This is a genomic window from Lacrimispora sp. (assembly GCF_047605665.1).
In the GTDB taxonomy this organism is placed as follows: domain Bacteria; phylum Bacillota; class Clostridia; order Lachnospirales; family Lachnospiraceae; genus Lacrimispora.
Genome location: NZ_JASGFH010000024.1, coordinates 1 through 57,671, shown reverse-complemented (window position 1 = coordinate 57,671; position 57,671 = coordinate 1). Strand labels below are relative to the sequence as shown.

General features: G+C 48.2%; 47 protein-coding genes (1 of these 47 running past the window's edge). 41 read left to right on the top strand and 6 right to left on the bottom strand.

The features are described 5' to 3' along the window. From QM657_RS17295 to QM657_RS17230, 14 genes are all read left to right on the top strand, one after another. Positions 1 to 1,119, top strand: partial view of a peptide ABC transporter substrate-binding protein gene (locus QM657_RS17295; protein ID WP_415067947.1) — the 3' portion only. It extends 813 nt beyond the left edge of the window; 1,119 of the gene's 1,932 nt are visible here — the last part of the coding sequence; its start codon lies beyond the left edge, outside the window; the stop codon is at positions 1,117 to 1,119. A 160-nt stretch (positions 1,120 to 1,279) separates the two neighbouring features. Further along, positions 1,280 to 2,221: an ABC transporter permease gene (locus tag QM657_RS17290; RefSeq protein WP_415067946.1), complete on the top strand. Its 942-nt coding sequence runs from the start codon at positions 1,280 to 1,282 to the stop codon at positions 2,219 to 2,221. Further along, positions 2,218 to 3,204: an ABC transporter permease gene (locus QM657_RS17285; protein WP_415067945.1), complete on the top strand. Its 987-nt coding sequence runs from the start codon at positions 2,218 to 2,220 to the stop codon at positions 3,202 to 3,204. Before QM657_RS17290 ends, QM657_RS17285 begins: the two co-directional genes overlap by 4 nt. Before the next feature lie 11 nt (positions 3,205 to 3,215). Next, entirely contained in the window at positions 3,216 to 4,268 is a 1,053-nt protein-coding gene (locus tag QM657_RS17280) for an ABC transporter ATP-binding protein (protein ID WP_415067943.1), read from the top strand. Then, a complete protein-coding gene (locus tag QM657_RS17275; RefSeq protein ID WP_415067941.1) occupies positions 4,268 to 5,197 on the top strand; it encodes an ATP-binding cassette domain-containing protein in 930 nt (309 codons plus the stop codon). The genes QM657_RS17280 and QM657_RS17275 overlap by 1 nt, the downstream gene beginning before the upstream one ends. Before the next feature lie 116 nt (positions 5,198 to 5,313). Beyond that, complete coding sequence (locus tag QM657_RS17270; protein ID WP_415067940.1) at positions 5,314 to 7,353, top strand: methyl-accepting chemotaxis protein; 2,040 nt, start codon at positions 5,314 to 5,316, stop codon at positions 7,351 to 7,353. 146 nt (positions 7,354 to 7,499) lie between these two features. Next, positions 7,500 to 8,390 (top strand): NlpC/P60 family protein, encoded by an 891-nt coding sequence (locus QM657_RS17265; RefSeq protein ID WP_415067939.1) that lies wholly within the window; start codon positions 7,500 to 7,502, stop codon positions 8,388 to 8,390. A gap of 27 nt (positions 8,391 to 8,417) precedes the next feature. Next, the gene (locus QM657_RS17260; protein ID WP_415067938.1) at positions 8,418 to 9,263 is read left to right on the top strand and encodes a serine hydrolase; all 846 of its coding nucleotides are present in this window, start codon (positions 8,418 to 8,420) and stop codon (positions 9,261 to 9,263) included. 121 nt (positions 9,264 to 9,384) lie between these two features. Further along, positions 9,385 to 10,554 (top strand): ABC transporter substrate-binding protein, encoded by a 1,170-nt coding sequence (locus tag QM657_RS17255; protein ID WP_415067937.1) that lies wholly within the window; start codon positions 9,385 to 9,387, stop codon positions 10,552 to 10,554. A gap of 183 nt (positions 10,555 to 10,737) precedes the next feature. After that, positions 10,738 to 12,456 carry an ABC transporter permease gene (locus tag QM657_RS17250; protein ID WP_415067936.1) on the top strand — a complete coding sequence of 573 codons (1,719 nt, stop codon included), beginning with the start codon at positions 10,738 to 10,740 and terminating at the stop codon, positions 12,454 to 12,456. A gap of 15 nt (positions 12,457 to 12,471) precedes the next feature. Continuing rightward, complete coding sequence (locus QM657_RS17245; RefSeq protein ID WP_415067935.1) at positions 12,472 to 13,548, top strand: ABC transporter ATP-binding protein; 1,077 nt, start codon at positions 12,472 to 12,474, stop codon at positions 13,546 to 13,548. 89 nt (positions 13,549 to 13,637) lie between these two features. Next, positions 13,638 to 14,627, top strand: coding sequence for an extracellular solute-binding protein (locus QM657_RS17240; protein WP_415067954.1), 990 nt, complete (start codon positions 13,638 to 13,640; stop codon positions 14,625 to 14,627). Between the two features lie 15 nt (positions 14,628 to 14,642). Continuing rightward, positions 14,643 to 16,361, top strand: a complete 1,719-nt coding sequence (locus QM657_RS17235; protein ID WP_415067934.1) for a sensor histidine kinase — start codon at positions 14,643 to 14,645, stop codon at positions 16,359 to 16,361. After that, a complete protein-coding gene (locus QM657_RS17230; protein WP_415067933.1) occupies positions 16,333 to 17,112 on the top strand; it encodes a response regulator in 780 nt (259 codons plus the stop codon). Before QM657_RS17235 ends, QM657_RS17230 begins: the two co-directional genes overlap by 29 nt. On the opposite strand, the gene QM657_RS17225 is transcribed toward QM657_RS17230, so the two are convergent. Further along, positions 17,109 to 17,786 (bottom strand): YjjG family noncanonical pyrimidine nucleotidase, encoded by a 678-nt coding sequence (locus QM657_RS17225; protein WP_415067932.1) that lies wholly within the window; start codon positions 17,784 to 17,786, stop codon positions 17,109 to 17,111. The genes QM657_RS17230 and QM657_RS17225 overlap by 4 nt on opposite strands. Positions 17,787 to 17,966: 180 nt before the next feature. Here QM657_RS17225 and QM657_RS17220 point away from each other — a divergent pair, with 180 nt between their 5' ends. From QM657_RS17220 to glyA, 3 genes are all read left to right on the top strand, one after another. Continuing rightward, the gene (locus QM657_RS17220) at positions 17,967 to 18,731 is read left to right on the top strand and encodes a M48 family metallopeptidase (RefSeq protein ID WP_415067931.1); all 765 of its coding nucleotides are present in this window, start codon (positions 17,967 to 17,969) and stop codon (positions 18,729 to 18,731) included. A 67-nt stretch (positions 18,732 to 18,798) separates the two neighbouring features. Further along, on the top strand, positions 18,799 to 20,517 hold the full coding sequence (gene recJ / locus QM657_RS17215) for a single-stranded-DNA-specific exonuclease RecJ (protein ID WP_415067930.1): 1,719 nt from the start codon (positions 18,799 to 18,801) through the stop codon (positions 20,515 to 20,517). A gap of 122 nt (positions 20,518 to 20,639) precedes the next feature. Continuing rightward, positions 20,640 to 21,887: a serine hydroxymethyltransferase gene (glyA, locus tag QM657_RS17210; RefSeq protein WP_415067953.1), complete on the top strand. Its 1,248-nt coding sequence runs from the start codon at positions 20,640 to 20,642 to the stop codon at positions 21,885 to 21,887. 62 nt (positions 21,888 to 21,949) lie between these two features. On the opposite strand, the gene QM657_RS17205 is transcribed toward glyA, so the two are convergent. Continuing rightward, positions 21,950 to 22,456, bottom strand: coding sequence for an HD domain-containing protein (locus tag QM657_RS17205; RefSeq protein ID WP_415067929.1), 507 nt, complete (start codon positions 22,454 to 22,456; stop codon positions 21,950 to 21,952). 155 nt (positions 22,457 to 22,611) lie between these two features. Next, positions 22,612 to 22,782, bottom strand: coding sequence for a DUF1540 domain-containing protein (locus QM657_RS17200; RefSeq protein WP_415067928.1), 171 nt, complete (start codon positions 22,780 to 22,782; stop codon positions 22,612 to 22,614). A 317-nt stretch (positions 22,783 to 23,099) separates the two neighbouring features. On the opposite strand from QM657_RS17200, the gene QM657_RS17195 reads away from it, so the two are divergent. The 6 genes from QM657_RS17195 (at position 23,100) to QM657_RS17170 (ending at position 29,576) form a co-directional block, all read left to right on the top strand. Further along, positions 23,100 to 23,876: an FAD binding domain-containing protein gene (locus QM657_RS17195; protein ID WP_415067927.1), complete on the top strand. Its 777-nt coding sequence runs from the start codon at positions 23,100 to 23,102 to the stop codon at positions 23,874 to 23,876. Continuing rightward, positions 23,877 to 24,338 carry a (2Fe-2S)-binding protein gene (locus QM657_RS17190; RefSeq protein ID WP_415067926.1) on the top strand — a complete coding sequence of 154 codons (462 nt, stop codon included), beginning with the start codon at positions 23,877 to 23,879 and terminating at the stop codon, positions 24,336 to 24,338. Positions 24,339 to 24,346: 8 nt separating this feature from the next. Beyond that, positions 24,347 to 26,620 carry a xanthine dehydrogenase family protein molybdopterin-binding subunit gene (locus tag QM657_RS17185; RefSeq protein WP_415067952.1) on the top strand — a complete coding sequence of 758 codons (2,274 nt, stop codon included), beginning with the start codon at positions 24,347 to 24,349 and terminating at the stop codon, positions 26,618 to 26,620. A 215-nt stretch (positions 26,621 to 26,835) separates the two neighbouring features. Next, entirely contained in the window at positions 26,836 to 27,810 is a 975-nt protein-coding gene (locus tag QM657_RS17180) for an ABC transporter substrate-binding protein (RefSeq protein ID WP_415067925.1), read from the top strand. A 16-nt stretch (positions 27,811 to 27,826) separates the two neighbouring features. Continuing rightward, positions 27,827 to 28,825, top strand: coding sequence for a FecCD family ABC transporter permease (locus tag QM657_RS17175; RefSeq protein WP_415067924.1), 999 nt, complete (start codon positions 27,827 to 27,829; stop codon positions 28,823 to 28,825). Then, complete coding sequence (locus QM657_RS17170; protein ID WP_415067923.1) at positions 28,818 to 29,576, top strand: ABC transporter ATP-binding protein; 759 nt, start codon at positions 28,818 to 28,820, stop codon at positions 29,574 to 29,576. Before QM657_RS17175 ends, QM657_RS17170 begins: the two co-directional genes overlap by 8 nt. Before the next feature lie 30 nt (positions 29,577 to 29,606). On the opposite strand, the gene QM657_RS17165 is transcribed toward QM657_RS17170, so the two are convergent. Further along, positions 29,607 to 30,173 carry a TetR/AcrR family transcriptional regulator gene (locus tag QM657_RS17165; protein WP_415067922.1) on the bottom strand — a complete coding sequence of 189 codons (567 nt, stop codon included), beginning with the start codon at positions 30,171 to 30,173 and terminating at the stop codon, positions 29,607 to 29,609. 150 nt (positions 30,174 to 30,323) lie between these two features. On the opposite strand from QM657_RS17165, the gene QM657_RS17160 reads away from it, so the two are divergent. The 4 genes from QM657_RS17160 (at position 30,324) to QM657_RS17145 (ending at position 35,910) form a co-directional block, all read left to right on the top strand. Continuing rightward, a complete protein-coding gene (locus tag QM657_RS17160; RefSeq protein WP_415067921.1) occupies positions 30,324 to 31,388 on the top strand; it encodes a linear amide C-N hydrolase in 1,065 nt (354 codons plus the stop codon). A 136-nt stretch (positions 31,389 to 31,524) separates the two neighbouring features. Further along, entirely contained in the window at positions 31,525 to 32,229 is a 705-nt protein-coding gene (locus QM657_RS17155; protein WP_415067920.1) for an ABC transporter ATP-binding protein, read from the top strand. After that, entirely contained in the window at positions 32,229 to 34,574 is a 2,346-nt protein-coding gene (locus QM657_RS17150) for an ABC transporter permease (protein ID WP_415067919.1), read from the top strand. The genes QM657_RS17155 and QM657_RS17150 overlap by 1 nt, the downstream gene beginning before the upstream one ends. A gap of 4 nt (positions 34,575 to 34,578) precedes the next feature. Beyond that, entirely contained in the window at positions 34,579 to 35,910 is a 1,332-nt protein-coding gene (locus tag QM657_RS17145) for an efflux RND transporter periplasmic adaptor subunit (RefSeq protein ID WP_415067918.1), read from the top strand. 75 nt (positions 35,911 to 35,985) lie between these two features. Here the strand turns inward: QM657_RS17145 and QM657_RS17140 are convergent, their stop codons facing one another. Beyond that, positions 35,986 to 36,630, bottom strand: coding sequence for a helix-turn-helix transcriptional regulator (locus tag QM657_RS17140; RefSeq protein WP_415067917.1), 645 nt, complete (start codon positions 36,628 to 36,630; stop codon positions 35,986 to 35,988). 249 nt (positions 36,631 to 36,879) lie between these two features. Here QM657_RS17140 and QM657_RS17135 point away from each other — a divergent pair, with 249 nt between their 5' ends. The 14 genes from QM657_RS17135 (at position 36,880) to QM657_RS17070 (ending at position 55,430) form a co-directional block, all read left to right on the top strand. Beyond that, complete coding sequence (locus QM657_RS17135) at positions 36,880 to 38,220, top strand: ABC transporter substrate-binding protein (protein WP_415067916.1); 1,341 nt, start codon at positions 36,880 to 36,882, stop codon at positions 38,218 to 38,220. A 238-nt stretch (positions 38,221 to 38,458) separates the two neighbouring features. Further along, entirely contained in the window at positions 38,459 to 39,382 is a 924-nt protein-coding gene (locus QM657_RS17130) for a carbohydrate ABC transporter permease (RefSeq protein ID WP_415067915.1), read from the top strand. A gap of 2 nt (positions 39,383 to 39,384) precedes the next feature. After that, positions 39,385 to 40,209 carry a carbohydrate ABC transporter permease gene (locus QM657_RS17125; protein WP_415067914.1) on the top strand — a complete coding sequence of 275 codons (825 nt, stop codon included), beginning with the start codon at positions 39,385 to 39,387 and terminating at the stop codon, positions 40,207 to 40,209. 15 nt (positions 40,210 to 40,224) lie between these two features. After that, complete coding sequence (locus QM657_RS17120; RefSeq protein ID WP_415067913.1) at positions 40,225 to 42,726, top strand: beta-mannosidase; 2,502 nt, start codon at positions 40,225 to 40,227, stop codon at positions 42,724 to 42,726. Positions 42,727 to 42,744: 18 nt separating this feature from the next. Beyond that, positions 42,745 to 43,866, top strand: coding sequence for an alanine racemase (locus tag QM657_RS17115; protein WP_415067912.1), 1,122 nt, complete (start codon positions 42,745 to 42,747; stop codon positions 43,864 to 43,866). After that, on the top strand, positions 43,863 to 45,467 hold the full coding sequence (locus tag QM657_RS17110) for an N-acyl-D-amino-acid deacylase family protein (protein WP_415067911.1): 1,605 nt from the start codon (positions 43,863 to 43,865) through the stop codon (positions 45,465 to 45,467). Before QM657_RS17115 ends, QM657_RS17110 begins: the two co-directional genes overlap by 4 nt. 30 nt (positions 45,468 to 45,497) lie before the next feature. Then, complete coding sequence (locus QM657_RS17105; RefSeq protein WP_415067910.1) at positions 45,498 to 45,959, top strand: RidA family protein; 462 nt, start codon at positions 45,498 to 45,500, stop codon at positions 45,957 to 45,959. A 19-nt stretch (positions 45,960 to 45,978) separates the two neighbouring features. After that, positions 45,979 to 48,351 carry a glycoside hydrolase family 9 protein gene (locus tag QM657_RS17100; protein ID WP_415067909.1) on the top strand — a complete coding sequence of 791 codons (2,373 nt, stop codon included), beginning with the start codon at positions 45,979 to 45,981 and terminating at the stop codon, positions 48,349 to 48,351. Positions 48,352 to 48,414: 63 nt separating this feature from the next. Continuing rightward, positions 48,415 to 49,347, top strand: coding sequence for a BadF/BadG/BcrA/BcrD ATPase family protein (locus QM657_RS17095; RefSeq protein WP_415067908.1), 933 nt, complete (start codon positions 48,415 to 48,417; stop codon positions 49,345 to 49,347). Between the two features lie 274 nt (positions 49,348 to 49,621). Then, entirely contained in the window at positions 49,622 to 51,295 is a 1,674-nt protein-coding gene (locus QM657_RS17090; protein WP_415067907.1) for a peptide ABC transporter substrate-binding protein, read from the top strand. A 120-nt stretch (positions 51,296 to 51,415) separates the two neighbouring features. Then, positions 51,416 to 52,357, top strand: a complete 942-nt coding sequence (locus QM657_RS17085) for an ABC transporter permease (RefSeq protein ID WP_415067906.1) — start codon at positions 51,416 to 51,418, stop codon at positions 52,355 to 52,357. Beyond that, positions 52,350 to 53,402 carry an oligopeptide ABC transporter permease gene (gene opp3C, locus QM657_RS17080; protein WP_415067905.1) on the top strand — a complete coding sequence of 351 codons (1,053 nt, stop codon included), beginning with the start codon at positions 52,350 to 52,352 and terminating at the stop codon, positions 53,400 to 53,402. The genes QM657_RS17085 and opp3C overlap by 8 nt, the downstream gene beginning before the upstream one ends. A 10-nt stretch (positions 53,403 to 53,412) precedes the next feature. Further along, positions 53,413 to 54,504, top strand: coding sequence for an ABC transporter ATP-binding protein (locus QM657_RS17075; RefSeq protein ID WP_415067904.1), 1,092 nt, complete (start codon positions 53,413 to 53,415; stop codon positions 54,502 to 54,504). Next, positions 54,504 to 55,430, top strand: coding sequence for an ABC transporter ATP-binding protein (locus QM657_RS17070; RefSeq protein ID WP_415067951.1), 927 nt, complete (start codon positions 54,504 to 54,506; stop codon positions 55,428 to 55,430). The genes QM657_RS17075 and QM657_RS17070 overlap by 1 nt, the downstream gene beginning before the upstream one ends. 1,246 nt (positions 55,431 to 56,676) lie before the next feature. Here QM657_RS17070 and QM657_RS17065 read toward each other — a convergent pair. Continuing rightward, positions 56,677 to 56,925 (bottom strand): hypothetical protein, encoded by a 249-nt coding sequence (locus tag QM657_RS17065; protein ID WP_415067903.1) that lies wholly within the window; start codon positions 56,923 to 56,925, stop codon positions 56,677 to 56,679. Positions 56,926 to 57,671: the final 746 nt, after the last annotated feature.

Genomic DNA, 57,671 nt, shown 5'->3' with positions numbered 1-57,671 from the left:
GTATACATAGATGAAATCCACAGAATCTACAACGCAGAGTATAATACCATTGGACCTGAGATGGTAAAGCGTGGAGAAGTGGATTACGCAGAGATTCCTGCAGATATTCTGGATGACTGGTTAAGCGGTGAGGATACGAAGAACTTAATCAGCCGGGAAAGACCGAGAACCAGCTATTCTTTCTTCTACGGCTTTAACTTTAATCCTCAGTTTGACGCTCAGTATGAGCCGGAAAACTGGAAAAAGGCTGTAAATAATGAAAACTTCCGTAAATCCTTCTTCGCAGCGCTGAACAAGATAAACCCAATCGCAATTACAGACTCCACTGCGCCCCAGGATTTTGTGATCAATTCCATTACACCGGCTAACTTTACCTTTAATGCTGATGGTAAAGATTATACGACAGTAGGTGACATGGCATCTCTGGGACAGACTTTTGATGAGGCAAAGGCCAAGGAATACCGGGATTTGGCAAAGACAGAGCTGGCTGCAGAGGGCGTGACCTTCCCTGTAAAGGTTCTGATGCCTTACAATCCTTCTGAACTTAACTGGGATAAAGAGTGCCAGATCGTAGAACAGCAGATGGAAGCGCTTCTCGGAGCAGATTACATTGACATTATTGTTGAGGCAGGCCCTGCTGACGGATTCTTAACAGAGGTGCGCCGCAGCGGCAAGTTTGCATTTATGAAGTGCAACTGGGGTGCTGACTATGCAGACCCGGAAACCTGGACAGATCCATTCTACCAGAAAAAAGGGGAAGAAGGATACGATCTGGGATATAAGTATGGAAACATTGCAAAGGCCATTGAAGAGGGTACTCCTTCCGCAGAGGCAGCTTTAGAATACTTTACTCTGGTAGAGGAAGCTAAGGGCATTAAGACAGAAATTAATTCCCGTTATGAGGCTTTTGCCAAGGCAGAGTCAAGTCTCATCAACCATGCTTTTGTGATTCCTTACAGCATTTCTGTCAGCAGATATGTTGCAGATACCTTAAATGTATTTGACGGCCAGTATGCACCGTTTGGTGTATCCAACCTTCGCTATAAAGGACAGACCATCAATGATCATTACATTTCCATGGATGAGTTTAAGGCAAACAAGGAAGCAAATCAAAAATAAACTGTAAAAATGACCGCCGGACCAGGCATGAAAATTCCCGGTCCGGCGGAAAAATACCGTCTGAAACAGATGTGCAGGATACGTCTTTTTCAGAGAGTATTTTTACTATGAGGAAGTACAATACTTGATTAAGAAATTATATAAAAGGAGCTGAAAACTGATGATAAAGTATTTAGGAAAAAGAATTGCCCGTTCACTTCTTACACTGGTCATTATTCTGACCGTGGTCTTTTGTCTGCTTCGTCTGATGCCCATTGAAGGGTATTTCCAGAATTTCGATAAAATGACAGAACAGCAAATACAGGTTGGCTTAAAGGAAATGGGGCTGACTGATCCCCTTCCGGTTCAGGTTCTTCGCTTTTTCAAGGACCTTCTTCAGGGAGATTTAGGCATGTCCAGAATTTACAGGGCCAATGTTCCCGTATCGCAGGTTTTGGCTGATAAGATTCCTGTTTCCATCAGGCTGGGGTCCTGGTCCATGGTGGTGTCTCTTCTTTTCGGACTTCCTATGGGAGCTTTGATGGCCAGGTATAAATACCGGTGGTTTGACCGGATTGGAACCCTGTTTATTGTCTGCATCCAGGCGGTGCCGGCGGCGGTTTATTTTCTGTATATCCAGCTTTACGGAACCAAGCTGATTGATGTGGGACTGCTGTTTCAGATGGATGACCCTAAATACTGGGTGCTTCCGGTGATTTCCATGTCTCTTGGAAACATCGCTTTTTACGGCATGTGGCTGAGGCGGTATATGGTGGATGAGAGCAATAAGGATTATGTGAAGTTAGCTAAAGCAAAGGGAATGTCTGAGGGAAGTGTGATGTTTAAGCATATTTTCCGCAATGCCTTTGTGCCTTTGGCGCAGTATATTCCTACGGCATTTTTAAATACGGTGATCGGTTCTATTTATATTGAGTCTCTTTACAGCATTCCGGGAATGGGCGGTCTGCTGGTTACTGTGATCAAAAAGCATGATAATACCATGGTTCAGGGAATTGTTCTGCTCTATGCATGTGTGGGCGTCCTGGGACTTTTATTCGGAGATTTACTTATGGTGCTGTTAGACCCCAGAATCAGTCTGGGAAAGAAGGAAGGTGACAGATGATGAAGCAGTTTTCATACCGCCACTCAAAGGAAGCAGAATTTATGGATACCATGGAGGAGGCAGAGTTATTCTCTTTTCAGGAATTCAATGAGATGGAAGTGGAGAAGACGGGGTACAGCAATTATTCCTACTGGAACAGCACTCTTCATGCCTTTTTAAAGAACCGGGGAGCCTTTATCCTTTTGGTGCTTTTGGCGCTTCTTCTGGCATTTACATTTATCCAGCCCTATTTACCGGGACAGTACGATCCCAATAAAATCATCAATGACGCATCGGGAATGCAGTTTCGCAATGTGCCTCCGGGAGAGGAGTTCATTCTGGGAACTAACTCTATCGGACAGGATTTATGGGCCAGAATCTGGGCGGGGACAAGGACTTCTTTGATGATCGGTCTGTCAGTGGCCCTTGCAGAGGCTGTTATCGGCATCACCGTAGGCGTGATTTGGGGTTATGTGAGGAAAGCGGATTTTATTTTAACAGAAGTTTACAACATCATTGACAATATTCCAAATACGATTGTTCTGATTCTGATTTCTTATATTTTAAAGCCCAGCATTAAGACTCTGGTGTTTGCCATGTGTCTTACGGGCTGGATTCAGATGGCCCGGTTTATCCGGAACCAGATTCTCATTATCAGGGACAGGGATTATAACGTTGCCAGCCGCTGTCTGGGAACTCCGGTGAGCCGGATTATTATTAAGAACTTACTGCCTTATCTGGTGTCGGTTATTATGCTTCGAATGGCTCTTACCATTCCGGCTGCCATTGGAAATGAGGTGTTTATCACTTACATCGGTCTGGGACTTCCGGTCAATATTCCCAGCCTCGGAAATCTGATCAATGAGGGAAGGGCTCTCATCACCAGCCCTGCTCTGCGGTATCAATTGGTTTATCCTACCATCATCCTTTCATTTGTCACCATTTCCTTTTATATCATCGGCAACGCTTTTTCGGATGCTGCTGATCCGAAGAATCACGTTTAAGGAGGGCCAGAATGAATCGAGAGAAGATTTTAGAAGTGAATGACCTGGATATTAAGTTTGAGCTGAGGGGGAAAACTCTTCATGCCATCCGTGGAATATCCCTGGATTTATATAAGGGAGAAATTCTGGCTATTGTAGGGGAATCGGGAAGCGGAAAGTCTGTGTTTACCAAGTCTTTTATGGGGCTTTTGGAGAAAAACGGACGGGTGGACGGTGGAAATGCCGTTTATTACGGTGCTGATGACGGGAAGGAAATAACCCTGACCGATGTGAAGAGAGAACGGGACTGGCTCAATATCAGGGGGCATGAGATCGCCATGATCATGCAGGACCCTATGACCAGCTTAAATCCTTTAAAGACCATTGGAGTGCAGATTATGGAAGCCGTGCTCATTCATCAGAATGTGAACCGGGCGGAGGCAAAAAAGCGTACCCTTAAATATCTGACGGACGTGGGAATTCAGGACCCGGAAAGGCGTTTTTCCCAGTATCCCCATGAATTTTCAGGAGGAATGAGGCAGAGGGTGGTAATCGCCATCGCCATTGCCTGTAATCCTCAGGTTCTCATTTGTGATGAGCCTACTACGGCTCTCGATGTGACGATTCAGGCTCAGATTCTGGATTTATTAAAGGAGCTGCGTCATAAGTATAAACTGTCGGTCATTTTGATCACTCATGATTTAGGAGTGGTGGCTAATATTGCGGACCGGGTGGCTGTCATGTATGCCGGCGATATTGTGGAGATCGGCACCAGCGAGGATATTTTTTATGACCCAAGGCATCCCTATACCTGGGCCCTGCTTTCTTCCCTGCCTCAGGTGGGAGTAAAGGGAACGGACCTCTTTTCCATTCCGGGCACTCCGCCCAATCTCTATACAGAGGTAAAGGGAGATGCGTTTGCGCCCAGAAACCCCAGGGCTCTTAAGATTGATTTTGTGAAGCAGCCCCCTTATTTTGAAGTGTCCCCTACCCATAAGGCCAAGACCTGGCTGCTGGACCCAAGGGCGCCTAAGCTGGACCCGCCGGATGTGGTGGCTAAAATCAGGAATGGAGGTCTGATCTGATGGAACGGGAAGTATTATTGGATGTAAAGGATTTGGATGTGACCTTTGGAGAGCGCAGGAAAAAGTATGAGGCGGTGAAAAAGGTCAATTTTAAGATATACAAGGGGGAAACCTTTGGGCTGGTGGGAGAGTCGGGGTCAGGAAAGACCACCATCAGCCGGGCCATTATGAGGATTGTTCCCAGCTCAGGCGGGGAGATTCTTTATAAGGGGCAGAAGATAAACGGAAAGATTCCTGCAGAGCTGGACCGTAAAGTGATCCGGGAAATACAGATGATCTTTCAGGACCCTCAGGCTTCTTTAAATGAAAGAGCCAAGGTGGATTATATCATCAGCGAGGGGCTGATGAATTTAGAAAAGGGATTAGGCGAGAGCGAGAGGAAAAAGCGGGTGGATCAGGCTCTTTTGGACGTCGGTCTGCTGCCGGAGTTTTCAAGCCGTTTTCCTCACGAATTTTCCGGAGGGCAGAGGCAGAGAATCGGAATTGCAAGGTCTCTCATCATGAATCCGGAGTTTGTCATTGCCGATGAGCCTATTTCTGCTCTGGATGTTTCGGTCCGGGCCCAGGTGCTGAACCTTCTTGCGGATATGCAGAAGAAGCGCCAGATCACGTATCTGTTCATTGCCCATGATTTGTCTGTCATGCGGTTTATCACGGACCGGATTGCGGTAATCCGGAAAGGGGAGATTGTGGAAATGGCGGAAACAGAGGAATTGATCACCCATCCCCTTCATCCCTACACCAGAGCTTTGCTCTCTGCAATTCCCATGCCTGATCCAAAGCGTGAGAAGGAGAAGAAGCTTTTGGTCTATGAGCCTTCCATTCATGACTATTCAAAGGATGAGGCTTCCTGGCAGGAAATCAGGAAGGAGCATTTTGTACTGGCAAATCAAAAAGAAGCAGAGGCGTATAAGCAGTTATACGTATGACATGGTTTATGCATAAGAAAAATTAATGAATAAAGGGATATGCCTTATATTACTTTATAAGTAAAATTCTGGTATAATGAAAGGAACTTTAAAATCGCAAAAGAGGAGAAGGTAGTATGAAGGTAAACCCTTTTAAAACGCTTCGGTTTAAGCTGGTTTTTCTGCTGATTTTTTTCGCAATTATTCCTTTGGCAGGCATGAGTGTTTTCTTTATAAGGAATCTGGAAGAAACGTCATTGGAAGACCAGAAAAGCGCGGTTAACAAGCAGTTGTCTATGGTGAATAACAACGTGGATGCAGTGTTTAACGAAATGCTGAACAATGTCCGTTATTTTGCAGAAGGCAGTCTGCTTCAGACGGCGGACCGGTCCATTACCAGTTATGCAGGGACCAAGTCTTCCACTAAAATGACACCGGCACAAAACGGCGCGGTGGAGCGGGAGATATATAAAAGCTTTTCAGAATTTGGAAAGAGCCATCCGGATTACCAGTACGTTTTTATGGGAACGGAACAGAGCGGTTATATCCAGTATCCGGACTCGGAAATAGGCGCTGCCTTTGATCCCAGAGTCCGTCCATGGTATCCAACTGCCAAGGCATCACCGGGAACTCCTGTTTTGGGAGAACCGTATTACTTTGCAACGGATGACATTGTTATTATCGGCGCGTCACAGGCTATTGTGGATGGCCGGGGAAATGTGACCGGAGTCATGGCAGTGGATATGAGCGTGGATTCCGTTACAAAGCTGTTTGAAATGGCGACCCAGGACTCCAAGGGCTATTACATGCTGGCTTCCGGGGACGGCACCATTATAGCGGACCCCAGCAATCCGGAAAACAACTTTAAAAATCTTTCTGAAGCGTACGGAGAAGAATTTTTAAAGGCAATCAGCCAGAATGCTGATTTTCAGAAAATAAGCATCGAAGGAAAGGCCTATTTTCTTAAGAGCATCAAGTCTGAAAATACGGGCTGGAACTATATTTCTGTCATATCTGAGGCGGCTTTGTTTGAAAGCGTGCACCGGGTGGAAGGCGTTATCTTTACAGCTTTGGCAGTTATATTTTTCTTCGTGCTGGCGGCAGGTGCTGTAGTGAGCAACAGCATTGCAAAGCCCATCAAGGCTGTGACGAAATCGGCCAGGGAGGTTTCAGAAGGCAACTTTGATGTGGATATCAAGGTTAAGGCTGACGGAGAAATCGGGCTTTTGATCGATGCATTTCAAAAGATTGGCGTGACTTTAAGGGAATATAAGAATTATATTGAGGAAATTTCTTTGGTTTTAAATCAGATTGCCCAGGGAAATATGGCATTTGAACTGGAGTCGGATTACGTGGGAGAGTTCAGTTCCATAAAGACTGCCCTCTTAAATATTTCCAGAACCCTGACAGATACTTTGGAGCAGATCAAGGTGGCATCGGATCAGATCGCTTCCGGGTCCGGTCAGGTGGCTTCCGGAGCGCAGATGCTGAGCCAGGGCGCCACAGAGCAGGCGGCTTCTGTAGAAGAGCTTTCTTCCACCATCACTGAAGTGACGAGACAGATCAGTTCCAATGCAGAAATGGCTCAAAAGGCCAACGGGCTTTCCAGGGTGACGGTTTCCGGCGTTCTGGAAGGAAACCAGCAGATGCAGAACATGATAAGCGCCATGGAAGAAATCAACTCCAGGACGAATGAGATCAACAGCATTATAAAGATCATTGATGATATTGCGTTCCAGACCAATATACTGGCGCTGAATGCGGCAGTGGAGGCGGCCAGAGCCGGAGATGCGGGAAAAGGCTTTGCCGTTGTTGCAGATGAAGTGCGCAACCTGGCACAAAAGACGGCAACTGCAACCCATGATACGGCGGAGCTGATTGAAGGTTCTATCCGTTCTACAAGACGGGGAAGCGGGCTTGTGGGACAGACGGCAGAGTCCCTGTCCGGCATTGTAGCGCATGTGGAGCAGGTGGCAGGAATGCTGGAGGAAATATCCAATGCTTCCCTGCAGCAGTCAGAGACTATGGAACAGGTGGCATTGGGAGTGGATCAGATTTCTTCCGTGGTACAGGTCAATGCGGCTACGGCAGAGGAGTCTGCGGCTGCCAGTGAGGAGCTTTCCAGCCAGTCCGCCTTGCTTAACGGTCTTGTGGGCCAGTTCCGGTTGAGAAAATAACAGGAAGGTTTCCAAAGCAGATGTAACTGCTGAGGGAAATTGAGGTATGCTCCCCTTGCTGCAGGTGGTTTTAATGAAAAGCCTGTCTGTTGCAGGGCGGGGCATATTTTTGTGGAATAAAACAGAGAGGATGGGAGGAAATTGCTATGGAATCCTATGGGATTGTAACGTTACCGGTTGCTGTGATCTGGGAGGTGCCGGAAGAAACGAAGGAGAACCGTTTGGGAGAAGTGGTGTCTGCCATTGCTGATGAAGGCCTGTACGGTATGGGGCTTGCAATAACCGGGGAAGAGGTGCAGGGATTTTATCCGGTTCGGACTTTTTATGAGTATACCGGGTTTGTTAAGAAAGAAGATGTGAAAATCACAGATTTGGCTGGGATGAAGGGCTGGGAGGAAAGCTGTCTGATGGTGGTGGATGGAATCCATGTGGATGTCCTTTCCCTTCCAAAGGTTCAGGGTGTTTGCCTCATAAGCCTTTTTAAGGGAGCTGTTATAAAGGTGCTGGCTTTTGAGTCTGAGGAAAAGGGCTGGGCTAAGGTGGAGCTTTTAGACGGGCGGACCGGATATATGAGGAACCAGTATTTAAGGAAAAAGGAGTTTTCCCAGGCCGGATTGTGGACGGGGGAGCCGGCTCAGAAGGAAATTGTGGATGAAGTGGCTTTCCGAAAGGCAGTGGTGGAGACGGCAAAGCAGTATTTAGGCGTTCAGTACCGGTGGGGAGGTAAGTCTACGGCAGGCATTGACTGTTCGGGGCTGACTTCGGTAAGCTATATGTTAAATGGAATCCTGACATACCGGGATGCCAGGATTGAACCTGGATTTCCGGTGCATCAGATTCCCAGGGAGGAAATGCTGCGGGGAGATTTGATGTATTTTCCGGGGCATATTGCTATGTACATGGGAAATGGGGCTTATATCCATTCTACCGGAAAGGTGGGAAGCGGCGGTGTGGTGATAAACAGCTTGAACCCGGAGGATGAAAATTACAGGCCGGATCTGGCGGAAAGCTGGTATGCGTCAGGAAGTATTTTTTAACTGAGAAAAGAGAAAGGGCCTTATCATATGGATTCCAGACTTACATTAGAGAAAAGAATTGAAGCAGAGCTTATGAGCTACGACGGAAAAATGGGAATTTATCTGGATGATTTCCAGGGCAATGTGATTTCCGTTCACGGTGATGATGCCTTTGAGACCGCAAGCGCTATTAAGACCTATATCCTGGTATGCTTATTTGACCAGGTGGAAAAGGGGAAGAAGAGCCTTGAGGATGTGATTGAATATAAGGAGGAGCACGTTGTGGACGGAAGCGGCGTGCTGCCCGCCCTGGAGCCGGGGGCCATGCTGAGGGTTAAGGATGCAGCCACTTTTATGATCATTGTGAGCGATAATATCGCCACCAATATGATCATTGATTATCTGGGGCTTGATACCATCAACCAGTGCATCAGGGACCTTGGCTGCAGGGATACGGTGCTTCACAATCCCATTCATTTTGAACAATACGACGGGCTGGGGACCAGTACGCCCAGGGATTATGCCAGCATATTCATCCGTCTGGCAAAGGGAGAGCTGATCAGCCCTTCGGCGGATAAAAAGATGGTGGAAATTTTGAAGAAGCAGCATTACAACACCATGATCACCAGAGATTTCCCTCCTGTTTATATGGACAGTGACAATACAGATGACATTCTCATTTCCGTTGCCTCCAAAAGCGGAAGCATGGATGCCTGCAGAAATGACGGGGGAATCGTGTTCACTCCTTACGGGCCTTATGTGATCGTCATGTTTCATAAGGAGTTTTCTGACGCCATGTATTACCCGGCCCATCCGGCCACTGTGTTCGGCGCCAGGGTCAGCCGCATGGTTCTGGATCAGTTTCTGGCTTTGGAGGGAAAGCTTTATAGATAAAATGCTGTGTAATAATATGGTTTAGTTCAAAAATTACGACATTATTACTGGTTTTTCGGTATTTTCCCGAACTGTTTTTTGGTAAAATGGAAAAATAAAAAGAACGGAGGGAGAATCTGTTATGAAGAAAAAAATGGCACTTTTAATGGCATGTGCGGCTGCTCTCAGCCTTGCTGCATGCGGTTCCAAAGGAGGCGAAACATCTGCTCCTACAACGACGGCGGCTGCCAGTGCAGAGACAACGGCTGCAGCAGCAGGAGAGACAACAGCAGCTGATGATTTATCAGCCCTTATTGAGGCTGCTAAGGCAGAAGGCGAACTGACTGTATACGGTTCCTGTGAAGAGGAGCATTTAGCAGCAGTATGCAAGAACTTTGAGAAGATCTACGGAATTAAGACCAAATTCCAGAGACTTTCCACATCTGAGGTATACACAAAGGTTTCAGAAGAAGGCGGAAAGCCATCTGCTGACGTGTGGTTCGGAGGAACTACCGATCCTTACAACGAGGCTGTTGCCGCAGGACTTTTGACACCATATAAGGCCATCAATGCAAAGAACTTAATCAGCGATCAGTACAAGGACACCACAGACTCCTGGTATGGTATCTATAAGGGAATCTTAGGCTTTATGGTGAATACAGAAGAATTACAAAGACTTGGCCTGGAAGCTCCAAAGACCTGGGATGACTTGACAAAGGAAGAATACAAAGGACTGATCATGCTGTCCAACCCTAACACCGCCGGTACAGCTAAGCTGGTAATCAACACCATGATCCAGATGAAGGGCCACGATGAGGCTATGGAATACTTCAAGAAGCTGGACAAGAACATTGCACAGTATACAAAATCAGGTTCAGGCCCCTCCAAAATGGTAGGACCTGGAGAGTGTGTTATTGGAATCGGTTTCCTGCATGATGGAATTTACCAGATCCTTCAGGGATACGATAACATTCAGCTTGTTGTTCCTGAGGATGGAACCTCTTATGAGGTAGGCGCTACAGCCATCTTTAACGGCGCAACTCATCCCAACGCTGCAAAGCTGTGGATCGAATACGCTCTGACTCCTGATGCTGTTGATATTGCCAAGGAAAACGGCGCTTACCAGTTCCTGGTACTCAGCAATGCAACTCAGCCGGAAGAAGCTGCTCAGTTTAACCTGGATATGAACAATACCATTGAATACGACTTTGAGGATGCAAAGGCAAACAGTGCAAAATATGTAGAGGACTTCTTTACTGCTCTTGGAAGTTCTGCTGACAGCGCTGACGGAAGCCGCTTCAAGACAGAGTAATGCGGTATTTTAGCTCCGGCATAGCTGAACCGTAATGTGTATATGGCAGGGCGGGAAGGCTGCCTGCCGGAGAGAAAAAGGGTGCTGCGTAATATGGATGAGAACCATTACGCAGCATCTTTTGTATATAAGGAAATGTAGAGCAGACCGGTTCTGCTCAAACGGAAGAAAGGGGGTCTTTTTGTGGCCAGTTCTCAAAGTGTTCGCTTGGAACGTAAAAAGTTTTTTTCAGATCCAATTTTGGTCAGCATGATCGTAGTGCTGTTGATTTTCCTGGCCTTGTTCATTCTCTATCCTCTGCTCATGCTTTTGGTAGACAGCTTTTATGCAGAGGGAACCATTACCCTGGCTGTTTTTCAGAGGGTATTGAATTTAGAGAGGTTTAGAAATGCATTTAGCAATACTCTTGCCTTGGGCTTTATTACAGGACTTGCTTCTACTGCCATCGGACTTTTGTTCGCTTATGTGGAGGTGTATGTAAAGCTTAAGACAAAGATTTTAGAGAAGCTGTTTGGACTGGTTTCCATGCTTCCGGTTGTATCCCCGCCTTTTGTTTTGTCCTTGTCCATGATCATGCTTTTCGGACGAAGCGGCATTATCAGCCGTTCTTTGCTTGGAATTTATGATTCTGATGTATACGGGCTTAAGGGAATCGCCATTGTTCAGACCCTGACCTTTTTCCCGGTGTGCTATCTGATGTTAAAGGGACTTTTGAAAAACATTGATCCTTCTTTGGAAGAAGCGGCAAGAGATATGGGAGCGACGCGCTGGAAGGTATTTACAAGCGTTACCCTTCCCCTGCTCCTCCCCGGTCTTGGCAATGCATTTTTGGTAACGTTTATTGAGTCTGTAGCGGATTTTGCAAACCCCATGCTCATCGGCGGTTCTTATGACACACTGGCTACCACCATTTATCTTCAGGTGACAGGTGCTTACGATTCCACCGGAGCTGCGGCCATGTCTGTAGTTCTGCTGCTGCTGACTGTGGTACTGTTTTTGATTCAGAAGTATTATCTGGAGAAGAAGACAGCAGCTACTTTAACAGGAAAAGCCTCCCGTGTGAGAATGCTCATTGAGGAGAAAAGCGTTACCGTTCCTCTGACCGCATTCTGCGGGCTGGTGGCAGCTTTTGTACTGCTCATGTATATCATGATTCCTTTTGGAGCCATGTTCACCCTTTGGGGAAGAGATTACAGCTTGAGCCTTAAGTGGTTCCAGTACATGTTTAAGACCAGCGGATTGAAAGCATTTAAGGATTCCTTTATGCTTTCCATGTTTGCGGCGCCTTTGACGGCTTTCCTTTCCATGATCATTTCTTATCTGGTGGTTAAGAAACAGTTTAAGGCCAAGGGATTTATTGAGTCGGTTTCCATGCTGGCTATGGCTGTTCCGGGAACGGTTCTCGGTATCGGATATATCCGCGGATATGCAAACGGACTGTTCCGGTCAGGATTTATGAGCGGACTTTACGGAACAGGCTTAATCCTCATTATCGTGTTTATTGTTCGAAGCCTTCCTACGGGAACCAGAAGCGGTATTTCTGCTTTAAGGCAGATAGATAAGTCCATAGAGGAATCGGCTTATGATATGGGCGCCAACTCTGCCAAGGTATTTATGACTGTCACTCTTCCGCTGATCAAGGATTCGTTTTTCAGCGGTCTGGTAACGGCTTTTGTGCGAAGCATTACCGCTATTTCCGCCATTATTCTGCTGGTGACTCCGGAATTTTTGCTGATCACCTGTCAGATCAACGAGCAGGCGGAAAAGGGAAATTACGGCGTGGCCTGCGCTTATGCAACCGTATTGATCATGATTACCTATGGCGCAGTTCTCATTATGAATACTGCCATGAAGTTCTTTGGTGTCAGCAAAAAGATTAAAGACGATCAGGAACCGGCTTAAACAGGAGGAAACAAAATGGATAAACAGAAAAAAGGTGTTCGCTTGGAGAACATTTCTAAAATATATAAGGACCCGAAGACGGGAAAGGATTTTTATGCGGTAAGGGAGACTTCTCTGGACATTGAACCGGGAACCTTTGTCACCCTGCTGGGACCGTCCGGATGCGGAAAGACCACGACCCTGCGTATGATTGCCGGCTTTGAAAGCCCGGATAAGGGAGAGATTTATTTAGGAGAGGAGGCTATCAACAGCCTGACTCCCAACAAAAGAGATACTGCCATGGTATTTCAAAGCTATGCGCTCCTGCCTCACTACAATGTCTTTGACAATGTGGCCTACGGACTTCAGATCAGGAAGGTGCCAAAGGATGAGATCAGGGAACGTGTTATGAACATCTTAAAGCTGGTGGAGATGGAGGGAATGGAATCCCGTATGACAAACCAGCTTTCCGGCGGACAGCAGCAGAGGGTGGCTCTGGCAAGGGCCCTGGTCATTGAACCGGGAGTTCTGCTTTTTGATGAGCCTTTGAGCAACTTAGATGCCAAGCTTCGTGTGACCATGAGAACGGAGATCAGAAAGATTCAACAGAAAGTAGGAATTACAGCGATTTACGTAACTCATGACCAGTCTGAGGCCATGAGCATATCGGATAAAATCATTATCATGAACAAGGGAGAGATCGAGCAGATGGGAAGCCCAAGGGAGATTTATTACCATCCTGCTTCCAGGTTCGTGGCTGACTTTATCGGAGAAGCCAACTTCTTAAAGGCTGAGGTTTTAGAAGAAAATGGGGAAAAGGCGACCATCCGGGTGGCTGGAAATACCATTGAGGTCAACAACTTTGCCAAGGCAAAAACCGGCGATGAGGCGACTCTGGTAATCCGTCCTGAGGGCGCAACCCTGGCGGAAACCGGAGTTTTGGAAGGCCATGTTACCCTTTCCACCTTTATGGGCTCTTACCAGTATTATCAGGTTATGGTTGGGGATATGGAAATTCAGATCACGGACTATAATCCTGTTAACCGGAGAATTTATGAGGTGGGAGAAAAGGCTTATCTGGATTTTGATCCTAAGGGGGTTTACATTCTGTAACAGCGTTGTTAGAATAAAGTTATATCATTGACAGGGCGGAGACGGGACAGATGAAAAAAAAGATCGGATATGCAGGGGTGGTTTTATGCATGGCCTGTTTGGCAGGCTGTGCTTCCAGGCCCCCTGTTCCATCGGCAGAACTGAATATGGACAAGGAACTGGTGGTATACAGCCCCCATCCCCTGGAATTAATCAATCCTATTGTTTCTGAGTTTGAGGAACGGACAGGAATCGGGGTGGAGGTATATACGGGAGGAACCGGGAAGCTGTTAAGGATGATAGAAGAAGGGGAGGAGCCTGCATGTGATGTTTTATGGGGTGGCTCCCTTTCTTCTGCTATGCCCAAAAGGAATTTATTTGAGCCTTATATCAGTGAAAATGAGTCCATGGTTCAGGAGGATTTTAAGAACAGGGAAGGAAATATGCCCCGGTTTACGGATATGCCCAGCATCCTTATGGTCAATACCAATCTGGCAGGGGATATTGTAATTGAAGGGTATGAAGACTTATTAAAGCCGGAACTGAAAGGGAAAATCGCCATGTGCAACCCTTCTGTTTCCTCCTCGGCTTACGAGCATGTGATCAACATGCTGTATGCCATGGGAGAAGGAGAGCCTGAGGGCGGCTGGGACTATGTGGAGAAGTTTTGCCGTAATTTAGACGGCACTCTCCTGAGAAGTTCCCAGGAGGTGTATCAGGGAGTGGCAGACGGGCGTTTTACCGTGGGACTGACTTTTGAAGAGGGAGCGGCCCATTACATCGCTTCCGGTTATCCTGTTAAGGTGGTATACATGAAGGAGGGCGTCATATCCAAGCCTGATGTGGTGTGCATCATAAAGGGAACTGAGCGCAGGGCAGATGCAGAGCAGTTTGTGGATTTCGTGACCGGAAAGGATGCGCAGACCATTATATCTTCCCGCCTGGGGCGGCGTTCTGTCAGGGTTGACGTGGAGGAGCCGGGATATCTGTCTGATAAGCGGGAGATTTACTTGATTCACGACCAGGAGGAAGTGGTGAGGGAAAATAAAGACAGATGGCCTTCCCGTTTTTCAGAGATTTTTCAGGCTACCCTGAATTAGAAGGGGGGCGGGCTGATGAAACGGGAGCGGTATTTTAAGGATGAGCTGCGGCAGTTGTTTATGGGCTATGCCATTATTCCGGCAGTGGGTTTTACTCTGGTCTGTACCCTGGTCTTTTTCGGGGCTTTGATCTATGGAAAGAAGAGCGGGAATGAATCCCATAATTCTTATGTGGCCCAGGAGCTGGACCGGGCTTTAAGTGGATATGAAGAGAATCTGGAACGGCTGGCTTTGGATGAAAGGATTTTTGAAAAGAGTCTGGAGCCTTCGGGGCGGATGGAGATATTTGAGAAATTTTATCAGGTTTCCAACGGGCTGGGGTATAAAGCTGATGTGTTTATCCTGAACCGGGAGAAGCGGCTTTTACTCTCCAGCGGAGAGGTGCCGGGGTATCTTTGGGATACGGCCGGCATTCAATGGGGGCTTATGGGAGCCATGGATGCGGAACCGGAAAAGACAAAGATATATCTGGCGGAACCATGGAAGAGGTCTGACCGGGATATCGCCATGGGCCGGGCGGTGATGGATGGGACGGAAACAGCGGGATATGTGATTTTTACCATTAACAGCAGCCAGTTTAAGGCGGTGCTGGACAGGTCTGAGAGCCGCACCATCATTGCGGACCAGTTTGGCTGGGTGTATTTGAGCAATGATTATGGGCTGCAGGATGCCAGCAATCAAGTGATAAAGGAGCTTAAGACGGCGGGCAAGTATTTATCTTATGACAAAAAGATGTTTCTCGTATCCATACAGCCTGCATACGGCGGACGGTTTTTTGTTTATTCGGCAACGGATATTCACAACATTGTGATCTCTCTGGGGCTTAGCAGCACGCTGATCATAACGGCCCTCGCCTTGATGACGGTGTGGGTGCTTATCAGCACAAAGAAGGTGACGGAGAGGAAGACCAGGGATTTTTATAAGATTCTGGAAGTGATGGAAATGACCAGAAACGGAAACCTGGATACTCCCATTCAACTGGAACGGGAAAATGAGTTCCGGATCATCGCGGATGCCTATAATGAAACCATGGGCAGCTTAAAGCATCAGATGGAGAACAATAAGAGGATGGCGGAGCTTTTGGCAGCGGCTCAGAATAAGCAGTTGGAATCCCAGTTTAATCCCCATTTCCTGTACAATACCCTGGAAAATATCAGGTATATGTGCAGGATCGAACCGGAGACAGCGGCGAGGATGGTATTCAGCCTGTCAAACCTTTTGCGCTACAGCCTGGATGGAAGCAAGGCAGAGGTGACCCTGGAGGAGGATATGGAGCACCTGGAAAATTATCTGACCATTTTAAAGTACCGGTTTAACCGCCGTTTTTCCTGTGCAGTGGAGGTGGAGCCGGAGGCTTTGGGCTGCCGGATTCCCAAGCTGGTGCTGCAGCCTATGATTGAAAATGCCGTCAAATACGGTTTTGGCAGACAGGAAAACTTAAATGTGGAGATCAAGGTTTACATCCATGAGGAGCGCCTGACCATGATCTGCCGGGATGACGGGGCTGGAATGACCATGGGAGCCCTCCGGGAGGTTCTGACTCTTTTGGAGCAGGAGGAAAACAACAGCAGGCATTCGGGACTTTATAATATCCACAGGCGGTGCAGGATTCTCTACGGCAGGCCTTACGGCGTGGATATAAGGAGTACGGAAGGGCTTGGAACCACCTTGATTGTCACTCTTCCAGTGAATAAGGAGGAACACGATGTTACGGGTAATGATAGCAGAGGATGAAGATATTATCAGAAAAGGTCTTGTTTATATGACGGACTGGGTCGGCATGGACTGTGTGATTGTGGCGGAAGCGGCCAATGGGCAGGAAGGGCTTTTGAAAATACAGGAGCACAAGCCGGATGTGGTGATTACGGATATCTGCATGCCTTTTATGGATGGAATTGAAATGATAAAGGAAGCTTCCAAAAGCGTGAAGTTTAAAAGCATTCTGCTGACCAGCTATGCGGATTTTGAGTACGCGAGAAGGGCCATTGAGGCCAGGGTCAGCGAATACCTTTTAAAGCCTGTGGATGAAGAAAAGCTGGCAGTCCTCATGAAAAAACTGGGTGAGGAGATTGCCAGCAGCCGTCAGATGGAATTTGCCATGGAAAAGGCGGATACAGAGGCCGGAGTCATGAACCTGGAATACTACATGAAGCTGGATGTTTCGGAAAACAAGTATGTTTCCAAGGCACTGGAGGAAATTCGTTCCCGCTATGGGGAGAAGCTGAGCTTAGAGTCCATTTCCGAAGAGCTGGGGGTCAGCACCAGCTATTTAAGCCGCAAGTTTAAGGAGGTGACGGGGCAGACCTTCCTGGACTTTTTAAATAAGTACAGGGTTTCCCAGGCCATTGTCCTGTTAAATACGGGGCAGTACCGGATATTTGAGGTGTCTGATGCCACCGGTTTTACGGATTATAAGCATTTTTGTTCGGTGTTTAAAAAGTATACCTTAAAGTCGCCTTCCAAGTTTATGAAGGGGATTGGTTAGAGGCTTAAGTCAATTAATTCCGAAAGGTCTGTGATCTGGTAGGTGGCTTTTGGGGCGGCAGGGGCCTTTGGAGGGCTGATGAGGCAGGAGTCGATTCCGGCATTGATGGCGCCCTGGATGTCGGAAGTGAGACTGTCTCCTACCATGATGGTTTTTTCTTTTGAAAAGTCAGGAATATGGTGAAAGCAGTGTTCAAAAAAGAATGGAGAGGGCTTTTCATACCCGATCTTTTCGGATATGAACATTCCGTCGAACAGGTCGTAAATTCCTGCTTTTTTCAGCCTTTGTATCTGGGTATGGTAGACGCCGTTGGAGGCTGGATACAGTTTTTCCCCCTTCTGCTTTAAGTGCAGAAGGGTTTCTTTTGTGTTGGGGAGTAAGTCCGCACCTTCTCCTAAGTGGAAGCGGTAGCGGGATTCTGCTTCTGCTCCGTTTATTTCTAAGCCGAAGGAGTCAAAGAGCCGGGTGAACCGGGTGTTTAAGAGCTCATCCCGGCTGATCTTCTCCTGTTCAAGCAGGTCCCAAAGGTCCCGGTTTAATTTTTTATATTCTTCCAGCATTCTGCTGCGGTATTCTATTCCATAGGATTCTATGAGTTTTTCAAATCCCCGCTTTTCGGCGGCATCAAAATCAAGGAGAGTGTTATCGATATCCAGCAGGAAAAATTGGTACATGGTTGATTCCTCCTTATCAGAGAGAAGGGGTATTTGGGGGTTTCTGTCATTATGATATCATAGGAAACAGGGGAATGACCAGAGGAAGTTTCAAAGAAGGCCGTTGTTTCTTTTTGATTTTTTCGCTATAATGGGGGATATGGGATGAATGATGAAGCAGAAAAAATGGAGACTCGATAGATGGCGGTAAAGAAGAAAGAAAAGGAAGAAGGGCTCCTCTCGTTTGAAGATGGGAGCAGCTATCCTTATGAGATTATAAAATCAGACAGACGCACCATGGCCCTTCAGGTCAAAAAAAGCGGGGAAGTGGTGGTGAGGATTCCCAGGGGGCTGTCTTTTCACTCCGGTCATGAGCTGGCGGAGAAAAATAAGAGCTGGGTTTACTCTCACATGAAAGGCATTGAGGCCTCCTTAAAGAAGAAGGAAGGATTTCACTGGGAGGAAGGGGCCAGGCTGCTTTTCTTTGGAAGGGGCCATATCCTCCGCGTGGTGCCGGATTTTGGGAGAAAGAGCTTTCGGGTTTTGGCCGGGAGCGGGGAGTTAATTCTTAGAGGGCCTGTGGAGAAAAAGGCGGGGGCAGAGCGGGAAACGGTGATTAAGGAAGTGATGAAGCTGTTTTACCGCCAGGAGGCCAGGAAGTATCTGGAGAAAAAGACGGCTGGGTGGGCTGCGGATATGAAGATAAGCTACGGGCGCATTGCAGTCAGGGATCAGGCGACCAGATGGGGAAGCTGCAGCATAAAAGGAAATTTGAATTTTAACTGGAGGCTGGTGCTTTTGCCGGAGGAGCTGGCGGATTATGTGGTGGTGCACGAGCTGGCCCACCGGATACATATGAACCATTCCAGGGAGTTTTGGGGAGTGGTGGAAGGAAAACTGCCGGATTACCGGTTAAGGCGGAAGCTGTTAAAGAGCTATGAGGAAGAGATTTACGGAAATTATTAAAATGCAGGAACTATGATCAGTCTGGGATGGCTGAACTGGATGGATTGAAGCGAAGGAGATTTGAAACATGGCAGCAGAGAAGTGGATGCTTCAAACGAAACGGGCTGATTTTGATGAGATAGCAAGGTGCCATCACATTTCCCCGGTGACGGCAAGGATCATACGAAACCGGGATGTGGTTGGACAGGAAGCGGTGGAACGGTATTTAAGGGGAGGGCTGGGGGAATTATACAGCCCTTACTTATTAAAGGATATGGAACTGACTGTGGCAATTCTTAAGGAGAAGACAAGAGAGTCGAAACCGATCAGGATTGTGGGAGATTACGATATAGACGGGGTCTGCTCCACCTATCTTTTATACCGGGCGTTGACCCAGGTGGGGGCTGTGGTGGATTATGAAATTCCGGACCGGATTAAGGATGGGTACGGAATCAATGAATCCATTATCAGGGCAGCAGCAGAGGATGGAATTGACACCATACTCACCTGCGATAACGGGATTGCTGCGGTCCAGCAGATTCGCCTTGCAAAGGAATTGGGGCTTACAGTTCTGGTTACGGATCACCACGATATTATGAAGGAGGAGGGACAGGACATTCTGCCCCCTGCTGATGGGGTGGTGAATCCAAAGAGGAGCGACTGTTCCTATCCCTATCCGGAGATATGCGGAGGGCTTGTAGCTTATAAGCTGGTTCAGGCTCTTTATGAAGCTTTTGGCGTTTCCGTGGAGAAATGGCTTGAGATGCTGGAGTTTGCAGCCATTGCAACGGTTGGGGATGTGATGAAGCTGCAGGATGAAAACAGGATCATTGTAAAGGAAGGTTTAAAACGGATTGGGCAGACGAAAAGCCTGGGGCTTTTAAAGCTGATGGAGAAAAATAATCTGGATAAGAACCAGATCACTGCCTATCAGATCGGATTTGTCATTGGGCCCTGTTTAAATGCGGGAGGCAGGCTGCATACTGCAAAATTGGCCTTATCCCTGCTTTTATCTCAGGATGAAGAGGAAGCAGACCGGATGGCGCTTGAGTTAAAGGCGCTGAATGACCAGAGAAAGGATATGACCAAGGAGGGAACCCTGGAGGCTGTCAGGCAGGTGGAAGAGAACTATGCCGATGACAAGGTTTTGGTGGTATACCTGCCGGATTGTCATGAATCCCTGGCCGGGATTATTGCCGGGAGGCTGAGAGAGCATTTTCAGAAGCCCTCTTTTGTTTTGACAGACGGGGAAGAATCAGTGAAAGGGTCTGGGCGTTCTATTGAATCTTACCATATGTTTGAGGCACTGGTGGAGGTGAAGGAGCTGCTCCTTAAGTTTGGAGGGCATCCTATGGCAGCAGGGTTGTCCCTGTTAAAGGAGAATGTGGAGGAGTTTCGCAGGCGTTTAAATGAAGGGGCCAAGCTGACAGAGGAGGATTTTGTGCGGAAGGTCTGGATTGACGTTCCTATGCCTTTGGAGTACATAAATGAGCCTTTAATTGAGGAATTGGAGCTTTTGGAGCCTTTTGGACAGGGGAATGAGAAGCCGTTATTTGCCCAGAAGGGGCTGCATATCAGGAGCGTCAGAGTTCTTGGGAAGAACCGGAATGCGGTAAAAATGTCTCTGGCAACGGAGCAGGGGACGCCTATGGATGGGATGCTGTTTGGTGACGGGGATTTATTTCTGGAGGAGCTGGGGGATAAGCGGAAGCTTGATGTGGTATATTATCCTGGGGTGAATGAGTATAACGGAAATAAGGCTTTACAGATTGTGATCAGGAATTATAAGATTCCGGAGGAAGTATAGGGAAGAAATCTTGAAATGCATTGACAAAAGGGAAGAGAACAAATAAAATACAGTAATATCAGTTAAAATTTTAAAAAGTTTATTACATGAGCTGAGATAAAAGGGAAAGTGAGGGAATGAACGTGGTAAATGAAGTGATGAAGTTTATTACCGGATATGACAGGGAAGTGGGAGAGGCTATTGAAAAAGAGTGCGCCCGCCAGAGAAGAAATCTGGAGCTGATTGCATCGGAGAATATTGTTTCTGAGCCTGTTATGATGGCAATGGGTACTGTGCTTACCAACAAGTATGCGGAAGGATATCCTGGAAAGCGTTATTACGGCGGATGTGAGGTCGTGGACGTGGTTGAAAATATTGCTATCGAGCGCGCAAAAGAAATATTTGGCTGCGATTATGCCAATGTTCAGCCTCATTCCGGTGCTCAGGCCAATATGGCGGCTTTCGTTGCCATGCTGGAGCCGGGAGATACTGTTTTAGGCATGAATTTAAATCATGGCGGACATTTAACCCATGGAAGTCCGGTAAACTTCTCCGGTTTGTATTTTAATATTGTTCCTTACGGCGTGGATGATCAGGGATTCCTTGATTACGATGAGATGGAGCGTCTGGCGATAGAGCATAAGCCGAAACTCATTGTAGCCGGAGCCAGCGCCTACGGAAGGGTGATTGATTTTAAGCGATTCCGTGAGGTTGCCGATAAGGTAGGCGCATATCTCATGGTGGATATGGCTCATATTGCCGGTCTGGTGGCAGCAGGCGTTCATCCAAGCCCCATCCCTTACGCTGATGTGACCACAACCACCACTCACAAAACCCTTCGCGGACCGAGAGGCGGAATGATTTTAGCCAATCAGGCGGCAGCGGATAAATTCAACTTCAACAAGGCCATATTCCCAGGCATTCAGGGCGGTCCTCTGGAGCATGTGATTGCAGGAAAGGCCGTGTGCTTTGGCGAGGTGTTAAAGCCTGAGTTTAAAACGTATCAGGAACAGGTGGTAAAGAATGCAAAGGCTCTGGCTGCTGCTCTCATGAAGCAGGGCTTTAATATCCTGACAGGGGGAACCGACAACCATTTAATGCTCATTGATTTGAGAGGCATGGAGGTAACTGGAAAGGAATTACAAAACCGCTGTGATGAGGTTTACCTCACTTTGAATAAGAACGCTGTTCCAAATGACCCAAGAAGTCCTTTTGTCACCTCCGGTGTCCGTGTGGGAACTCCTGCCATCACCTCAAGGGGATTAAAGGAAGAGGATATGGAAAAGATCGCAGAATGCATCTGGCTGGCTGCTACGGATTTTGAGAACAAGGCTGATTATATCAGAGGCGAAGTGACAAAGATCTGTGATAAGTATCCGCTGTATGAATAAGAAAATATAAAAAGAGGGCAGTAAAAGAATTGATATGATTCTTTTACTGTCTTCTTTTTGTCTTAAAGGGTATCCGGAGTGCCTGTAAACATCAGGGTGAGCAGATTTTTCCCTGCTTCTGTCCGAAAGATGTTGTGATATGTATTTTGTACGGTTTCTTTGCTGCACTGGTTTTCGTACAGATTCACGAGAAAATCAGCTTCTACTAATATCTGGTAATCGATACCGTCAATGTTTGTGTAAGTGTGGTGATGGGCCACTAAGTAGCTGACCCGTTCCGTGGTTTTCTGGCTGAAATCAAGTTTTTTCAACAGTTCTTCTGCGTAGGCGGGACCTTCCTGTTCCTGGAGCTTGCCGTTGCATTTTCCGTACTTTTCCATGGATACTTTGATGCCGATATCGTGAACAATGGCAGCAGCTTCTAAGATTTCCATATCATCAGACGGAATATTTTCCATGGAACCAATGAGTTTTGCAAATTGATGTACTTTTATAAAATGCTGGATCAGCTCTGGTTCTCCTGCGTCAAATTGGATCATTTCTAAAATCAGATTGCTTATCCTATCCATAGTGAGTGCTCCTTTTTTTGTTTTTGTGGATACAGGCCGTAACTGTCTGCATTATATCATTTCACATAAAAAGGAACAAGCTTATATTTTTACTCATGAAATACTGCGCAGTTTGGGGCTGCGCAGCATTTTCAGGAGGAAACAAAGTCTGGCTGTTATGCCTGGTTCTTAAAGGATTCGCAGTCAGTACACTCTTTTTTTACCGGATTCTTCTCGTGGGTTCCCACTTTGATTTGCTCCAGAGTGCAGTAGTTGTCTGTTTTTGCGTGATAAGCGCAGTTGTCGATGGAACATTTAATACATTCATTTTTCCCGTTTACTAACATAGATAAGCCCTCCTTATTTGATTGTTACATCTGTTATTGTGGACGAAAAACAGTGAATTATTATGCCAAATTTTTCTTAATCAATGAGGGCTTAATTGCGTTGGATTTAAAAAAATAGAATTTTGACGAATTTTAGAAAAAACAGGCGGAACCATTGCAAAAACTGGAGGGGGTATGGTATACTCTTTCGTGTTTCTAATATATAACACATTATTTATAAGTTATACTAATTAAAAATAACGGGTTTTGATGATAAACACACGTCGAAACCGGTTAAATAACAGGGAAAACAGGCCGGGAGTCAATAGGAGGTTCCAGTGATTCGATTTAAAAATTATGTAAAAGCAGGAAGTCTGGAAGAAGCTTACACCTTAAATCAGAAAAAAAGCAGCGCCATAGGCGGCGGAATGATGTGGCTGAAGATGCAGAAACGGATGCGGATGACGCTGGTGGATTTAGTCGGATTGGGACTGGAGGAAATTGCGGAGACAGAAGAAGATTTTTCCATAGGAGCCATGTGCAGCCTGCGCCAGTTGGAGACTCATGAAGGGTTGAATGAATACTTTGGCGGCATTTTTAAGGAGTGCACCCGTTCGATTGTGGGAATTCAGTTTCGAAACGGGGCCACTGTAGGGGGAAGCGTATTCGGGCGCTTTGGATTTTCTGATATCATTACCTGCCTTTTGGCTCTTGATACGTATGTGGAACTGTACCGGGGCGGGCTGGTTTCTTTAGAGGAATTCTGCCGGATGAAGCGGGACAGGGACCTTCTCGTAAAAATACATATAAAAAAGGATGGGAGACAGGCGGCTTATGTGTCCCAGAGAATAGCGAAGACGGACTTTCCCCAGATTGCCTGCTGTGTGGCGAAAAAGGAAGATCAGGTTTACGTTTCCATAGGCGCCAGGCCGGGGCTTGCCGAGGTGGTGGCTTTGGAGAAAACAGAGGATGTGAGCCTGGAGGAGATTGCAAAAAAGGTTTCCGGCAGCTTCCGCTACGGCACCAACATGAGGGGCAGCGCAGATTACCGGAAGCATCTGGCAGAGGTATACACCAGAAGGCTTTTGGCAGGGCTTAATAAGGAGGAAAAGTAAATGAGAATCGAATTCACCTTAAACGGAAAGCTGATCTATGCGGAAGCAAAGGCTGACACCACCTTATTTCAGCTTCTCAGGAAGAAGAACTGCTATAGCGTGAAATGCGGATGTGAAACGGAAAACTGCGGACTCTGTACGGTCCTGGTGGATGGAAAGTCCAGGCTTTCCTGCTCCCTGCTGGCAGTCCGGGTAAACGGATGTGAGGTAGTGACTCTGGAAGGGGTGCAGAAGGAAGCTGAGGAATTCGGTATGTTTCTGGCGGGAGAAGGGGTGGAGCAGTGCGGATTTTGCAGCCCCGGCCTGATTATGAACGTGCTGGCAATGGAAAAGGAAGAAAGCATCCGGGATGACCAGGGGATAAAGGAGTATTTATCCGGAAATTTATGCCGGTGCAGCGGTTATATGGGACAGCTTCGGGCGGTGAAAAAGTATTTAAACAGGGGAGGAGACATGGCATGAACTATAAAATGAAAAGCGTCAATACCTCTGTGATGAAAAAGGATGCCATGGCATTGGTGACGGGAAAGCCTGTTTATACCGATGATCTGGTTCCCAAGGACTGCCTGATTGTAAAGGTGCTGAGAAGCCCTCACGCCCATGCACTGATCCGGGAAATCGACTGCTCCAGGGCTGAGAATTTATCTGGAATAGCCTGTGTTCTGACTTATAAAGACGTGCCTGGGAAACGGTTTACCATGGCCGGCCAGTCCTATCCGGAACCAAGCCCTTATGACCGGCTGATTCTGGACCAGAGACTCCGGTTTGTGGGAGATGCGGTTGCCATTGTGGCGGGTGAGACAGAGGATGAGGTGGATCAGGCTCTGAGTCTCATTAAGGTGAAGTATGAGGTTTTGGAGCCGGTTCTGGATTTTAAGAAGGCAAAGGACAACCCTGTTCTGATTCATCCGGAGGAGGACTGGCAGAGCCTTCTTCCCGTGGGAGCGGATAATAAACGGAATCTGTGCGCTTGCGGAGGACAGGAACAGGGGGACGTGGATGAGGTTTTATCCCGGTGCGATTACGTGGTGGATCATGTTTACCATACAAAGGCAAACCAGCAGGCTATGATGGAGACATTCCGGGCTTACTGTTATCTCGATACATACGGACGCTTGAACATGGTGGCCTCCACTCAGATCACCTTTCATGTGAGAAGGATTCTGGCCCATGCTCTGGATATTCCAAAGTCTAAAATCCGCGTGGTTAAGCCCAGAATCGGCGGCGGTTTCGGAGCCAAGCAGACGGTTGTGGCTGAGGTTTACCCGGCTATTGTCACCATGAAAACAGGAAGGCCTGCCAAGATGATTTTCAGCCGGTATGAATCCCAGATCGCTTCTTCTCCCCGTCACGAAATGGAAATCAGGGTCAGGATCGGAGCCGATAAGGACGGAATTCTCCAGGCCATTGACGTGTATACCTTATCCAATACAGGCGCTTTCGGGGAACACGGCCCCACTACAGTAGGGCTTTCCGGGGAAAAGACCATACCCCTTTACCGGACTCCAAAGGCTTTCCGGTTTGCTTATGATGTGGTTTACACCAATATGATGTCTTCCGGCGCTTACCGTGGTTACGGGGCCACGCAGGGAATATTTGCGGTAGAGTCTGCGGTCAATGAGCTGGCGAAAGAGATCGGGATGGATTCGGTGAAGCTGAGGGAACTGAATATGGTAAAGGAGGGAGATTACCTTCCTGCTTACCATGGGGAAACTTTAAATAGCTGCGCCCTTGACCGTTGCATGGCAAAGGCAAAGGAAATGATCGGCTGGGATGAAAAGTATCCGTCCGTGGACATGGGAAATGGAAAAGTCCGGGGCGTAGGCGTTGCCATGTCCATGCAGGGCTCTGCGATTTCCGGTCTGGATGTGGCTTCGGTGGAACTGCGTCTGAACGATGACGGCTTTTACACCCTGATGATCGGGGCTTCTGATATGGGAACGGGGTGTGACACCACCCTGGCCCAGGTGGGAGCGGATTGTCTGGAGTGTGATGTGGAAGATATTGTGGTCCACGGTACGGATACGGATGTGTCCCCGTATGACTCCGGTTCCTATGCTTCCAGTACCATGTATCTGACGGGAATGGCAGTTGTGAAAGCCTGTACCGAGATGAGGGAGAAGATTTTAAGCAAGGCGGCTCAGTATCTTTCCTGTGAGAAGGAGTCCTTGGAGTTTGACGGAAAGAGGGTATACCAGCCGGAGGGAGAGCTGGAAATATCCTTAAAAGAGATCGGAAACAGGGTCATGTGCTCCAATGAGGACATGCTGTCCGCAGGAGCTTCCCACACTTCCCCGGTATCCCCGCCGCCTTTTATGGTTGGAATGGCAGAGGTGGAAGTGGATCAGGAAACCGGAGAGATGGAGCTGGTGGACTATGTGGCAGTTGTGGACTGCGGAACGCCTATTAATCCCAATCTCGCAAGGATTCAGACGGAGGGCGGCATTGCCCAGGGCATTGGTATGGCCCTGTATGAGGATGTGACTTATACGGATAAGGGGCAGATGCTTCAAAATTCCTTTATGCAGTATAAGGTTCCCACCAGACTGGATGTGGGAAATATCCGGGTGGAATTTGAGAGCAGTTATGAGCCTACAGGGCCTTTTGGGGCTAAATCCGTTGGGGAGATCGTCATTAATACCCCTTCTCCGGCTATTGCAGATGCTGTGGCAAATGCGGTGGGAGCAAGGGTGAGAGAGCTGCCGGTTACGGCGGAAAAGGTTTACAGGCAGATGAGGGGATGAGTTAATAGATAGAAATGCTTTAAGCTTTGCCGCAGGATGCAGGAATTGTATTCTGCGGTTTTTTTATGGATTTTGGGAAAAATGGTTTAAAAGGCTGACAGTTATATAATAAGTCCTAAAATATGTTGACTTAATAGGTTTATAATGTTAGGATTAGAAAAATCCAGATTAAAAAGACTGTTTTGAAAGCGAGAGCGATGATGATAAAAAGATTTATGAGATCAACCTTAATTACTGTGACACTTGCGGCTTTATTGTCCGGCTGCGGAAATAATGAGAAGACTGCCGGAGTGGAAGCGGCTGCCCCGGCTGCAAAAACAACCGGAGAAACCGCGGCAGATGAGGCAGGAGGATATACGTTTCAGGACGATTTGGGAAGAACCGTAACGGTGAAAGGCCATGAGCGCGTCGCAACGCTGATGGGAAGTTTTGCTGATATCTGGCTTTTAGCAGGCGGGAATATCGCTGCTTCTTCCAGGGATACCTGGACTTCTTTTGATTTGAATTTGCCTGAAGGCACAGTTAATATCGGGAATTTAATGGGGCCTGATATGGAACAGTTAATTGCAGTTCAGCCGGATTTCGTTATTGCCAGCGCCAATCTTGACGCACAGATAGAATTAGAGGAGACTCTTACTCAGGCAGGAATTACAGTTGCATATTTTGATGTGAATAATTTTGACGACTATCTTCATATGCTGGATATCTGTACACAGATCACGGGAGAAACAAAGCGGTATGATACATATGGAACTGCTGTGCAAAAGCAGGTGGATGCGGCCATTGCCAGGGCCGATGGAAGTGCACCTACAGTCTTGTATTTAAGGGCATCTTCTGACAATGTGAAAGCAAAAGGAAGCGTAGGAAATGTCGGTTCTGAAATTCTCAGAGAACTTGGCTGTGTGAACATTGCGGATTCCGATGAAAGCCGGTTGGAAGATATTAACATGGAGGTGATTGTTGCAGAAGATCCGGATTATATCTTTGTGACCACCCAGGGCGAGAACACAGAACAGGCCATAAAGGTAGTGGAGGACTTATTGCTGACAGACCCGGCATGGAATTCCCTGACGGCAGTGAAAAATGGAAAGTACCATGTATTAGATAAGAGGCTGTACAATTCCAAACCAAATGCAAAATGGGGGGAAGCCTATGAGCAACTGGCGGATATTCTATACGGTGAGGAGTAATTGCGGTTTATTCGATATGAGGAAACGTAAAGCATTGATTATTATTTTACTGGTTCTCCTGTTATGCGTATCGGTTCTGGCAGGAATTTTGCTGGGAAGCGTTTCTATTTCGGTACGGGATATTTTAGCTTGTCTGACAGGAAGGGATACTGACTCAAAGAATTATATATTGATCACGGCTGTCCGCATTCCAAGGGTGTTTGGCGGATTGGTGGCAGGGCTGGGACTGGCAACTGCCGGGGTAATCCTGCAGGGTGTTATGAATAACGCCCTTGCAAGCCCCAATACCATTGGTGTAAATTCCGGCGCAGGATTTGCGGTAATGCTTTCCATGGCGTTTTGGCCGGGGAATCTGACGGCAACTGCGTCAATGGCTTTTCTTGGCGCATTAATCACCACACTTTTGATTTTCCTGCTGGCATATTTTTCCGACAGTTCCAGAACTACCATCATTCTTGCCGGCGTTACGGTTTCCAGCTTTTTAAGCGCAGGAATTAATACCATTAAACTGATGGATACGGACATTACGGTGAATATGACTTCGTTCATGATCGGATCATTATCGGGTATAACCTTTAAGAAACTGATTCTGCCTGGGTATGCGGTGATTATTGGGGTATTTCTGGCGTGTATGCTGGCAAAAGCACTGAATATTCTGGGTTTGGGAGATGATATAGCCAGGTCGTTGGGCTTGCGTGTGAATCTGATGAGGTTTGTGCTGCTTGTCATTGCCAGTGTATTGGCCGGGGTGGTGGTGAGTTACGCGGGGCTGCTCAGTTTCGTGGGACTCATCGTGCCCCATATATGCAGACGAATATTTGGGAACGATAACCGCCTGCTGCTTCCATGCAGTGCGTTGCTTGGAGGAAGCTTTGTACTGATCAGCGATATGATTGGAAGGACGCTGTTTGCGCCGTATGAACTGCCGGTGGGCATTATTATGTCTTTCCTGGGAGGACCGTTTTTCTTATATCTTCTCCGGCGCAGAAATGGGGGGAGAAGGGTCAATGCTTAAATTTGAACAGGCCAGCATAGGGTATAGAAATACTCAGGTGCTGGAAAATATAACCGCAGAATTTCGGGAAGGGAAGATCACTTCTCTCATTGGTCCAAATGGCTGCGGAAAAACCACACTTTTACAGGCCTTAAATGGAAGCTGTAAGGTGACATCCGGGAAAATATGGGTGAATGGTTCTGACTTATTCTCATTATCTCCGAAAGAACGGGCAAGACAAATCGCATTTCTGCCCCAGGTGCGAACTACCATACCGGCTCTTTCTGTCCGGGTGCTGGTGGAGCACGGCAGATTTCCGTATATGGGGTTTTCCAGGAGGCAGTCATCGGCAGACAGGGAAAAGGTGCATCAGGCCATGGAATATGCCAATGTTTTGCAGTACGCCAATGAGCAGGTGGATAAACTGTCGGGCGGAATCAGGCAGCGCGTGTTTTTTGCCATGGTTTTGGCTCAGGACAGTGAGTATATTATTTTAGATGAACCGACCACTTTTTTAGATATCAGAGGACAGCGGGATTTCTTAAAGCTGGTAGGCGGATTAAAGGAGCAGGGGAAAACAGTGGTGATGGTATTGCACGATATTCATCAGGCCATGGAAGTTTCGGATCATATCATCCTCATGAAGGACAGACAGGTAGTTGCCCAGGGGACACCGAAGGAGTGCATTGAAAATGGAATGGTGGAAACGGCTTTCGATGTAAACTGCCTGCGATTTAAGAAAGGTGAGAAGGAGTATTATTTTTTCGAATAATACTCTTTCTCACCTTTTGCTTTAAAGAATTTAAAACTGCTGCTGGGATTTTAAAATCATCTTTTGCAGCATTTTTGATACGCTGTCCGCAGACGTGTTTAGACCGCCCAATATCCATTCCTCCAGAACTCCTGTAACACCGGAAACGATATAGACCACTTCCACAATATAATCTTTTTTCATATCTGAAGGGTTTTCCAGCAGCATCCTGGTCTCGTGAATTGTCTTCTCATAGAAAATCTTCTTCAATTTTCTCAAGGCAGCCCCGCTGCCCTGGGGGCGCACAAAAAGTGTGATGATCTGCTGGTTGGCTTTGATGTATGATACAATGCGCTCTGTCAGCTTCAAGAGGTTGCTTTCATTGTCATTTGGTATTGTACCGTCATAAATTTCTTCCAGTTCGAAAAAAATTTCGTCTTCCATCTTCTCGTATAAATCGTACACATCTCTGTAGTGCAGATAGAAAGTCCCCCGTCCTAATTGGGCTGCTCTCGATATTTCGGCTACTGTTATCTTGTTGATGCTCTTTTCTTCCAGCAAGGCCAGCATTGCTTCTTTTATGGCCTTTTTTGTTTTTCTTGCCCTTAAGTCTTCCATATGATGCTCTCCTTTTATGAACACTTTTTTGACGGGTGTCCATTTATGAACAGGTGAAGTGATATTGCCGATTGCCTGTATTGTATGAAATAATTATAATATACACATGTTCAATAATCAATAGGTGATCATAATAAGGAGGTTTTATATATGAACGAAAAAAAGGGAAAGAAAAAGAATTTAGGCAAAATCATTTTGACGGCAGCGGTTCTGCTTGCAGCCGTAATAACATGGGCGGTTTACAGCTTGTTTGGAAGCTCTCTGTCCGCCCTGTCCACACTGGAGCGGATAGAAGGAACCGATGCATACACCATGGAATTTGACGGTGACTACGGTCTGGATCAGTTTCTGCAAAAAGGTGCGGCGTCGGATGAGGAAGTGGTTACCTTCATTTCAAACCATTTTCTCCACGGACTGCCGCTGGAGCTTGAATTGCCGGACTTTGGCTGCAGCGCATTTTCAGCTTATACGCCGGAGGGTGACTACATTACCGCACGGAATTTTGATTTTGACGATACACCCATTTTGATTTTAAAGACAAAACCGGAACAGGGGTATGCTTCTATTTCTACCGTTGATCTGGATTATCTGGGGTTTGGCAAAGAGTTTATGCCGTCTGATGCAGGCTTGTTTGACAAGGCATTGCTGGTGGCTTCCATTTATGCCCCTGTTGACGGAATCAATGAAAAGGGACTGTCCGTGTCGGTTTTACAGATCATGGATGGACCGACTGTGCAGAATACAGGAAAACCGGGAATCACCACTACAACGGCCATTCGTGCTATCCTGGACCGGGCGGCTGATGTGGGAGAGGCTGTAGAGCTGCTGAAACGGTATGATATGCATTCGTCGGCAAACAGCGCATTCCACTTTCTGATCACAGATGCCGGCGGAAAAAGCGCTGTGGTGGAATATATCGGGGAAGAAATGGTTGTCCTTGATACGAACCGGGCCACCAATTATTTACTGGCGCCGGGAGAGCACCGTGACAAGGGCGAGGGATATGACCGCTATGACACCATAACCGAATCATTGAATGAGAGCGGCGGTGAAATGACGGAAATTCAGGCAATGGATGTTTTAAAGAATGTAAAGCTGAACGATGAATCCATGTCCACACAGTGGTCCGTGATTTTCAATAACACGAGGCAGACGGCCCTGTACAGCTTTAAAGCGGATTTTGAAACCACATATTTTTACTTCGTAAACCCATAACCGTATTTATTTCAGGAAAGAGAACAAAACAGAACGCGGCTGTCGATAAAAACAATCGTCAAGCTTTATTGACGAATGCTTATATCATATAGTAACATTGTTATATATATGGATAAGAGCGGAGAAAGGCGGAGCTATGGAAGTTCTCATAAAGGCAGAGCAGGTTTGCAAGGATTATGTCCTGGGTGAAGTCAAGGTGGAAGCCTTGAAAAACGTGTCTTTTGAAATTCACCGGGGAGAGTTTATTGTCATATTGGGGCCCAGCGGGTCCGGGAAGAGCACTCTTTTGAATATCCTGGGCGGCATTGAAACGGTTACAAAAGGCGCTGTTTACTACGAGGGAACCCCTCTTTCCTGGGAGGACTTAAAAAGCCTTACGGCTTACCGCAGGGCTCATGCCGGATTTATCTTCCAGTTTTACAACTTAATGCCTGGGCTTACGGCGTTTGAAAATGTGCAGTTGGCGGCAGAGCTTTCCAAAGAGCCTCTGGACCCGGAAACACTTCTTGAACAGGTGGGGCTTTTGGACAGGGCGGGCCATTTTCCCAGCAGGCTGTCGGGAGGGCAGCAGCAGAGGGTGGCCATTGCCAGGGCTTTGTGCAAGAATCCCGATATTCTACTCTGCGACGAGCCCACAGGTGCCTTGGACAGCGGCACGGGAAGCCAGATTTTAAAGCTTTTATCGGATTTTAACAGGGAATATAAGAAGACAGTTCTTTTAATTACCCATAATGAGAACATAGCGGAGATCGCGGACCGGGTTTTTTATTTTAAGGATGGGTATCTGGAGCGGATCAGGGTCAATGAGAAACCCTTAAAGCCGGAGGAGGTGGCCTGGTAGTGAAGAGCTTCCGTAAAAATGTATTTCGGTGTGCCATGCAGAATCCGGGGTCTTTTTTAGGAGCAGTCTTTATCATTGCCATCGGGATATTCGTATATGCGGCGATGATGGATACCCTGAGAAATTTGAGGGATCAGGTGGAGCGCTATTATGAAAACAGTTCCATGGCCGATGTATTTGCCCAGGTGTCGGGAATATCGGAAGTGGAGCTGGAGCGGTTAAAGGAAATTCCGGGAATTGCAGCGGTTTCGGGGAAGATGGGGGCTGATGTAAGGCTTCTGGCTCCTTCCCAGACGGACATCGTGACAGTCCATTTACTGTCTTATGATTCTTCTGATGCCTTGAACCAACTGCTTTTTAAGGGAATAGAGGCGGGAGAGGATGGCATTTACTTAGGAACCAGGATGGCGGGAATCTATCAATATGAAACCGGAACCCCTCTGACCCTTTTGATTGACGGAAAAAGCGTGAAGATGGAGCTGGCAGGGTCCTGTTACGGGCCGGAATACATATACGCCATTCCTCCGGGCGGTGCCATGATACCCGATGGTAAGATATACGACATTGCCTGCATGGAAAAAAGCAGAATGGAGGAGCTGACAGGGAAAAGGGACTCCTTGAATGAGCTGGGCTTTAAGCTGGAAAAGGGGTACCAGTACGAGGATGTCCGTTACCAGTTGACGGACCGGCTTCAGGGGTATGGCCTCATCTCCCTTTCTTCCAGAGAAAACCAGGCCAGCTATCAGATGGTTGACGGGGAAATCAGCGAGCTGTATTCCATGGGTACGGTCCTTCCTGTTCTGTTTATGTCTATTTCCGTATTCATGCTTTACGTTGTTTTGAGGAAGATGATTGACAGGGACCAGAGCCTGATCGGAACCATGAAAGCCTTTGGGATGAGCGATGGGGAGCTGATTACGGCCTACCTGTATCAGGGGGCAGAGGTGGGGCTTTTGGGAGCCATCCTTGGAAATGTTCTGGCAGCCCCTTTTGGACGGTACATGTTTCAGATTTATGTGGGCATTTTTAACCTTCCCAATACGGTGTATCAAAGCTACTGGAGCACAAGGCTTGGCAGTACGGCTATGGCCCTGGCGACGGGATTTTTTGCGGTATATCTGGGAGTACGGGGAATCTTAAAGATCAATCCGGCCCAGGCCATGAGGGCGAAGACTCCTGCGTCTGCGGCCACTTTGCGCCTTCCCCGTTTTCTGGCTGAAAGGCTGGATTCCATGGGGAAAATGGGAGTGCGCTCCATTGTGAGAAACCCGTTTCGTGGTTTTTTGATCGTGCTGGCCATTGGTTTTCCTTTTTCCATGTCATCGGTGCTTTTTTCCTTTGAAGGGGTGGCCAATCAGATGTTTTTTGACCAGTTCAGCAAGGTGCAGACCTATGATCTGCAGATATCCCTGGACCGTTACGTGTCTCCCGTGCGCGGAGAGACTGCCGGGGAAGGGCTGAATGGAGTGGCAAAAAGTGAAGCTGTCATCCATATGGCTGCGGAATTAAAGCATGAAAATTTATCGGAATTTGCCATGGTTTACGGCTTGAACCGGGGGTCTGATATGTGGCGCATCATGGATTTATACGGGCAGTATCATGAGCCGCCTGATGACGGGATGATCATAAACAGCCGGATTGCGGGTAAGCTTCATCTAAAGGAAGGGGATTTAATGGAAATATCCGTCCCCGGCCTGACGGCGGAGCGGGTCAAGGTTCCGGTGAAATCTGTCATAAAAGAGAGCCTGGGCAGCGGCTGTTACATATCAGCCAGGGGCTTTTACCGGTTTTTCAACTCCCATCCCATGGCGGGAACCGTTCTTTTAAAGGTGGAAAACGGAAAGATGGAAGAGGTCCGGGAGCAGCTTTTAAAAACCAGCCGGGTGACCTGGATGGTGGATACGGACCGTATCCGTAGCGGCTATCAGGACATGATGGGAAGCATGATGGCCATGATCCAGATGTTTGCTTTTATGTCGGTGGCAGCGGGAGGAATTCTCATTTACAATATATCCATGATCAATATCCGGGAGAGGATTACGGAGCTTGGGACTCTGGTCATCATGGGAGGAACGGACCGGGAAATCGGGAGGATTCTCTTGTTTGAGCAGGCGGTCTACTTTGTGTTTGGAATCTTTATGGGAATATTGGGGAGCAGAGGCGTGAAGTATCTGATCGAGCATCTGGTTGTATCGGATACCTACACCATTGATCTGGCTATCAGTTCTTCCAGCTATGTGACGGCATTTCTCACCTGTCTGGCAATGGCAGGCGTTTCTTTGCTGGCTCAGACCAGGTTTGTGAAGAAAATCAGGCTTACGGACATCTTAAAGGAAAGGGAATAGGCTTATGAAAATCCGATTGGAAGGAAGAAAAAAGAAAATCTGTCTTTTGGCGGCAGGAGCCGCTGCCCTTTTGTTCGTAGGAGGAAATGCGGTAAAGGGCTTGAGGGGATTTGAGGTGCAAACGACAGCGGCCTCTTTGCAGACAGTGGAAGACCGTTATACGGAAGAGGGGATTTTCACTTCAGGAGGGGAATTCCGTCTCGTTTCAGAGGTGTCGGGCCCGGTAAAGGAAGTGCTGGTGGGAGAAAATGAAAGGGTAAAGGAAGGGGACGTTCTGTTTACCATTGACGATTCCGACCTTCTGCGGGAAAAATCCCTTTGTGAAAGCGCCTTATCCGGATACAGGGCCAAGCTGGAGCAGACCCGGATCGGGCAGGTGATGACCTCTTCTCCGCAGGAGTATTTAGAGTCCATCAGACAGGAGGCGGCTGCCAAGGAAGCGGATTACCAGGCGGCAAAAACCGTTTATGATGCCTCCCGGACCCTGTATGAGGCAGGGAGCATTTCCAAAGTGGAGTGGGAGCAGAATAAGGCTTCTTATGAATATTCGGCATTGGCCCTGGAACAGGTCAAGGGCAGGTATGAGGAGAGCCGGCGTTTTCTGGAGAGCTTAAAGACACAGGGAATTGATGAGACTACCATTAACGGAAGGTTTTATGAGAGCGTGGAAGAACAGTTAAAGGCTCAGATCAAGTCTCAGGAAACAACATTAGAGCAGTTGGAGAGCAGGCTGAAAAAATGTGTGGTGGCCGCGGACACCGATGGAATCGTGACCTCTCTTCCTGTTAAGGATATGTCCTATATCCAGGCAGGGGAAACGGCGGCCATGATAAGCGGGCGGGGAAATATTCAGGCTGAGTCTGACGTGCTCACCAGCATAGCGCCTTATCTGGCTCCGGGAGACCCGGTTACAGTGGTTTTACAGCTTAGAAATCAGGATGAAATGTACAGCGGAACCATCAGCCAGGTCTATGACTATGCGGCCAAAGGAACTTCCGCCCTGGGAATGGAGGAATACCGGGTTCATGTGAAGATTGACATGGATGAATCGGAACCGTTAAAGGGAAAAGAAGGATACGGAGTCAACATCCGCTTTCTCTTATATCAGGGGGAAAATAAGCTGGTGGTTCCTTCAAGCGCCATATTTGAAGCCGATGATCAGAATTACGTCTATGTGATTCAAAACGGAAGGGCGGTTAAACTGCCGGTGGAAGCGGAATACAAGACGACTTCCCAGACTGTGATCAAAGAGGGGATTTCAGAGGGCCAGAAGGTCATTGACCATGTGGATTCGGAAGGTATTTATGAAGGCGCAAAGGTATATGACGGTTCATAGACAGGAGAAATACGGACCTGCTTAAAAAAAGGCGGCAGCATGGAGTCCATGCTTCCGCCTTTTTACAGCGCTGAATTAATGAGTGGTGGTTTCATTCAAATAATTATAAATGCTGTACCGGGACAGCCCTAAAAAGTCAGCCAGCTTTTCGGCGGCTTTTTTTATGAGGAAAAAGCCCTTGTCCTCCAGGCCGTGCACAATGGCTACCTTCTCTTCTTTCGTTAAGTTCCCCACGGATTTTCCGGTCATATTGACCGCCTCTTTCATCATGATTTCCAGGAGCTCATCCACATTGCCCACAAAGAGTTCCGGGGTCTGGGGGATAGAGGCGTTGCTGGAGCTGGTGAGGGTGCGGAGGGTGTTTTCACATTTGATCATGTCTGTGATGTCCAGATTGATGCACATGCTTCCGTTCACCTTTCCGTACTCGTCCCGGAAGTATTTACTGGAGGAGCGCAGAATCCGCCCGGTGGGGGTGGCATTGATGTAGCTGTACTGGTCGTCCGGCGATGCGGAGCCTTTTAATATTTCCAGTCCGGCGTTGGTGCCTCCGTCTCCGATCTTTCTTCCGGTCACATGACCGTTCCAGATTGCGACGATTGTTTTGTCATATGGTAATGTGAGGTCGTGTAGAACCACCTCACAGTTTTCTCCAAACTGCATGGCAATACATTTGGCAATATCAGACAGCAGGTTTAGGTTATCAGAAACATATCCCATCGTAGTATCTTCCTTTCAACAAAATGTCTAAATAAATTATAAATGAAATGTAAGGTAAAGTCCAGTAATAATAGAGCATTTGTTTAAGATAAAAAATTAACTATTAAAAACAAACAAAAAAAGAGGTGAAATTAAAATATTATTGTTGACAAAAGATAAAAATCATAGTATATATAAAATATAATTAAACAAAAAGTTGAAGACAAATCAACAAAAAGTTCAAAACCATATTTTATAAGGAGGTAATTTATGAAAAGAGCAATCAGTATTATCATGGCCGCAGGCATAGCAGCATTGGCGGTTACAGGCTGCGGCGGCGGATCAACAGGCCAGACAACGGCTGCCCAGACAACAGCAGCGGGAGGGACAACCGCAGCAGGAGAGACAACTGCAGCAGGAAACGCAGAAGCACAGGTAGTCACCTTCTGGTACAACAACACAGGTGATGAGGCCCTTGTCTATGAGAAGGCCATCAGCGAGTACAACGCTTCCCAGACCAAGTACAAGGTAGAGGGCTTAAGCGTTACCGACGATCAGAAAGTAATCGTAGCCATGAGCAGCAACGAATCACCCGACGTCATCAAGATCAGCAACCAGACCGTTATGCAGTATCAGAAGAACGGACTTTTGGAAAACCTGCAGCCGCTGGCAGACGGAGAGTCCTTTGACGCTTCCATTTATTCCGAGCAGGCTGTTACAGCTAACACCATTGACGGAGATATTTATGCTCTTCCGTTAGACGCTTACACCATTCAGATGTTCTACAACAAGGACTTGCTGGAAGCTGCTGGATTTACAGAGCCTCCAAAGACCATGGAAGAAATGTATGAGATGGCAGTGGCAGCTACCAAGGTAGACGGCAGCGGTAACATCGAAGTTCTGGGCTATCCTTTATTCCCATATGCATCTGCCAGACAGGAGCTGATTTACGGCTTTGGCGGAAGATGGTGGAGCGAAGACGGAAAGCCAACCCCAGAGAACCCAGGCAACTTAGCCAGCTTAAATATGAATGTGAAGTTCAGAGACCAGTTCGGCGGAAAGGCTCTTGACGGATTTATCGGAACAGCCAATACAAACCGTTACACCGAGCAGGATATGTTCTTCCAGGGCAAGCAGTTATTCCGTCTTGACGGTTCCTGGCTGCCTACCATGATGAAGAACTTTAAGTCAACTGTTAACTGGGGCATTACCCTGATTCCTGGAACAGAAGCTAATCCTGAACTGAGAGGAACCAGCCGTTTTGAGACTGACTCCGTAGCAGTTCCGGCTATGGCAAAGAACAAAGAAGGCGCATGGGATTTCACAAAATGGCTCTGCAGTGAAGAAGGCGCTAAGATCATCGACCTTGGAACAGGAAATCTTCCTGCTGTAAAGGCTTTATACGACGATGCTGATATCATCGCAGTTCCTGGATTTGCAGAGTTCATCGACGCACTGAAACTGGAAAAAGGAATCCAGTATCCTGCTATGGCAGATTACGGCGAGTACATATCTATGGTAAATGCCTCTCTGGATACCATCTATGCAGGAACATCAACTCCTGAAGAAGCACTGAAGGCCCTTGCCGGACAGAGCGCAAACTTAAAATAATACTTCGTAACTGTTCAGTAGGGCGGAATAATGGAGTTAAAATCAGTGTCAAGCTTGCTTGTAAGCTGATTTTAGCACCATTATTCTCATCGGAGGAACCTCCGATGCTTCTTGTATGACCGAAGGTCATGCAAGAAGATACCATAGTGAACTGCGAAAACTCATAAAATGGGGCGCTGTAAGCAGAAATCTGCATCTTGCAGCGCCCTTATATTAATATTAGAGAGGGGACAAAGGAATGAAAGGACGAAATAAGGCGCAGCGGAATTTTATCAACGGTCTGCTGTTTTCATCCCCGTGGATTCTGGGGTTCTTGGCTTTTAGCGTATATCCGTTAATAAGCTCCCTGTATTACAGCTTCACAAAATTTAATGCGGTAACAGCTCCCCAATGGGTGGGACTTGATAACTTTAAAGATATTTTCGCCGATCCTCTGGTATGGAAGAGTTTGGGAAATACTTTATTTATGGCATTTATATCCATGCCTGTGAACTTAACCGTGGCTCTTCTTCTGGCCAGCATTGTATGCGGGAATTTCAAAGCAAGGGGATTTGTCAGGACAGCGTTTTTCCTGCCTTCCGTCATTCCCATGGTTGCGGCCACAATGGTATGGATCTGGATGTTTGACCCCACCTACGGTTATATCAACAACGTCCTGAGCTGGTTTGGCATCAGCGGCCCTTCCTGGCTGATGGATGCCCGTTATACGAAATGGGCTCTGGTGCTCATGGGAACCTGGAACACAGGAACCATGATGCTGGTGTGCATGTCCGCCCTCCAGTCTGTTCCGAGAAGCTATTATGAATCGGCAGAAATTGACGGAGCCGGCAGAATCGACAGGTTCTTTCATATCACCATTCCGTGTATTGCACACGTTCTGGTCTATCAGGCCATCTTGAGCCTGATCAATGCCTTCCAGTATTTCCAGCAGGCTTACATCATCATCAATGCGAATGCAGGCGTAAAAGGCGGAAGTGCGGCAGGCGGACCTGAGAACTCCATTCTCATGTATCCTTTGTACGTGTTCCACAATGCATTTACTTATTTAAAAATGGGTAAGGCGACGGCAATGGCATGGGTTTTGTTTGTCATTGTTGCGATTTTAACCGCTGTTATGACCAAGGTAACCAAAAAAGCAACAGAAGATGCAGGAGGTGAATAAGCATGAAGAATCGTTTAGGCAGGATTTTATTTTTTGCCATGGTTGCTGTGCTGGCTTTGATTTTCATATCGCCCTTTATGGTAATGGTGCTCACTTCTTTTAAAACTAACAGCGATGCTTTTACCATCCCTGTAAAGGTACTTCCCAGGCAGTGGGTGACGGACAATTATCCGGCGGCATTTGCGGCAATTCCATATTTCCGGTATATGGGAAATACGGTGTTCATTACGGCTATCTCTCTCGTGGGACAGCTCATGGTCACTCCCATGATCGCCTATTCCCTGGCAAAGATCAAGTGGAAAGGCGCGGATATTATTTCCGGTCTGGTCATGGCGACCATGATGATTCCCATTACAGTTACCATGGTTCCCATGTATAAGATTTATTCCAAGCTTGGACTGACCAGCACTTATATCCCTCTGATTCTCCCGGCATTTTTTGGAAAAGCGTATTATATCGTCATTGTCCGGCAGTTCTTTGCGGGAATTCCAAACAGCCTGATTGAGGCGGGAGAAATTGACGGAGCCACGGAGTTCCAGCGTTATTATAAGATTGCGCTGCCCCTTTGCAAGCCGGCTTTGACCACAATCGGAATCTATGCATTTTTGGATGCATGGAGCGATTATCTCTATCCATTGATTTTCATCACAAAACCAAATATGTATACACTTTCTTTGGGACTTCAGCAGTATATGAGTGAGTATTCCATAGACTGGTCAAGGCTTATGGCAGCGGCGGTTGTATTCGTGCTTCCGGTTATTGTCTGCTTCGCCATTTTCCAGAGAAACTTTGTAGAAGGAATTGCAACCAGCGGATTAAAGGCGTAACAGGAGGCAGAAACCATGGGCAGAATACAGTCTTTAAATGGCATTTGGCAGTGGTGCCGGGAAGGTGACAGTTCCGGCTCCGTATATGAAGGAAAGGTTCCGGGAACTGTGATCAGCCATATGCTGGAGCAGAAGCTGATTGAAGACCCGTACTGGAGATGCAATGAGTACGGCGTCCGGGAGCTGATGGGCAATAACTATATTTATAAAAGAAGCTTTCACGTGTCAGAGGAGGATTTGCAGTCTGACTCAGTGGAGCTTGTATGTGACGGAATCGATACCATTGCTTCTATCCGCATCAACGGCGAAGTGGTGGCAGAGACCGATGATATGCACAGGACATACCGTTTTCCGGTGAGGGAGTACTTAAATCCGGGAGAAAACGGGATTGAAATTTTCTTCTCCTCCCCTCTTGATTTTGTGAGAAAAGAGGATGCAGGGAATGATATCTTTTATGCTTCCACCGGCTGTATCCGGGGAAATGCAGCCCTTCGTAAAGCCCATTATATGTTTGGATGGGACTGGGGCCCCCAGCTTCCGGATATGGGAATTTTTCGTGACATCGCCCTGGAGTATTCCAGCGGTGCAAAGCTGGAGGATGTGCGCATCCGCCAGAATCACGAAGAAGCCGGGGCGGTGAAGCTGAATTTTGAAGTGAAGATCAAGACGCTTTCCGACGGGGCAGGACAGAAATGGTTCACCAAAGTGGAAGTCAGAGACCCGGAAGGTGGGCTCATATCAGAAAAGGTTCAAGACAGCAAAGAGACACAGTCAGAAGAAGTTATCGAAAGTCCCCGTTTGTGGTGGCCTAACGGTCTGGGTGAGCAGCCTCTGTATAAAGTGAGAGTCTGCCTTCTTGATGAGGCGGGAACCTGCTGGGACAGCTATGAGTGCAGAATCGGCCTTCGGACCGTGACTGTGAGCACAGATAAGAATGAATACGGAAATGAGTTCGCCATTACGGTCAACGGGGTAAAGATATTCACAATGGGAGCCAATTATATCCCAGAGGACAGCATTTTACCAAGAGTGACAAGGGAACGGACGGAGCGTCTGATTGAGGACTGCGCTGCCGCCAATTTTAACTGCTTAAGGGTCTGGGGCGGAGGCTATTACCCCGACGATTATTTCTATGATAAATGCGATGAAAAGGGAATTTTGATCTGGCAGGATTTGATGTTCGGGTGCAATGTCTATGCCTTAAATGACCATTTTGAAGAAAACATTGTGGAAGAGACCAAGGACAATGTCCGCCGTTTGAGAGACCATGCCTGTATGGCCTTGTGGTGCGGAAACAATGAAATGGAATGGGGCTGGGGAGATGAGTGGGCCAGAATCAAAGGCCATCACCCCAGATATAAAGCGGATTACATCAAGATTTTTGAATACATCCTTCCCAAAGCCATAAAATCCTGCGATGACGTGACCTTTTTCTGGCCTTCTTCTCCGTCTTCTGGAGGAGCCTTTGACAGCCCCAATGCAATTAACAGAGGGGATCAGCATTACTGGGAGGTCTGGCATTCAGGAAAGCCATTTACTGAGTATGGAGATTTCAGCTTTTGTTCGGAGTATGGATTTCAGTCCTTCCCCCACATCAAAACTATAGAGGCATTTACACTGGAGGAAGACCGGAATATTTTCAGCAGAGTCATGGAATCCCATCAGAAAAATCCGGCTGCAAACGGAAAGATATTAAACTATATAGCCGATTACTTCCTCTATCCCAAGGACACGGATTCCCTGGCGTACATCTCCCAGATTCTCCAGCTAAAGGCCATTGAGTACGGCGTGGAGCACTGGAGGAGAAAACGGGGGCAGTGCATGGGCTCTCTCTACTGGCAGCTCAATGACTGCTGGCCAGTGGCATCCTGGGCCAGCATTGACTACTACGGACGCTGGAAAGCCCTCCACTACGGAGCAAAACGGTTTTACAGCCCATTTACCATTTCCATCGGGGAAGAAGAGGAGATGTCTCCCCATGTGTCGTATTACGTCCACAACGATACCAGAGAAACCCAGGAGTGGAGTGCGGAAATTCTGCTTCAGGATCACGATTTCCAGGTGCTGTGGAAGGAAACGGCAAAAGGAACCATTTCTCCCCTGTCCGTATTAAAAGCCGCGGAAGCTGATTTTTCCCAGTGGACGGACCGGGAGGAAATCCGGTCTTCCATCTTTTCTGCATTCCGGTTATACCGGGATGGAGAGCTGGTTGAGGAGCGCACGGTTCTGTTTGTAAAGCCAAAGCATTTTGACTATAAAGCCCCGGCTTATGATGCGGAAATTTCAGAAACAGAGGAAAGCTTCCTTATTACAGTGAAGTCCTCCTGCTTCTGTCAGTATGTGGAGCTTTATTTAAAGGATTACGATGTTGTTTTCTCTGACAACTTTTTTGATATCACCTCACAGTCAGGGGTTACGGTCTGCATCGGTAAAAATGAGTTTAAGAACCCTGTATCAGCGGATGTATTGAGGGAAAACCTGGTGATCCGCAGCGTGGCTGACAGCTACAGCAGATGAGAAAGGAGGAGATGAAACATGAAACTGACTCAGGAACAGATACAGCAGTTAGAAACGCCCTGTCTCGTCATTGACGTGGATTTGGCGAAGGAAAATATAAGGCGGATGCAGGAGGGGGCAGACAAGGCGGGCTGCCGTCTGCGCCCCCACATTAAAACCCACAAGATGCCCCTGTTTGCCAGGCTGCAGACAGAGGCAGGAGCAGCGGGAATCACCTGCGCCAAAGTGAGTGAAGCCGAGGTCATGGCTGAGGGCGGCATGGAAGATATTTTTATCGCATACCCCATGATCGGAGACTTCCGGATACAAAGGGCAATCACCCTGGCTAAAAGGATCAAGCGGCTGATTCTGGCTATCGACAGTCTGGAGGGCGCAAAGGCCCTGGAAGAGGCGGCTTCTGATCACGGCATGGTGCTGGAGGTCCGCATGGAAATCGACACCGGAGCCGGGCGCACGGGAGTGCCCATGGAGAGGGCCCCAGAGCTGGCCCTTGCGGTGAAGGAGATGAAGCATTTAAACCTGACCGGCATTTTCACCTTTAAGAGTCTCGTTCTGTCGGGAAAGCCTACGGAGGACAATCAGCTCGCTGCGGAGGAAGAAGGAAAGATGATGGCTGAAACAGCCGGACTTTTAAAGGCCGCAGGAGTGGAAATACAGGACATCAGCGCCGGTTCCTCCCCGACAGGCCTCCAGGTGGCCCGGACAGGAATGGTAAATGAAATCAGGCCGGGAACCTATATTTTTGACGACTTCATGCTGACCAAGGAAAAGGTGGCTGAGATCAACGAAATCGCAGTCCGGTTTTATGCGACTGTGGTCAGCTGCCAGCATGAGGAGTACGCGGTGATAGACGGAGGAACCAAGTGCTTTCCAACGGATGTGGCTCCGGCACAGCCGCCCTTTTACTATCCGGGCTATGCGGTGGTGGAAGGGGATGACAACTTAAAACTGTCACGGATGAATGAAGAACACGGCATTGTGACCGCTTCAAATGGCGGCCACGGGCTTCACGTGGGACAGGTGCTGTCCTTAATTCCCATCCATGTGTGCACGGCTGTCAATATGCAGAACACGGTTTATCTCCTGGAAAATGGTTCTCTTAGAAAACAAAAGGTGGATGCAAGGGGGATGCTCATATGACAAGTACCCTGATCAAACATGGAATGATATATGACGGAAGCGGTGCGCCGGGCTTTGAAGGGGATATTCTCATCGAGGATGGGAAAATCACAGAAGTCGCTCCCAGCATTGAGAAAACGGGCGCCCGGATCATCGATGCGTCAGGAAAGGCAGTGACTCCGGGATTTGTGGACATTCACCGCCACTGCGATATCGCTCCCTTTATTCACCCCCATTTTGGGGAAATTGAGCTGGCCCAGGGAATCACCACCACATTTGTGGGAAACTGCGGCCTCGCCCCGGTGCCTTCTGTGCCGGAGTGGCGAAAGGATTTGTACGATTATCTGGAGCCTGTCATTGGAAAGGTGCCTGACGGTCTGGTTTTTGAAACATACGAGGATTACTGCAATGCGCTGGACGGGGCAGACCTTCCCATTAACATGGGTTTCTTTGCCGCTTCAGACAGCATTAAGGTGGCCTTAAAGGGCTTTGGAAACAAGGCATATACACAAGAAGAGCTGGCAAAGGCCCAGGAATATGTGAAAAGCGGGCTGGAGCAGGGGGCCTTTGGAGTCACCCTTGGAATCATGTACCAGCCGGAATGCTACTCTAATAAGGAAGAGCTTGCAGCAGTGGTACGGGCGGCTTCCGGACAGGGCGGACTGGTCTGCACCCACATCAGAGGGGAAGGAGACAGTCTGGTGGAATCCGTGGAGGAGGTCATTGACGTGGCTGCCAGAGGCGGAGTTTCCTTAAACATCAGCCATTTAAAGGCCACAGGAATCCGAAACTGGAACCAGAAGATTTTCGAGGCCATTGACAAAATTGAAAAGGCAAGAAAAAGAGGCCAGGATGTGACGGCAGACTTTTATCCTTATGACGGCGGCTCCACCACCTTGCAGTCCCTCCTTCCGCCCACAGTGATGAAGGATTCCATCGAGGCGCTGGTAGACAGCTTATCAAAGCCGGAGGGCAAGGAATATCTCCGGTCAGAGCTTAAGAAGTCTCATCAGGGCTGGGATAACATGGCCAGCAGCATTGGCTGGAACCGGATTTTAGTCAGCTCCGTCAATTTAGAGAAGAACGGGTTCATGCAGGGGCAGACCATAGGCGCCCTGGCAGAAAAGCTGGGTTATGAAGAGCCTTCGGACTTAGTGGCAGACTTAATTGCGCAGGAAAAGGGAAAAGTGGGAATTATCGTGCTCAGCATGTCCCAGGAGGATGTGGATACTGTGGCCCGGCTTCCCTTTACCATGCTGATTTCAGATTCCCTTTATGGAGGTGATGGGAAAAATGCCCATCCCCGCTTATTCGGAACCACAGCCAGATTTTTAAATGATTTCGTTTTAAAACGCCGGGTCCTGTCCTTTGAACAGGCCATCCACAAGATGACCGGAATGCCGGCCAGCCGGATGGGCATTAAAGACCGGGGATTTTTAAAGGAAGGGTATCAGGCCGACGTGCTGGTGTTTAAGCCGGAGACTTTCCTGGACCATGCGGATTATACGGGAAAGCACGATCTTTGTACGGGGATGGAGCTGGTACTCATAGGGGGAGAAACGGCCTTTGAAAATGGGGTCCTCATGGACCGCAGCAGAGGAAAACTCTTAAGAAAGAGCTAATCACAATCAAAAGGAAAGAAGGAAGCAGACATGAATGTTTATGAAAAATTAAAGGAACTGAATTTGGAAATCCCGGCGGCACCGCCCAAAGGCGGCGTGTATTCCCCATGCCAGGAGTTTGGAGATAATCTTGTTTATATATCCGGCTGCGGCCCCGCCATCGGAGGGGAAAAGGTTGCCGGAAAGCTGGGAAAGGACTTTACAACCGAGGAAGGAAAGACATTTTCCAGAGATGCCATGCTCAATGTGCTGGCAGTATTGCAGGATAAGATCGGGGACTTAAACAAGGTGAAAAAAGGAGTTAAAATCCTCACCTTTGTGGCAAGCGCCGAGGACTTTTACGAGCAGCCTGCAGTGGCAAACGGCGGAAGTGAGCTGCTGGCAGCCCTTTTCGGCCAGGAGTGCGTTCCGGCCCGTTCTGCCATAGGCGTCAATGTGCTGCCCGGCAACATTCCTGTTGAAACAGAAGCCATATTTGAAATCGAAAAATAATGTCAGGTGAGGGACAAACATGGATAGTCAACTGAAGAATAATCTGATAGAATCACTCTATATACATTACCCCTTAAAACCGGAGCACGACAAAAGCATGGAAACCTACAACTTAAAGAAGCCGGTTTTATCTTCCGTCAGCTTGTGGGATGGCACCAGCATGGAGCCGTGGAGCTTTGAGGGAGAGGGAAGAGCCCAGGTAAAGGAAGGAAATATCCTCTGCCTGGAGACTCAGTCAAGGGCAGACCACTGGCCGGATAATGAGGTCCGTGCCAATGACGTGTCTGCAGGACTTTATGCCACCTTTGGAAGCTATATTGCAAAACTCAATGTAAAAGGGATGGATTTGAAAAAGACAAACAGGATATGGTTTAAAATCCGTCCTGTATGCCCCGGCCTTCACAGCCCCATTGTACGGGTGGGCTTTGTCAACAACGGGGAGATCAAAATCCCGGATGTCTATTCCAGAGAGGGCTTTAATGCCATTAACTTAAACAACAACGAGTGGAATACCTGCACCTGGGAGATCGATACCATTGCCCACGATGCCATTGAGGAAATTTCATTTAACATCCACCGCTACGGCAGAGAAGTGAGCACCGGAGAGGATATGTACTTTGAGCTCTGCGACATCCAGCTTCAGGAGGTAAAACCGGGAGTTGTCCATGGCTGGCAGTGCGAAGAAGAGGAAGCCGTATTTTCCACCACAGGCTATTTTACCGATGGGAAAAAGACGGCTATTGCCAACACCTCAGCCGAAGAGTTTGAGATCGTAAAGGAAGAAAACGGTCTGGAAGTGATCTCCTACAGGGGAGAAGTGCAGACGGTGGAAAATCACCTGGGAAAATTCAAGGTTCTGGACTTTTCTGATTTAAAGATACCGGGAACCTACAGAATCCGGTTTGGAAATACGGTGAGCGAGCAGTTTTCCATAGGAGATGACATTCTGGAAAGCTCCTTGTGGAAGCTGATTAACTTCCTCTATTGTGAGAGGTGCGGCTATCCCGTGCCCAACCGCCACGGAACGTGCCATCAGGATGTGTTTGCAGAGCACAACGGGGTGAAGCTGATATTTGCGGGAGGCTGGCACGATGCGGCTGACGTTTCCCAGCAGACCATGCAGACGGCGGAGATTCTGGATTCCGTCATTGCCTCCGCACAGAAGATAAAAGGTTCCGATCAGATGCTCTACCGCAGGATGATGGAGGAAGCCAACTGGGGACTGGATTTCGTTCTGAGAATGAGATTCGGTGACGGATACCGGGCTTCTAATTCGGCCATCCGCAGATGGACCGACAACCTCATTGGAAATATGGATGACTGTGAGGCTGACGTTCACAACCGTTCCTTTGAAAACTTCGTGTTTGCCGCTGTGGAAGCCGGGGCAGGAGAAGCTTTTGAAGAGCTTGACAGAGAACTGGCATGGAAGTGCGTGGATGCGGCTAAGGAAGACTTCAAGTTCGCCCATGAGCGCTTCCAGAAGGTAGGAGTGGAAGGACCTGACCACCTGTTAGAGCATACGGCAGGCTCCAGCCGTTCCCAGTATTACGCTGTGGCTGCCTGGGCGGCTGCCAGGATTTACAAGATCACCGGTGATTCCTGGTTTGGTGACTGTGCCGCCGGGTATGCAAATCAGGTGATTTCCTGCCAGGAGACCGGTGACGGACTGCCCATGAAGGGATTTTTCTACCGGGATGAGAGCAAAAGCCATATCGTGCACTTTTCCCATCAGGCCAGGGACCAGGTCTTTGTCATGGGTCTGGCAGAGGTTTGTGTTGCATTAACAGACCATGAGAACAAACCGATGTGGGAAGAGAGCATGAGGCTTCACGGGGAGTATTTAAAGGGTCTTCAGATATATACGGCGCCTTATGGAATGCTGCCTGCCGGAATCCACCACATCAGTGAGGCAGACGACAGAGAGGCCTTCCACGTGGTCCATCCCAAGGTGGATTATGAAAGAGAGCGGATCAATTACATCGAACAGTTGAAACAGGGCGTGGATTTGGGAGGCGGATATTATATCAGAACCTTCCCGGTCTGGTTCTCCTACCGGGGAAATTCAGCCATTCAGTTGTCCATGGGAAAGGCCGCTTCTATTATAGGAACGTATTTTAAAGACAAAGAGTTAATTGAAATCGGAAGAGAGCAGCTTTACTGGACTTTGGGAAAAAATCCCTTTGGCCAGTCCCTGATTTACGGGGAAGGAAACCACTATGGACAGGAGTACACGGCTTTGCTGGGAGAAACCGTAGGTGAAATGCCTGTAGGCGTTCAGACCAGGAGAAATGAAGACCTTCCCTACTGGCCTCCTGCCAATATCGCTACCTACAGAGAGGTGTGGACAACGCCTCCGGGGCGCTTTATGTGGATCGCTGCTGATGTGATTTAAACCGAAGGCCCCCAGGGCTTTCGGCTGCACGGATTATTGCGTATTTAATGCGGAGGAAGTCGTATGATGAAGCAGTACGTTGCCGGACTGGATATCGGAGGCACGACCGGAAGGATGAAGTTAAAAAGCCTTGACGGGCAGCCCCTGGGAGAGTTTTACGGACCGGGATGCAGCCTCAATACGGATGGAGAGGAAAAAAGCGGGGAGAGATACCGGGAACTGGTTCTTCCCGCTCTGGAAGAAAGCGGCTTAAGGCCGCAGGACTGCGCTTCCATCTGTATTGCGGCAAGCGGGATCGATTCTCCTGAGCTGGAGGGAATCTGCCGCCGGGCATTTCTTGCCATGGGATTTGGGGAAGAGGCCATCATCATCCAGAATGACTGTGAAATATTTCTCAATCTGTCAAAAGCCCCCGCCCTGGTTCTGGTAGCAGGAACAGGGTCCATCAGCTATGGAAAGGATGAGAGGGGAAAGGTTGTGAGAACCGGCGGCTGGAACCATATTTTAAGTGATGAGGGAAGTGCTTTTCACATTGGAATGTGTGTGATCAAGCATGTGAGCAATCACTTAGACGCCAGGGAGAGCTGCCCGGTCCTTTACGGAGATTTTTATGAAAAGACCGGGATCAGTGACTTATCCAAGCTGGACGAATTCATTAATGCGAATTTGATGGATAAGGCGGTGATCGGGGCTTTGGCCCCCCTCTCCTCCCTGTCCTTTGAGGCTGGAGAACCGGCGGGGATTTCCATCATAGAGGAAAGCGCCGGGGTTTTGGCTGATCTGGTGAAGGACACCTGCCGGAAGCTGGAGCTGGGACAGGATCAGGCCGCCCATCTCTGGCTATGGGGAAGCGTTCTGGTCCATAACGACCATATCAGGGAGCGGGTGATGGACTTAGTCCATGAAAGCTATTGTAATATGGAAATAAAAATCCCGGAAAAACGCGCCCTTGATGTGGCGGTCCGGGTGGCAGAGTGCAGTGTGAAAGAGGCGTAAATGGACGGTGTTTAAGGTGCGGTTTCTTCTATAAATATAGGGAGCCGCGCCTTGGATATGGTTCAAGAGGGAGATAAAGGAAATAAAGGTTTACAAAATTATGTTGACAAGTCACATAATAGTTGGGTATAATAACAACGAAAATCTAAGCATAAGGCATCGGACAATGTGGTCATGAAAAGGTTCTGGTTTTTTTTGACTGCATTTTTTGTTACATATTTCAAAAAAATCCCTTCGGGGCAGCCGGTACTTATGCAATGAAGAGGAGGATATTATGAAGAGAGTTAGTAAGTTGGCAGCACTCATGCTTGGAACTCTGTTGGTCGCTTCCATGGCCGGCTGCGGCAGCAAACCCAGCACCGGTACAGAGACAAAACAGAGCGGAAGCGAAACAGGCGGCAGCACAGACGCTGCATCAGGCAAGGTATTAAAAGTGCATTTTGATGTGGAGGTAGCCTCCATGGACCCGCAGATCGCTACAGACGGAACTTCCTTTGAGACAATTGCAGCAATCACAGAGGGACTGTATTCTGTTGATGAAGCAGGATCTCCGATTTTAGCAATGGCTGAATCTGTAGACAAAAGCGAAGACGGCTTAACCTATACCTTTAAGCTGAGAGATGCTCAGTGGAGCAACGGCACTCCTGTAACTGCAAATGATTTCGTATTTGCATGGAGACGTCTCGTAGATCCCGCTGTAGCAAGTGAATATGCATTTATCGCCGGTATCGCCGGTCTTAAGAATGCAGAAGCAATCACAGCAGGCGAGGTAGCACCAGACCAGCTTGGAGTAACAGCACAGGATGACAAGACCCTTGTAGTATCTTTAGACGTTCCGGTACCATTCTTTGAGTCCCTGATGTCATTCCCATCCTTCCTGCCGGTAAATGAAGAATTCTTTACCACAGCAGGCGACAGCTTCGGAACATCACCGGCAACTATTTTAGGAAACGGACCTTTCATGATCACTTCCTATGAGCCGGCAGCAACCACCATCACACTGGCTAAGAGCCCTACTTACTGGGACGCTTCCAAAGTTAATCTGGACGGCATTCAGTATCAGATCATCAAGGATTCCCAGCAGACTATGCTGTCCTACCAGAACGGTGATTTAGATGTGGCAGCTCTTTCCGGAGAGCAGGTAGAGCAGTTCCAGGCAGATCCTGAATTCCATAACATCATGGCAGGATACTTATGGTACTTATCTCCAAACCAGACCGTAAAGGGCCTGGAGAACGTAAATCTTCGTAAGGCCATGGCTTTATCTTATGATAAGGCAGCTCTGGCTAAGAATGTCCTTAAGGACGGTTCCATTGTAGCGAACTTCGCAGTTCCTACTTTACTGGCTACCGGACCTGACGGAAAAGACTTCCGTGAAACAACAGGAACTTATTTTGAAACTGACAAGGCTAAGGCTCTTGAATACTGGGAGACTGCTAAGGCTGAGTTAGGGGTAAGCGAACTGAAGTATATCATGATCGTAGAGGATACAGAATCTGCCATCAATGTGGCGCAGTTTATCCAGTCTGAAATCCAGACTACCTTACCTGGAATCACTATTGAGCTTCAGACCATGCCAAAGAAGAACCGTGTAGAGAGAATGCAGCAGGGTGACTTTGAAATTGGCTTAACACGTTGGGGACCTGACTATGCAGATCCTATGACCTACTTAGGAATGTGGAAAACCGGCAGCCCTAACAACTACGGTTTCTGGTCCAATGCAGATTACGATGCTATCATCGAGTCAGCTACAAAGGGCGAACTGGCCGTTGACGTAGAAGCCAGATGGGAAGCATTAAAGAAAGCAGAAGAAATTGCAATGGATGAAGCTGTTATCATGCCTGTATATCAGAAGGGTGATGCAGTAATGATTAAGACAGGTGTTGAAGGAGTTGAGTTCCATTCCGTAGGCATCAATCGAATCTATAAAAATGCGACTATGAATTAATCGGTAGAAGCAGACTATTCCGCTTTATTAGGAATGCATTGTAGTGACGCTGTCGGGTGTGCCTGCCACAGAAGACGGCGTCACTATTTTTTGCTTACTGCAGACAAGGAGTGTGGATTTGTGAAAAAATATATAATGAAGCGGGTTGCAATATCCGTCGTGACCCTGCTGGTGATCCTTTTAATATTATTTTTGATGCTGGAGTTTATGCCCGGATCACCATTTAACGACGAAAAGCTGACGGAGACCCAGCGGGCCATCCTCAACGCAAAGTATGGGCTGGATCAGCCTTTGATGGCACGTTTTTTCAATTACATCAGAGCAATGCTGAGCGGAGATTTTGGGGTTTCCTATACCATATCCAAAAATACGCCCATTACAGCCCTGCTTGAAACAAGACTGCCTATTTCCTTAAGAATCGGAGGACAGGCAATCTTAATCGGCACGATTATCGGCTTGATTCTGGGTATTATAGCAGCAATCAAGCATAATACCATTTATGATACCATTACCACTGTTATTTCCGTATTGGGTGTCAGCCTGCCATCCTATGTATTTGCTATGGCTCTGATCTACTTCCTGGGATTCCGGCTGAAATGGTTCCCTCTGCTTTATCAGATGCAGGCGCCTGTTTATTCCTCTATCATGCCTACCATATCTCTTTGCATGTTCACCATAGCCACGGTGGCCCGTTTTACCAGAACGGAGATGTTAGAGGTATTGGGTTCCGATTACATGCTTTTGGCAGAAAGCAAGGGATTAAACAGCTTCCGTCTGATTTTCAAGCACGCCCTGAGAAATGCCCTGATCCCTATTATCACGGTATTAGCTCCTCTGGTGGTGGGACTGATGACAGGAAGTCTGGTTATTGAAAAGCTCTTTTCCATACCCGGAATCGGAAGCCTTCTGGTATCGGCCATTCAATCCAACGATTATAACGTGGTTGTGGCGCTGACCTTTATTTACAGCATTATGTATATTGGAATTATGCTCGTGGTGGATATTCTCTACGGCGTTATCGATCCGAGAATCAGACTTGCAAAGGGGGATGACCATGAATAATACAGAACTTGAATTTGCACCGGATGACTTTTTACTGGTCGGTGCGGAAAAAATCTCCCGTGTGGATGAAACCTTTCCAAGCAAACCCATGTGGAAGGACATTCTGGCAAGGTTTACAAAGAACAAAGGGGCAGTTGTGGGAACCGTTCTCATTCTGCTTGTCATCCTCATGGCTGTGATCGGCCCCGGCATGACGGAGCACACCTATGATTCCCAGATCATTTCCCATCAGAACCTGGCTCCCAGAATTCCCGGAATGGAAAAAGTGGGCATTTTTGACGGTTCTGAACAGATGAGCACTTCCACAGGCATGATCGTTCAGAATAAGTATGTATCAAAGGACGGAACAGCCACCGGGCTGGAGGATATTTATTACTGGTTTGGAACCGATGTTCTGGGAAGGGATATTTTCACCAGAACCTGGACCGGAACCAGAATTTCACTCTATATCGCTTTGGTTGCCGTTATTGTGGACATGTGCTTCGGTATGATCTACGGTCTGGTCTCCGGATACTTCGGCGGCAAGGTGGACATGGTGTTACAGCGTATTTCCGAGGTGCTTAACGGCATCCCTACACTGGTAATCGTTACCCTGCTGATCCTGGTATTTAAGCCGGGTCTCGTCACCATCACCCTTGCTTTGGCCATTACCGGCTGGATCGGAATGAGCAGAATTGCGAGGGCCCAGGTGTTAAAGCTGAAGGAGCAGGAATTCATCCTGGCCTCTAAGACACTGGGAGCTAAGGATTTGTTCATTATCTTTAAGGAAATACTGCCAAACATTTTCGGACAGTTGATTATCATGTCCATGTTTTCCATTCCGAACGCAATCTTTACGGAAGCGTTCCTGGCCTTTATCGGTCTTGGAGTGCCTCAGCCCCTTGCATCTTTGGGCTCCCTGATCAGCGACGCATTTAAGTCGTTTACAACTCATCCTTATATGATTATCTTCCCGGTAATCGTGCTGGCAATCATCATGCTCAGCTTTAACATGATGGCGGACGGTCTCAGGGATGCGTTTGATCCCAAGATGAAGGAAATGTAGGAGGCGGAAGATGGAAAAGAGAAAGATTTTATCAATCAAGGATTTGTCCATATCCTTTAAAACCTCAGCCGGTGAAGTGAACGTAATCCGGGGCATGAACCTTTCCCTGTATAAAGGAGAAACCCTTGCTATCGTAGGAGAGAGCGGCAGCGGCAAGTCGGTAACAGTAAAAGCGATTATGGGCATTTTAAGCAGCAACGGAAAGATCAACAGCGGAAACATTGAGTTTCGATATAACCGGGGAAATGAAGAAGTGGTTACGGACTTACTCACCCTTTCCAAAAAGGAGATGAGAAGCCATATCAACGGCAAGAGAATTGCCATGGTATTCCAGGACCCTATGACCTCCTTAAATCCAACCATGACTATCGGCGCGCAGATTATGGAGGGGATGATTTATCATTACCATACTCCTAAAAAAGAGGCCTATGAAAAGGCCCTCAAGCTGCTGGAGCTGGTAGGCATTACAGACCCTGAAAAGCGTATGAAGAACTATCCTCACCAGCTTTCCGGCGGTATGAGGCAGAGAGTGGTCATTGCCATTGCCTTATCCTGTGATCCGGAACTGCTGATCTGTGATGAGCCGACCACGGCTCTTGACGTGACCATTCAGGCCAAGATTCTGGAGCTCATTAAGGACATTCAGGCCAAGACAGGAATTTCCGTTATCTATATCACCCACGATTTGGGAGTGGTGGCTAAGGTTGCGGACTATGTTGAAGTTATGTATGCGGGCAAGGTGGTGGAAATGGGTACAACGGAAGAAATTTTCTATCAGCCCAGACATCCCTACACCTGGGGCCTGCTATCCGCTATGCCGGATTTAAACAGCAACGATGACAAGCTTTATACCATTCCCGGAAGCCCGCCAAACCTGCTTGGGCGTGTGGATGGAGATTCCTTTGCGCCCCGGAATATTTATGCCTTAAACATTGATTTTAAGAAAGAACCGCCCATGTTTAAAATATCGGATACTCATTATGCGGCTACCTGGCTTCTTCATGAGAACGCTCCTGAGGTTCAGATGCCGGAGGAACTGAAAAAGAGAATTGATATGATGTTAAAAGACGGACCGGTTATGGAAAAGGAGGCGAGAGAGTGATGGAAAAGAGAGAGCCTCTGTTAAAGGTAAATGATTTAAAGCAGCATTTTAAGGTGAGCCGTAAATTTACGGTCCGGGCGGTGGATGGCGTTTCCTTTGAGATTTATCCAGGGGAAACGTATGGACTGGTTGGCGAGTCAGGAAGCGGAAAGTCCACCATCGGGCGTTCCATCATCCGGTTGTATGAGCCTACTGCGGGAGATGTGATTTTTAACGGACAAAATATTTCCGGAAAGCTTTCTGCCAAGGATACAAAGCTTCTCCGCACCAGGATGCAGATGATTTTCCAGGACCCTATGGCGTGTCTGAATCCCAGGAAAAAGGTTATGGACATTATTGCTCAGGGATTGGATATCCACCAATTGTATAACAGCCAGGAGGAGCGCCGGGAGAAGGTGTATCAGATTCTGGACATGGTGGGCCTTGCAAGTGAGCATGCAGACCGTTATCCTCATCAGTTTTCCGGCGGACAGAGACAGCGAATCGGCATTGCCAGAGCGCTGATTATGAATCCGGATTTGATTATTGCCGATGAGGCGATCAGTGCCCTTGATGTGTCCATTCAGGCTCAGGTGGTGAACTTGATGAAGGACATTCAGACCAGGACCAATACAGCTTATTTGTTCATTGCCCATGACTTATCCATGGTAAAATATATTTCTGACAGGATTGGTGTGCTTCATCTGGGGCATCTGGTGGAGACGGGGACAAAGGAAGAGATCTTTGATCACCCGATTCACCCATATACCAAGTCCCTGCTTTCGGCGATACCGCAGCCTAATCCCATTGAGGAGAGAAGCCGGACAGCCGTCAGCTATGATTATAAAACCAGCGGAATTGACTATAGTAAGGGAGTGCAGCAGCACATCGGAGGCCAGCATTACGTTCTGGCAACAGCCGAGGAGCTTGCGGCCTGGACCAAATAGAAAAAACAGAACTCTGCGCCTGCATATTGCGGGAGCAGGGTTCTCTTTTATTTTCGCATTTTATCAGTCCCTTTCACAGACTCTTCACATATTCATCAAAATCCTTTCACAGATTCCAGGTATAGTAATAAATGTAAACAAGGCAAAGTCCTTTTGATATAGACTTTTTTTCATACTCAGCCGGCGGGATTTTTCCTGCCGGCTCCTCCCTTTTTGGGGGTATTTATCTATCTTGATATCTAAAATTAAGGGCATTATTTTCCCCATTCTATAAAAGGTTTACCTTTCACGTCCAGGGCATGAAGTTCTGTTTGATATCCGTTTAAAAACCCCTTGAATATAATATATCAAGCGCCAAACTGCGCCGTCCAATAATTGATAGGAGGAAGCTTTATGCATTCCCAGGAATTCAAGGATATGAGTATATGTCATTGTGACAATACAAGAAAGTGTTCGTGTGATAAATGTTCCAATCAGGAAAAAATAATATGCAGGCCTTGCTCGTGCTGCCGTTGTATCGGTCCTACCGGCCCTGCTGGACCAACCGGCCCTGCCGGTGCTCAGGGGCCCACAGGTCCAACGGGGCCGGCGGGAAGCCAAGGCCCTATAGGGCCAACGGGTCCCCAGGGAGAACCAGGGCCAACGGGGCCGCAAGGAGACTCCGGTCCTGCTGGCCCAACAGGTCCTCAGGGAGAACCGGGTCCAACGGGTCCGCAGGGTGCCCCCGGTCCTGTAGGTCCAACAGGTCCCCAGGGAGAGTCTGGTCCAACGGGTCCGCAGGGAGAAAACGGTCCAACGGGTCCGCAGGGAGAAAACGGTCCAACGGGTCCGCAGGGAGAACTCGGTCCAACAGGTCCCCAGGGAGAAACCGGCCCTGCCGGTCCATCAGGAGGCCCCACCGGTCCAACAGGCCCTCAGGGAGAAACCGGCCCGACAGGTCCACTCGGTCCAACAGGCCCCCAAGGAGAAGCCGGCCCTACCGGCCCCCAGGGTGAAATCGGCCCTACCGGTCCTCTTGGTCCAACAGGTCCTCAGGGAGAAGCCGGTCCTGCTGGCCCGCAGGGTGAAATTGGTCCTACTGGTCCTCTTGGTCCAACAGGTCCTCAGGGAGAAGCCGGCCCTGCTGGCCCGCAGGGTGAAATCGGCCCTACCGGTCCTCTTGGTCCAACAGGTCCCCAGGGAGAAGCTGGCCCTGCCGGTCCTCAGGGAGAAGTCGGCCCAACGGGTCCGCAAGGAGAAGTCGGTCCTACTGGTCCGCAGGGAGAATCTGGTCCCACGGGTCCACAGGGAGAATTGGGTCCAACAGGCCCGCAGGGAGAATCCGGTCCGACAGGTCCGCAAGGGGAGTCTGGCCCAACAGGTCCGCAAGGAGTACAGGGTCTGACAGGCCCCCAGGGAGAAACGGGTCCCACCGGTCCGCAGGGAGAAATCGGCCCCACCGGTCCTTCGGGAGGCCCCATTGGTCCGACAGGTCCCCAGGGAGAAGTCGGTCCAACAGGCCCCCAGGGAGAAATCGGCCCAACAGGCCCGCAAGGAGAAGTCGGCCCCACTGGTCCGCAGGGAGAATTGGGTCCAACGGGTCCACAAGGAGAACTAGGTCCGACCGGCCCACAAGGAGAGATAGGTCCCACTGGTCCGCAAGGAGAACTAGGTCCAACGGGTCCGCAAGGAGAGATGGGCCCAACTGGCCCGCAGGGAGAAGTAGGCCCGACCGGCCCACAAGGAGAACTAGGTCCAACAGGTCCGCAGGGAGAAGTAGGCCCAACTGGTCCGCAGGGAGAAGTAGGTCCCACCGGCCCACAAGGGGAACTAGGCCCAACTGGTCCGCAGGGAGAAGTAGGTCCCACCGGTCCACAGGGAGAAGTAGGTCCCACCGGTCCGCAAGGAGAGATGGGTCCAACAGGTCCACAGGGAGAAGTCGGCCCAACCGGTCCACAAGGAGAAGTAGGTCCAACGGGTCCACAGGGAGAAGTAGGTCCTACCGGCCCGCAGGGAGAGATAGGTCCAACAGGCCCGCAGGGAGAAATCGGCCCAACGGGTCCACAAGGAGAATTAGGTCCCACAGGTCCGCAAGGAGAGATAGGTCCCACAGGTCCGCAGGGAGAGATAGGCCCAACGGGTCCACAGGGAGAAGTAGGTCCAACAGGCCCGCAAGGAGAGATAGGCCCCACAGGACCGCAAGGAGAGATAGGCCCCATCGGTCCGCAGGGAGAGATAGGCCCAACAGGCCCGCAAGGAGAG

Excerpts from the sequence above, each read along its gene's own strand:
- QM657_RS17185 (WP_415067952.1), top strand. The coding sequence starts at position 24,347 with ATGAAAAGCGTCAATACCTCTGTGATGAAAAAGGATGCCATGGCATTG.
- QM657_RS17100 (WP_415067909.1), top strand. The coding sequence starts at position 45,979 with ATGGATAGTCAACTGAAGAATAATCTGATAGAATCACTCTATATACAT.
- QM657_RS17245 (WP_415067935.1), top strand. The coding sequence starts at position 12,472 with ATGGATAAACAGAAAAAAGGTGTTCGCTTGGAGAACATTTCTAAAATA.
- QM657_RS17265 (WP_415067939.1), top strand. The coding sequence starts at position 7,500 with ATGGAATCCTATGGGATTGTAACGTTACCGGTTGCTGTGATCTGGGAG.
- QM657_RS17105 (WP_415067910.1), top strand. The coding sequence starts at position 45,498 with ATGAATGTTTATGAAAAATTAAAGGAACTGAATTTGGAAATCCCGGCG.
- QM657_RS17290 (WP_415067946.1), top strand. The coding sequence starts at position 1,280 with ATGATAAAGTATTTAGGAAAAAGAATTGCCCGTTCACTTCTTACACTG.
- QM657_RS17110 (WP_415067911.1), top strand. The coding sequence starts at position 43,863 with ATGACAAGTACCCTGATCAAACATGGAATGATATATGACGGAAGCGGT.
- QM657_RS17260 (WP_415067938.1), top strand. The coding sequence starts at position 8,418 with ATGGATTCCAGACTTACATTAGAGAAAAGAATTGAAGCAGAGCTTATG.
- QM657_RS17255 (WP_415067937.1), top strand. The coding sequence starts at position 9,385 with ATGAAGAAAAAAATGGCACTTTTAATGGCATGTGCGGCTGCTCTCAGC.
- QM657_RS17170 (WP_415067923.1), top strand. The coding sequence starts at position 28,818 with ATGCTTAAATTTGAACAGGCCAGCATAGGGTATAGAAATACTCAGGTG.
- QM657_RS17070 (WP_415067951.1), top strand. The coding sequence starts at position 54,504 with ATGGAAAAGAGAGAGCCTCTGTTAAAGGTAAATGATTTAAAGCAGCAT.
- QM657_RS17180 (WP_415067925.1), top strand. The coding sequence starts at position 26,836 with ATGAGATCAACCTTAATTACTGTGACACTTGCGGCTTTATTGTCCGGC.
- QM657_RS17285 (WP_415067945.1), top strand. The coding sequence starts at position 2,218 with ATGATGAAGCAGTTTTCATACCGCCACTCAAAGGAAGCAGAATTTATG.
- QM657_RS17230 (WP_415067933.1), top strand. The coding sequence starts at position 16,333 with ATGTTACGGGTAATGATAGCAGAGGATGAAGATATTATCAGAAAAGGT.
- QM657_RS17205 (WP_415067929.1), bottom strand. The coding sequence starts at position 22,456 with ATGGATAGGATAAGCAATCTGATTTTAGAAATGATCCAATTTGACGCA.
- recJ (WP_415067930.1), top strand. The coding sequence starts at position 18,799 with ATGGCAGCAGAGAAGTGGATGCTTCAAACGAAACGGGCTGATTTTGAT.
- QM657_RS17145 (WP_415067918.1), top strand. The coding sequence starts at position 34,579 with ATGAAAATCCGATTGGAAGGAAGAAAAAAGAAAATCTGTCTTTTGGCG.
- QM657_RS17160 (WP_415067921.1), top strand. The coding sequence starts at position 30,324 with ATGAACGAAAAAAAGGGAAAGAAAAAGAATTTAGGCAAAATCATTTTG.
- QM657_RS17175 (WP_415067924.1), top strand. The coding sequence starts at position 27,827 with ATGAGGAAACGTAAAGCATTGATTATTATTTTACTGGTTCTCCTGTTA.
- QM657_RS17280 (WP_415067943.1), top strand. The coding sequence starts at position 3,216 with ATGAATCGAGAGAAGATTTTAGAAGTGAATGACCTGGATATTAAGTTT.
- QM657_RS17240 (WP_415067954.1), top strand. The coding sequence starts at position 13,638 with ATGGCCTGTTTGGCAGGCTGTGCTTCCAGGCCCCCTGTTCCATCGGCA.
- QM657_RS17120 (WP_415067913.1), top strand. The coding sequence starts at position 40,225 with ATGGGCAGAATACAGTCTTTAAATGGCATTTGGCAGTGGTGCCGGGAA.
- QM657_RS17275 (WP_415067941.1), top strand. The coding sequence starts at position 4,268 with ATGGAACGGGAAGTATTATTGGATGTAAAGGATTTGGATGTGACCTTT.
- QM657_RS17235 (WP_415067934.1), top strand. The coding sequence starts at position 14,643 with ATGAAACGGGAGCGGTATTTTAAGGATGAGCTGCGGCAGTTGTTTATG.
- QM657_RS17095 (WP_415067908.1), top strand. The coding sequence starts at position 48,415 with ATGATGAAGCAGTACGTTGCCGGACTGGATATCGGAGGCACGACCGGA.
- QM657_RS17140 (WP_415067917.1), bottom strand. The coding sequence starts at position 36,630 with ATGGGATATGTTTCTGATAACCTAAACCTGCTGTCTGATATTGCCAAA.
- QM657_RS17190 (WP_415067926.1), top strand. The coding sequence starts at position 23,877 with ATGAGAATCGAATTCACCTTAAACGGAAAGCTGATCTATGCGGAAGCA.
- QM657_RS17090 (WP_415067907.1), top strand. The coding sequence starts at position 49,622 with ATGAAGAGAGTTAGTAAGTTGGCAGCACTCATGCTTGGAACTCTGTTG.
- QM657_RS17155 (WP_415067920.1), top strand. The coding sequence starts at position 31,525 with ATGGAAGTTCTCATAAAGGCAGAGCAGGTTTGCAAGGATTATGTCCTG.
- QM657_RS17165 (WP_415067922.1), bottom strand. The coding sequence starts at position 30,173 with ATGGAAGACTTAAGGGCAAGAAAAACAAAAAAGGCCATAAAAGAAGCA.
- opp3C (WP_415067905.1), top strand. The coding sequence starts at position 52,350 with ATGAATAATACAGAACTTGAATTTGCACCGGATGACTTTTTACTGGTC.
- QM657_RS17135 (WP_415067916.1), top strand. The coding sequence starts at position 36,880 with ATGAAAAGAGCAATCAGTATTATCATGGCCGCAGGCATAGCAGCATTG.
- QM657_RS17125 (WP_415067914.1), top strand. The coding sequence starts at position 39,385 with ATGAAGAATCGTTTAGGCAGGATTTTATTTTTTGCCATGGTTGCTGTG.
- QM657_RS17115 (WP_415067912.1), top strand. The coding sequence starts at position 42,745 with ATGAAACTGACTCAGGAACAGATACAGCAGTTAGAAACGCCCTGTCTC.
- QM657_RS17225 (WP_415067932.1), bottom strand. The coding sequence starts at position 17,786 with ATGTACCAATTTTTCCTGCTGGATATCGATAACACTCTCCTTGATTTT.
- QM657_RS17220 (WP_415067931.1), top strand. The coding sequence starts at position 17,967 with ATGGCGGTAAAGAAGAAAGAAAAGGAAGAAGGGCTCCTCTCGTTTGAA.
- QM657_RS17075 (WP_415067904.1), top strand. The coding sequence starts at position 53,413 with ATGGAAAAGAGAAAGATTTTATCAATCAAGGATTTGTCCATATCCTTT.
- QM657_RS17130 (WP_415067915.1), top strand. The coding sequence starts at position 38,459 with ATGAAAGGACGAAATAAGGCGCAGCGGAATTTTATCAACGGTCTGCTG.
- QM657_RS17270 (WP_415067940.1), top strand. The coding sequence starts at position 5,314 with ATGAAGGTAAACCCTTTTAAAACGCTTCGGTTTAAGCTGGTTTTTCTG.
- QM657_RS17200 (WP_415067928.1), bottom strand. The coding sequence starts at position 22,782 with ATGTTAGTAAACGGGAAAAATGAATGTATTAAATGTTCCATCGACAAC.